Here is a 48,851-nt window from a genome sequence, read left to right on the forward strand (position 1 = left end):
GTCCCAAACCCCCTCTAACCTCTGCCTATATTGGAGGGTGTAACCGCCCCCGCCCCGCCACGGGCCCGCCCCCCCCCCGGGGGGGTACGCGGCGCCCGTTCCGCCTCGAAGGTGGTGGCTCAATGCCCCGCCGGTGCCCCCGCGGTGGCCGGGGGGAGGTCGGCGAGGACGCCCTTGTCGCCCGCGTCGGCGGTGTAGTCGGCGGGGCTGGTCTCGTCCGTGCCGTCGGGGGCCTTGACGGCCCGCAGGACGAGGGTGAGGACGACCGCGACGACGACGTTCAGGGCGAACGCGGTCAGGCCGATGTAGCCGATCTCCCCGAGGCCGGGGATCTCCGCGCTGGGGCCGCCGAAGTGCTTCTGCTTCGGGGTGGCCACGCCGTACGCCGCGAGCGTGCCGTAGAGCATGCCGGCCGCCCAGCCGGTCAGCAGCGCCCAGCGGTGGAACCAGCGGGTGAACAGGCCGCCGACCAGGGACGGCAGGGTCTGCAGGATCCAGATCCCGCCCAGCAGCTGGAAGTTGATGGCCACGGTCTTGTCCATGGTGAGGACGAAGACCAGCGCGCCGACCTTGACCAGCAGGGAGACCAGCTTGGCGACCTTGTGTTCCTGTTCGGGCGTGGCGTCCGGCTTGAGGAAGTCCTTGTAGACGTTCCGGGTGAAGAGGTTGGCGGCCGCGATGGACATGATGGCCGCCGGGACGAGGGCGCCGATGCCGATCGCGGCGAACGCGACGCCGGTGAACCAGCTGGGGAACATGTCCTCGAACAGCTGGGGGATGGCCAGTTGCGGGTTGCCCTGGATGTCCGTACCGGCCTTGATCGCCATGAAGCCGAGCAGTGCCAGCAGGCCCAGCATCAGCGAGTAGAGCGGCAGGATCGTGGTGTTGCGGCGGATCACGTTGCGGCTGCGCGAGGACAGCGTCGCGGTGATGGAGTGCGGGTACATGAACAGCGCCAGGGCCGAGCCGAGCGCCAGAGTGGCGTACGCCCACTGGGCGTTGGGGCCGCTGGTCAGTTCGCCGCGTGGTTTGCCGGGCACCGCGCCGGGCTGCGCGAGCGCCTTGCCGGCCGCGTGGAAGATGCTGTCGAAGCCGCCCAGTTTGATGGGGATGTAGATGATCGCCACGCCGATGACGAGGTAGATCAGGCCGTCCTTGACGAAGGCGATCAGGGCGGGCGCGCGCAGGCCGGAGGAGTAGGTGTAGGCCGCCAGGACCGCGAAGGCGATCAGCAGCGGGAGGTCCTTGACGAACCAGTTGGTGTGCTCACCGCCCCCGATGCCCATCACGTCCAGCACCGCCTGGATGCCGACCAGCTGGAGCGCGATGTACGGCATCGTGGCGAGGATGCCGGTGAGCGCCACCGCCAGCGACAGGCCCTTGGAGCCGAAGCGGCCGCGGACGAAGTCGGAGGTGGTGACGTAGCCGTGCTTGTGCGAGACCGACCAGAGGCGGGGCAGGAACAGGAAGATGAAGGGGTAGACCAGGATCGTGTACGGCACGGCGAAGAAGCCGGAGGCGCCCGCCGTGTAGATGGCGGCCGGGACGGCCACGAAGGTGTACGCGGTGTAGAGGTCACCGCCGAGCAGGAACCACGTGATCCAGGTGCCGAAACTGCGGCCGCCCAGACCCCATTCGTCCAGGTTGGCGGACTGCTCGGCCTTGCGCCAGCGGGCGGCGAGGAAGCCCATGACCGTCACGGCCAGGAAGAAGAAGACGAAGACGGCGAGGGCCACGCCGTTGACGCCGTGGGTCTGGGAGGCGGCCAGCCGGGCGGTCGCCGGGGCCGCGGTCGCGAGGGCGCTCATCGGACACCGTCCTTGCGGAGGCGCTGCTCACGCCGGACGAGCTTGTACGCGACGGTGGTCAGCACCGTCGAGATCAGCACCCACGCCATCTGGTACCAGTAGAAGAACGGGATCCCGATCAGCGTCGGCTCGATCCTGGCGTACGAACTCACCCACAGCATCGAGACGAACGGAGCCAGCAGGCACAGTCCGGCCACTATGCGTGTCGGGGTGACGACCTGTCTGCTGGTCGGTGATTCGGCTGGCTCTGGCATCGGCGTGGCTCCGTCCCTGACTGTCTCCTGGGTAATCGGCTGGAAATCTATGGCAGGGCAGTGGCGCGCGTCACTAGGTGTCCGCATATCGGTATGGACACTTCGTGCCGGAAAGACCCGGCGGGCAGCGGTAGTTCGGTGCCCGCCGGGTGCCGCTCGGGCCGCGGGGAGCCGCTCGGAACGCGCGGAACCGGTCAGTCCGCGGGGCGCTGCAGCCTGGCGACGAACTTGTAGCGGTCGCCGCGGTAGACCGAGCGCACCCACTCCACCGGCTGTCCCTGGGCGTCGAGGGAGTGCCGGGAGAGCATCAGCATCGGCAGGCCGACGTCGGTGCCCAGCAGTCCGGCCTCGCGCGGGGTGGCGAGCGAGGTCTCGATGGTCTCCTCCGCCTCGGCGAGCCGGACGTCGTAGACCTCGGCCAGCGCGGTGTAGAGCGAGGTGTACTTGACGAGGTTGCGGCGGAGCGCGGGGAAGCGCTTGGCCGACAGGTGGGTGGTCTCGATCGCCATCGGCTCACCGCTGGCCAGCCGCAGCCGCTCGATGCGCAGGACCCGGCCGCCGGGCGCGATGTCCAGCAGTCCGGCCAGCCGGTCGTCGGCGGTGACATAGCCGATGTCCAGCAGCTGGGAGGTCGGCTCCAGGCCCTGGGCGCGCATGTCCTCCGTGTAGGAGGTCAGTTGCAGCGCCTGGGAAACCTTGGGCTTGGCCACGAAGGTGCCCTTGCCCTGGATGCGTTCCAGCCGGCCCTCGACGACCAGTTCCTGGAGCGCCTGGCGGACGGTGGTCCGCGAGGTGTCGAACTCCGCGGCGAGGGTGCGCTCGGGCGGGACCGGGGTACCGGGCGGCAGGGTTTCGGTGATCTCCAGCAAGTGCCGCTTGAGGCGGTAGTACTTGGGCACCCGCGCGGTCCGCGTGCCGCCGCCGCTCTCGGCGCTGCCGCCCTCGGTCTCCATGACCCGCCTCTCCGACCCCTGTCCTGCTGCCGTCACCGGCTCCTCCGTACGTAGCGGCTCACATCGTGGCACGGAAGGGTTCCCCGCGCCCTCTCGCAGGTCCCGGCCCGCCAGATGTCGGTCCGGTAACGGACCTGACAGCGACTCTTATACACCCTTGACACCCCAAAAGGTCTAGGCCAAGCTGCGGGAACTGGTCTAAACCATTAAAGACCACACCCGGCCTTTAGGGGAGAGCGCAATGAAGCGTGGGCTCATAGCAGCGACGGCGGTCGCGGGAATGCTGGTGAGTGTCGCTGCCTGTGGGTCCAGCGACGGCGGGAAGACGGGCGCGGACGGCTTCAAGGGCCAGAAGCTGACCGTCTGGGTGATGAGCGGATCGAACCCGGAACAGTGGACCAAGCAGGTCTCCGAGCAATTCAGGAAGAAGACCGGCGCCACCGTCGAGTTCAAGGTCCAGCAGTGGAACGGCATTCAGCAGAAGCTGAGCACCGCCCTTTCCGAGGACACCCCGCCGGACGTCGTCGAAATCGGCAACACCCAGACCGCCGCCTACGCCAAGGCGGGCGCCCTGGCCGAGCTCGGTGACCTGAAGAAGGACATCGGCGCCGACTGGAACGACGCGTTCAACAAGGCGTCGCTCATGGACGGAAAGCAGTACGCACTTCCCTGGTACGCCGGGAACCGCGTGGTGATGTACAACAAGAAGATCTGGGCGAAGGCCGGCATCAAGGGCATCCCGAAGACCCGCTCCGAGCTCTTCAAGGACCTCGACACCATCAAGAGGAAGACCGACGCCGAACCGCTCTACCTGCCCGGCCAGAACTGGTACTTCTTCGACGGCCTGACCATCGGCACCGGCGCCGACCTGGTGAAGAAGCAGGGCGGCAAGTGGGTCTCCAACCTCGGCGACCCCAAGGTCTCCAAGGCCATGGACATCTACCGGCAGTACCAGTCCTTCAGCACCGCCCCGAAGAACAAGGACGAGGCCACCCCGCAGCAGGCCGAGGTCTTCGCCAAGGGGAAGACCGGCGCCCTCATCGCCATGGGCTACGAGGCCGCCACCGCCGTCAAGGCCAACCCGGACATCAAGCCGGACATCGGTTTCTTCACCATTCCGGGCGAGACCGCGGACAAGCCCGAGGGAGTCTTCCTCGGCGGCTCCAACTTCGCGGTGGCCGGAGGGGGCAAGAACCAGGAACTCGCCAAGGAATTCCTGAAGATCGCCCTCTCCAAGGAGAACGACGGGCAGATGGTCAAGGAGGCCGGCTGGACCCCGAAGTCCGCCGACCTGGCCGGCGCCGCCAAGGAGAATCCGGCCGCCGCGGCCGCCGCCCCCGCGGCACAGAAGTCCGGCGGTACCACCCCGCTCATTCCGCAATGGGCCGCCGTGGAGAACGTCCCGAATCCCCTCAAGAACTACATGACGGCCGTGCTGAACGGTAAGTCCCCGGCCGACGCCGCCAAGGACATCGAGTCCGAGATCAACACGCGGCTCGCCAAGCAGTAACCACACCGGCTGCGTACGGGGCCGGCCGTCCCCGGCCCCGTACGCGCGTCAGCGGGTGCACACCGACCTTCACGGCAACACGGCGACCACAAGGGGGAACAGGGGCCCATGGCAGTGCAGCTCGACGACGCGGTGGACAAGGCCGCGCCGCGCAACGGCAAGGGGGGAGCCCCGCCCGCCCGCGGCACCGGCGGCAGCCGGACCGCCCGCCCCACCCCTCGGCCCCCCGCCCGCCGCACCCCGTACCTCCTCCTGCTGCCGGCCCTGCTCGCCACCGCCGTCCTCCTCGGCTGGCCGCTGGTCCGCAACCTCCTGCTCTCCTTCCAGAACCTCAACATGAAGGAGCTGATCCAGCACCTCACCGACTGGCGCGGGACCGGCAACTACCAGGAGATCCTGGGCAGCGAGCAGTTCTGGCGGGTCACCCTGCGGACCGTCGTCTTCACCGCGGTCAACGTCGTGCTGATCATGGTCCTGGGCGTGCTGATCGGCCTGCTGCTGGCCCGGCTCGGCAAGAAGATGCGGCTGACGCTGTCGCTCGCCCTGGTCCTGGCCTGGGCCATGCCGGTGATCGCCGCCACCACCGTCTTCCAGTGGCTCTTCGACTCCCGCTACGGCGTGGTCAACTGGACGCTGGACCGGCTCGGCTGGCATGCGATGGCCCACTACGACTGGGTCGGCACCCAGCTGTCGACCTTCTTCGTCATCACCGTGCTGATCGTGTGGCAGTCCCTGCCGTTCGTGGCCCTCAACCTCTACGCGGCCACCACGACCATCCCCAGGGAACTCTACGAAGCCGCCCGGATGGACGGCGCCGGCACCTGGAAGGTCTTCACCTCCGTCACCTTCCCCTTCCTCAAACCGTTCTTCCTGGCCACCACGTTCCTGGAGATCATCTGGGTCTTCAAGGCGTTCCCGCAGATCTTCGCGATCAACCAGGGCGGCCCGGACCGGCTCACCGAAACCCTGCCGATCTACGCCTTCACCGAGGGCGTCGGCAACCTCCACTTCGGCATGGGCGCCGCGATCTCCCTGCTGACCCTCGCCGTACTGCTCGTGATGACCGCGTACTACCTGCGCCTGACGCTCCGGCAGGAACAGCAAGAGGAGAACGAGCTGTGAAGCGCACGGCCCTTTCGACCGCTGGCCGGATCTGGCCCAACGCCACGGCGGCCCTGCTCGCCCTCGGCTTCGCCTTCCCCGTCTACTGGATGTTCAGCACGGCCTTCAAACCGACCCGGGACATCATCACCGAGGACCCGGTGTGGTTCCCCTTCCACGGCACCGTCGAGCACTTCGCGGCGGCCGTCAACGCCCCCCACTTCTGGGCGCTGGCCGGCAACTCGGTCGTCGTGACCGTGCTGGCCGTCGGGCTGTCCCTGGTCATCGCGCTCTCGGGGGCGTTCGCCCTCACCCGGATGCGCTTCAAGGGCCGCCGGGGCATCCTGCTGACCTTCATGGTCGCCCAGATGGCGCCCTGGGAGGTCATGGTGATCTCCATCTACCTGATCGTCCGGGACGCCGACCTGCTCAACAGCCTGGTGCCGCTCACCTGCTTCTACACGCTGATGGTGCTGCCCTTCACCCTGCTGACGCTGCGCGGCTACGTCGCCGCGGTGCCCAGGGAACTGGAGGAGTCCGCGATGGTCGACGGCTGCTCCCGCGGGCAGGCGTTCCGCAAGGTCGTCTTCCCGCTGCTGGCACCCGGCCTGATGGCCACCTCCCTCTTCGGCTTCATCACCGCCTGGAACGAGTTCCCGCTGGTGCTGGTCCTCAACAAGGAGCCGGCCATGGGCACCCTGCCGCTGTGGCTCTCCCAGTTCCAGAGTCAGTTCGGCGACGACTGGGGCGCCACCATGGCCGCCGCCTCGATCTTCGCCGTGCCGATCCTCGTCCTCTTCCTGTTCCTGCAACGCAAGGCGGTCGGCGGTCTCACCTCCGGCGCAGTGAAGGGATAACGCACGCCATGCCACCTCTCGTCCGCCCGGTACGCCCCACCGACACCCTCACCCGCGACGCGCTCGCCGTCCTCCAGCCCGGCTTCACCGGCACCACCGCCCCCGACTGGCTGCTGCGCCGGCTCGGCGAGGGCCTGACCTCGGTCGGCCTGTTCGGCCGCAATGTCGCAAACCCGGACCAACTCGCCGCGCTGACCGCCCGGTTGCGCCGGGAACGCGAGGACGTCCTGGTCGCCGTCGACGAGGAGGGCGGCGACGTCACCCGCCTCGAAGTGCGCGGCGGCTCCTCCTTCCCCGGCAACCACGCACTGGGCGCCGTCGACGACCCGGCCCTGACCCGCGCGGTCGCCCGGGAACTCGGCCGCCGGCTGGCCGAGTGCGGTATCACCCTCAACTGGGCGCCCTCCGCCGACGTCAACTCCAACCCGGACAACCCGGTCATCGGCGTCCGCTCCTTCGGCGCCGACCCGCACCTGGTCGCCCGGCACACCGCCGCCTACGTCGAGGGCCTGCAGTCCGCCGGCGTGGCCGCCTGCACCAAGCACTTCCCCGGCCACGGCGACACCGCCGTCGACTCCCACCTCGACCTGCCGCGGATCGCCGCCGACCTGGCCACCCTCCGGGAACGCGAACTCGTCCCGTTCCACGCCGCCGTCGCGGCCGGCACCCGCGCCGTGATGAGCGCGCACATCCTGCTGCCCGCCCTGGACGGCGACCGCCCCGCCACGCTCAGCCCGGCCGCCCTGCACGGCCTGCTGCGCGCCCCCGCCACCGAGGGCGGCCTCGGCTTCGACGGCCTGATCGTCACCGACGGCATGGAGATGCGGGCGATCTCCGCCACCTACGGCATCGAACGCGGCAGCGTGCTCGCCCTCGCGGCCGGCGCGGACGCGATCTGCGTGGGCGGCGGACTGGCCGACGAGGACACCGTGCTGCGGCTGCGCGACGCCCTGGTGGCGGCGGTGCGCGACGGCGAACTGCCGGAGGAGCGGCTCGCCGACGCCGCGGAACGGGTGCGCGCCCTGGCCCGCTGGACCCAGGCCGCGGACGCGGGGGAAGGGGCCGCGCGGAAGGGGGCCGTGCCCGCACCGGACATCGGCCTCACCGCCGCCCGGCGCGCCCTGCGCCGGACCGCCGGTGGGCAACCCTGGGCGCCGCTCACCGGCGCCGCCTACGTCGCGGCCTTCACCCCGCTCGCCAACATCGCGGTCGGCGACGAGACCCCCTGGGGCGTCGCCGCCGAACTGGCCCGCCTGCTGCCGGGCACCGACACCGGCACCTACACCGCGGACGCCGCCACCACGGCCGGGACCCCGGCCCTGGTCGCGGACCTGCTCACCGCCGCCGCCGGCCGCCGCGTCGTGGCCGTCGTCCGCGATGTCCACCGCCACCCCTGGATGGCCGACGCCCTGGACGCCCTCCTGGCGGCCCGCCCCGACACCGCGGTCGTCGAGATGGGCGTCCCGCAGGCCCCGCCACGGGGCGCCCTCCACCTCGCCACCCACGGCGCCGCCCGGGTCTGCGGCCGGGCCGCCGCCGAGGCCCTCACCGGGCGCCGCTGAGACCCGGCCGGCCGGGATGCGCACCGGCCGGGATACGCACCACGCACCGGCCGGATACGCACCGGCCGGGGCGCTCCCGTAGGAACGCCCCGGCCGGGTCAGGGCGGGTGCGGGCCCGCCGGAAGGATCAGATGCCCTGCCACTCCGGCTTCGCCGCGTAGGTGGCGCGGAAGTAGTCGGCGAGCTTCAGCTTGCCGGCCGCGGCCTCGTCGACGACGACCGTGGCGTGCGGGTGCAGCTGCAGCGCGGACGCCGGGACCAGCGCGGCCACCGGGCCCTCCACCGCATGGGCCACCGCGTCCGCCTTGCCCTCACCGGTGGCCAGCAGCACCAGGTGCCGGGCCTCCAGGATGGTGCCGATGCCCTGGGTGATGACGTGGTGCGGGACCTCGTCGAGGCTGTCGAAGAACCGGGCGTTGTCCTCCCGGGTCCGCCGGGTCAGCGTCTTGATGCGGGTCCGCGAGGCCAGCGACGAGCAGGGCTCGTTGAAGCCGATGTGCCCGTCGGTGCCGATGCCCAGCAGCTGGAGGTCCACCCCGCCGGCCGCGCCCAGCGCCCGGTCGTACGCCTCACAGGCGGCCTGCACGTCCTCGGCCGTACCGTCCGGCCCCATGAACGCGCCCTCGTCCAGACCGAGCGGCTCGACCACCTCGCGCAGCACCACCGAGCGGTAGGACTCGGGGTGCCCGGCCGGCAGCCCGACGTACTCGTCGAGCTGGCAGATCCGGGTCCGCGAGGCGTCCACCTCGCCGGCCCTGACCTTCGCCGCCAGCGCCTGGTAGATGGGCAGCGGGGTCGAGCCGGTGGCCACCCCCAGCAGCGCATCGGGCTTGCGCCGCACCAGGGTGGCGATGGCCTCCGCGATCAGCTCGCCGCCTGCCGTGGCGTCCGGAACGATGACAACTTCCACGCTTGGCCTGCCGTTCTGGAGAAGGGTCCATGAAGTCGAGGTGGTATAGACCAATCTATCAGAGGGTGGGCGCCCGGACCCGGTGGTCGCGCGGAACGGCGGGCGGCGGCTTTCCGTCGGTACGGTGACGGGCGGGTGAGGCGGCGTCAGAGCAGGCCGCCGCCCGTCGCGTCGATCCACTGCCCGGTCACCCACCGGCTGTCGTCCGAGGCCAGGAACGCCACGATGTCGGCGATCTCCGCACCGCCCGCGACCCGGCCCAGCGGCGACAGTCCGCGCACCCGCTCCCGGGCCGCGGCGTTGTCCTCGCCCCGCAGCCAGCCGGCGTTCATGTCGGTGTCCACCGCCCCCGGTGCCACCGCATTGACCGTGATGCCGCGCGGCCCGAGGTCCTTGGCGAGGGTCGAGGTGAACACGTCGACCGCCCCCTTCGACATGGCGTACGCGATCAACTCCGGCTTCGCGGCACCGCGGGTCAGACCGGTGGAGACGTTGACGATCCGCCCACCGTCGCGCAGCCGGGACAGCCCGTGCTGCACCAGGAAGAACGGCGCCTTGGCGTTGACCGCGAAGAGCCGGTCGAAGTCCTCCTCGGTGAGCGCGTCGATCCCCTTGAGCGTCCCGTCCACGGCCTTGTTGATCCCGGCGTTGTTGACCAGGACGTCCAGCTCCGCGGCCTGCTCGTCGAACGCCGACCACAGCGCCTCGGCGTCCCCCGGAACGCCCAGCTCCGCCCGGACGGTGAAGGCCGCGCCGCCCGCGGCCTCGATCGCCGCGACCGTCTCCTTCGCCGACGCCTCGTCGTGGCCGTAGTGGACGCCCACCCGGGCGCCGTCCCTGGCCAGCCGTTCCGAGATCGCCCGGCCGATCCCCCTGCCGCCGCCGGTGACCAGTGCCGTCCTGCCGCTGAGCGCACCCATGGAACGTGCCCCTCCCCATCCGTGTCTGCCTGCCGGGCGAAGTTTTGTATCGCTCGGTACAGAATCAAGGTAGCACGCGTTCCCCGCCGTGGAGTACGGAAGGTGGATCACGGGAGCGGTGGAGCACGGGGACCGGTGGAACACAGGGGCCGGTGGAGCACGGGGGCCGGTGGGTCACGGGGGAGGCCGTCATCGGCCCCGGAAACACCCGCGGGCCGCGGCGCCGGGACAGGACCCTCAACCTGTCGACGGCACCGCAGCCCGGAGCTGACATCGCCCGGTCCCGCCGTACGGACGGTGGACTTCCCCTTGTGCGGCGGGGTCGCCGTCCCGTCCTGGGACCGGTCGATCGGAGGCCTTGGCGCAGTCAGGGCAGAGAGCGCCCGGGCCTCGTTCCGCCCTCCTGTGCGGGGAGAGCGGAGGTCTTTGCTGAATTCTGGACTAGACCATTCTCACTTGTCCATGCCCTTGCGGGGAGAACACTCATACCGTACGCCGGTAGGCTCCAAGACGTGCCCTCCATGAACGATCTCGTACGCCAGCACACCGCTCTGAGCGACTCCGACCTCGAGTGGCTCCATCTGCTGGTCTCGGAGTGGCAGCTGCTCTCCGACCTGTCCTTCGCCGATCTCGTCCTGTGGGTCCCGACGCTCGACGGCACCCGTTACGTCTCGGTCGCCCAGATGCGTCCCAACACCGGCCCCACCTCCTACCAGGACGACATGGTCGGCCATCTCGTCCCCCGGGGACGCCGGCCGATGCTGGATTCCGCCTTGGACGAGGGCCGCATCGTACGCGAGGGCGACCCGGAGTGGCGAGAGGAAGTTCCGGTCCGGGTCGAGTCCATTCCGGTACGGCGCGAGGGCCGGGTGCTCGGCGTGATCGCCCGGAACACCAATCTGCTGACCGTCCGCACCCCCAGCCGGCTGGAGCTCACCTACCTCCAGAGCGCCTCCGACCTCGCCCAGATGATCGCTGCCGGAACGTTTCCGTTCCCCGGCCAGCAGGTCGACATGGACGCCTCGCCGCGCGCCGGCGACGGACTGATCCGGCTCGACGCGGACGGCGTCGTCCAGTACGCCAGCCCCAACGCGCTCTCCGCCTACCACCGGCTCGGTCTCGCCGCGGACCTCGTGGGCCACCACCTCGGCCGGACCACCGCCGAACTGGCCCCGGCCCGCGGCCCGGTGGACGAGGCCCTGGTCAAGCTGGCCAGCGGCTGGGCGCCCCGGGAATTCGAGGTCGAGGGCAATGACGGCGTGATCCAATTGCGCGCCATTCCGCTCAAACCGAAGGGCACGCATATCGGTTCCCTGGTACTGCTGCGGGACGTCACCGAACTGCGCCGGCGCGAACGGGAACTGATCACCAAGGACGCGACCATCCGGGAAATTCACCACCGGGTGAAGAACAATTTGCAGACGGTGGCCGCGCTGCTGCGCCTGCAGTCCCGCCGGATGGATTCCGAACAGGGCCGCGAGGCGCTCAACGAGGCGGTGCGCAGGGTCGGTTCGATCGCGATCGTGCACGAGACGCTGTCCCAGAACCTCGACGAACGGGTCCAGTTCGACGAGATCGCCGACCGGGTGCTGGCCATGGTCGCGGAGATCTCCCCGGGCAAGGTGATCACCCGCCGCACCGGACGCTTCGGCATCCTCGACGCCGAGGTGGCCACCCCGCTGTCGATGGTCCTCACCGAGATCCTGCAGAACGCCCTGGAGCACGCCTTCGACCAGGCCGAGCAGGGCAGCGTCGAGGTGGGCGCGGTGCGCGGCGGCAGCCGTACCGACCCCCGGCTGATCGTCACCGTCCAGGACAACGGCCGCGGCCTGCCCGAGGACTTCGACCCGCAGCGCGCCGGAAACCTGGGGCTGCAGATCGTCCGGACCCTGGTGGAAGGGGAGTTGGGCGGCACCTTCGACATGGTCCGGGCACCCGAGCGCGGCACCCGGGTCCTCCTCGACATCCCGGTACGGCCGGAGAAGCAGCACTGAGGGGCGACGGCGGGGAAGCAGCACGGGAGGGGCGGCGGAGAACCAGCACGGGTCGGGTGGCTGAGAAGCAGCACCGGGGAGTGGCTGAAGAGTGAGGAGCGAGGACTGAGGAGTGAGGTGTGTCTCCTTGGTCCGGCTCCTTGGTTCCGGCCGGGGCCCGCGTCGGGCCCGGAACAGCAACAAGCCCCGGACCATCGGTCCGGGGCTCAAAGCTATTGCGATGCGATAACGACCGGGCTTCTCAGCGTCGGGTGTGCATCGGGGGTACTGCGCGCTGCGGCTCGGGGGCCACGGGGCGGCTGGCTCAGGCGCTGGCGTTGCGCGCCCGGTTGCGAGCTGCACGGCGCTTCATCGCGCGGCGCTCGTCCTCGCTCAGACCACCCCAGACGCCGGAGTCCTGGCCGGACTCAAGCGCCCACTGCAGGCACTGCTCCATGACGGGGCAGCGGCGGCAGACGGCCTTGGCTTCCTCGATCTGCAGCAGCGCAGGACCGGTGTTGCCGATGGGGAAGAAGAGCTCGGGGTCTTCCTCGCGGCAAACGGCGCGGTGACGCCAGTCCATGGCTGCTCCATCTCCTCGTGTGACGGGATCGTTGCTTGTGAATGTGAACGCTTTCACGAATCCCCCCGCAAGGGAAGGGCCGAACTCCAGTCGTGAACTGGTGCGGTCCTGGGAATGAGGAGGAGGATTCGGGCTCTCAAGGGGGCCGTTAAAGCGGCCGTCCCGATCGCCATGAAGAGACTCGCAAACCTCGGCTGCGGATACAACCCCTTCCGGAAACTTTTTTTTGATTCCTTGGTGTCGCCTCGGTCACAGCCGTCATTCCAGGGGGTGGAAACCAGTCTAAACGTTCGAGTGAAAGGACTTTGGGCCCTACTGCTCACACAATCACACGCAGTGCACGGCGAACGCCTGTGAACGTCACACTCGTGCGCAGCCCCAGGTGGTCGCCGTCCATCTGAAAGGGCAGCGGCACCTGCGAATGCAAGGTGAAGTTCGTGAGGTCGTGAAGTGAGAGCGCATGCTTGCCATGGGGGCCGCGCTCGGGGGTTGACGTGAGCAGCTGTGTGGCATACCGGGCCACCGCCGAGGGGGACAGCTTGCTCAGTGCGAACAGATCGAGGGCCGTGTCGAACGAGGCGTCCGGGGACGGGTAGATCGGACGGTTGCCCAGGTAGGACCACGGAGCGGTGTTGCAGATTATGGCCAGCGCCAGGTTCTCGACGATCTCCGCCGTACCGTCCGCGCCGTCCGCGCCGCCCGGACGTTCGAGGGTGATGACCCCCTGCCGGCGGTTCGCCTCGCCCAGGAACTGCCGTACGACCTGTCGCATGTACAGGGCATGCGTCGAACGCTTGCCGCGTTCCCGCTGCTGCTCGACCCGGCCCACGACCCCGGCGTCGAAACCGAAGCCCGCGCAGAAGGTGAACCAGCGCTCCGGTACGCCCTCGTCGTCCGTACCCGGCGTGCCCGCGGCGAGCCCCAGGCCGATGGTGCGCTCATTGCCGTCGCGCAGCGCGTCCAGGAGGGCGCCGGTGGCCTCCACGACATCGTTGGGCAGCCCGAGGGCCCGGGCGAAGACATTGGTGGAGCCGCCGGGAACCACGGCCAGCCGGGGGTGCGACTCCGGATCGGGGCCGTTCGCCAGCAGACCGTTGACGACCTCGTTGACGGTGCCGTCCCCGCCCAGCGCCACGACCAGCTCGGTCTCCCCGCCCTCGGTGGCCTGCCGGGCCAGGTCCCGGGCGTGCCCGCGGTACCGGGTCTCGGCGACCTCCAGCTTGAGGTCGCTGGCGAGGGCGTGGGCGAGGACCTCGCGGGTGCGCGCACTGGTGGTGGTAGCAGCGGGATTGACCACGAGAAGAGCGCGCATGTGCAGCAGCGTACCTACCTGCCGGTACCGGGCTCACGCCCCGTCCGCATACAGGGCGTCCCGGGACGCGGGGCCGCCGGCCCGTGGGCCGATTCACCGTATCCGGCGTCCGGGGCCTTCCCGGGCGCCGGGGGCGCCGGCGCTACCCTGCTGGGGTGAGCAGTCAGCAGAAGCAGTCCGTCAAGCGCGCCGCCGGCGCCCCCGCCGCGCCCGCACCGGCCGGTCCGCGGCCCGCCCGGCTGAGCGCCGCCGCGGCCCTCACCGGGGTCGAGGGTCTCGCCCTGGCCGCCCTCGGTGCGTACATGCTGATCATGGGGCTCACGGGCTCGCCGGACAGCCCGCAGCAGGCGGAGATGGGCGGGGTGACGGTGCTCGCGCTGGCCGTGCTGCCGCTGGTCGCCGCGCGCGGACTGTGGCTGCGCCGCCGCTGGAGCCGGGGCCCCTCGCTGATCACCCAGATCGTCGCCCTGCCGGTGGCCTGGACGCTGGTGCACGGCGGCGGCGCACTGATCGCGGGCGGCATCGTGCTGGCGCTGGCCGCACTCGTCGTCCTCGTCCTGCTGATCAACCCGACGGCTACGGAGGCGTTGGGGATCGGGTCGCGCGATACGCCGTAGCGGGGGCCGCCGACGTTTTTGGCTTTCCCGCCGTTCCGCTGCGCTTGGCGGTGCCCCGTACGCACTTGGCCGTCCCGCCGTGGTGGTTTCTCGCCGTTGCGCCTGCGGCGCCCCGTTCGTGCCCGTCTGTCCGGGTGCGGTTGTTGTTCGCCGTTGCGCTTTGCGGCGCCTCCCACGTACCTGTCCGCGGTGCCGCGGGGCGTCTCGCCGTTGCTCCCCCACTGCCTAAAGGGCGTGGGAGGTACCCCCAGCGGCGGGCTGGTGGTTGTCGGGTGCGGTGACGGTCCTCCGGGGCCTTGTTCGTGGACTGCTTCGCTTTACGCTCCGCTGCGCTCCGCCTTCGGTCCTTGATTGAGCCCCTGGAAGCGAAGCCCACGAACAAGGCCCCTCCGGCCCGTCCCCTCCCGTTGGGGGGAAGTTGAGGCCGGTGGGGGCGGGTGTTGGGGGAATGGGGTGGCCCCGTAGGGGACGGGCGAACGGATCCCCTAAGGGTCGCGAGCGCCCCCTACGGGGCCATAACGGTATGGAGCGGGTGGGTATTCCCGTGGCTACTGTGGGTCACTCCTCCACGAGGAGCTTGTCGCGGAGTTGGGCCAGGGTGCGGGCCAGGAGGCGGGAGACGTGCATCTGGGAGATGCCGACCTCCTGGGCGATCTGGGACTGGGTCATGTTGCCGAAGAAGCGGAGGAGGAGGATCTTCTTCTCGCGCGGCGGGAGGTCCTCCAGCAGCGGCTTGAGGGACTCGCGGTACTCGACGCCCTCCAGCGCCTCGTCCTCCGCGCCGAGGGTGTCGGCGACGGCCGGCGACTCGTCGTCGGTGTCCGGGACGTCGAGGGAGAGCGTGCTGTACGCGTTGGCCGACTCCAGGCCCTCCAGGACCTCTTCCTCGGAGATCGACAGGTGCTCGGCCAGCTCGTGCACCGTCGGCGCCCGGCCGTGCCGCTGGGAGAGCTCGGCGGTCGCCGTCGTCAGGGACAGCCGCAGCTCCTGGAGGCGACGCGGGACGCGGACCGCCCAGCCCTTGTCGCGGAAGTGCCGCTTGATCTCGCCGACGACCGTGGGCGTGGCGTACGTGGAGAACTCCACGCCGCGCTCCGGGTCGAAGCGGTCCACCGACTTGATCAGGCCGATGGTGGCGACCTGGGTCAGATCGTCGAGGGGCTCGCCGCGGTTGCGGAACCGGCGGGCCAGGTGCTCGACGAGCGGGAGGTGCATGCGGACGAGGGTGTTGCGCAGCTCCGCGCGCTCCGGTGAGCCGTCGGGCAGCTCGCGCAGCTCGTAGAACATCGCCCGGGCGCCGTTGCGGTCCTGCGGCTCCTGGGAATGCTGTGGTTCCTGCAGCGTGTCGTCGGGAGCGGGGGCATCATGCTGATGCTCCTGCTGCCCCTGCTGCTCGCTCTGGTCCATGTGGTCCGCCCGCTCTGCCTGCTCCGCCGCGTCCAACCGGCCGCCGTGGTCGTCTACGCCCACCGGATGCGGCCGGGCCTGCTGACCGGGGATGGTCGCACTGGACGCCATCCGCCCGCCGCGTTCGAGATCTTTCACGGGGCCCCCTGTTCGGTCATGACGGTCCGGGACCGGCGCCGCGCTCCTTGTACAGACTGATGGTGACCGTACGGTCCTCGGCGACGGTGGAATCGACCTTGCCGGCCAGTGCGGAGAGCACCGTCCAGGCGAAGGTGTCGCGCTCCGGGGCGCGGCCGTCGGTCGTCGGGGCGGACACGGTCACCTGCAGTGCGTCGTCGATCAGGCGGAAGACGCAGCTCAGCACACTGCCGGAGACGGCCTGTTGCAGCAGGATCGCGCAGGCCTCGTCGACCGCGATGCGCAGATCCTCGATCTCGTCGAGGGTGAAGTCCAAGCGGGCTGCGAGCCCGGCCGTGGCCGTACGCAGCACGGACAGGTAGGCACCCGCAGCGGGCAGACGGACTTCCACGAAGTCCTGAGTCCCGGGCTCGCCTGCGATCTGGGACACCCTCACCTCCAAGGTGGCACAAGCTGGTTGAGCTGGAATACGCGATATTCGCTCGGTTGGGGATATTTCGCGCCGGTCTTTTCTCCCCTCGGACGAAAGGAGAACGATCCGGCGCGGCACATGGTTCGGCTGTGACGCTATCGCGATCTGCGGGCCGGTGTCGCCCGGAAGGGGCACGACCGCTCTCCGGGCGCGAACGGCCCGGGTCGCGGGACGCCCCCGCTGTCACTGATTGTAAATCGACGGGTACGGACAGTGGCTAGAGGTGTGCACTGTCAAATCGCGGGTGATTACCCTCCGTTGACGCATGATGCGCCCGCAAGGTTGTGCAGTGCTTCTCCAGTGAGCCGGAAGACCGTCCATTCGTCCATGGGCCGGGCACCGATCGACCGGTAAAGACCGATGGACGGTTCATTCCAATCCAGGACTGACCACTCGAAACGCTCATACCCGCGGGCCACACAGATCTCCGCGAGGGCGGCGAGCAGCGCCTTGCCGTGGCCGCCGCCGCGCGCCTCGGGACGTACGTAGAGATCCTCCAGATAGACACCGTGCGTGCCCGTCCAGGTCGAGAAGTTCCGGAACCACAGGGCAAAGCCCACCGGGGCGCCGTCCGCCTCGGCGATCAGTGCGAAGGCCGCCGGCTGCGACCCGAAGAGCGCCTCCTTCAACTGCGGCTCGGTGGCCTGGGCGGCCTCGGGGGCACGTTCGTAGGCGGCCAGCTCGCCGATCATGGCGAGGAGGACCGGGACGTCGTCGGGGGTCGCTTCGCGGATCATTCTTGAAGGCTAAACGGTGCCGGGGAACGCCTCACTCCGTTTTTCCCGCACCCCGCTTTCCCCTCAGACCAGTCAGACCAGTCAGACCAGTTTCTGGTCGACGAAACACCAGCGCCAGGAGTCGCCCGGCTCGAAGGTCCGCATCACCGCGTGCCCGGTCTCCCGGAAATGCCCCGTCGCATGCCGGTACGGCGAGGAATCGCAGCAGCCGACGTGCCCGCAGACCAGACACAGCCGCAGCTGTACGGGATGGCTGCCGACCGCCTCGCACTCCCGGCAGGTGGCGCTCAGCGGCGCCGGCTCGGCGCGCGGAAGTCCGGCAACGTGCGTGCACTCGCTCATGATGGCCAGGTTAGATCGCCGGGACGGACGGCGGCGGGGTGAGGGGACGGAACGGTCGGATGGCTGTGATGGCGCTGTTCTTGCTGGTCGCGGGGAGCGCGGCGGTCGCCGGGCTGGCGCGCAGGACACCGGTGCCGGCACCGCTGCTGCTCGTGGCCGCCGGGCTCGCCGCCTCGTACCTCCCCGGCCTGCCGGACTACACCCTCGACCCGCACATCGTGCTGCCGCTGGTGCTGCCCCCGCTGCTGCACACCGCGGCGCTGGACAGCTCCTACCTGGACCTGCGGGCCAATCTGCGGCCGGTGGCGCTGCTGTCGGTGGGCTATGTGCTGTTCGCGACGCTGGTGGTCGGGTACGCGGCCTACCTCCTCGTCCCGGACCTGCCGCTGACCTCCGCGCTGGTCCTGGGGGCCGTCGTCGCCCCGCCGGACGCCGTCGCGGCCACCGCCATCGCCCGCCGGCTCGGGCTGCCGCACCGGATCACCACGATCCTGCAGGGCGAATCCCTGGTGAACGACGCCACCGCGATCACCGCCTACAAGGTGGCGGTGGCCGCGGCCGTCGGCGTCGGCGCCACCTGGAGCGAAGGGCTCAAGGAGTTCGCCCTGGCGTCCCTGGGCGGCATCGGCATCGGCCTGGTCCTGATGGTGCCGCTGCACTGGCTCCGCGTCCGGCTGCGGGAGTCCGCGCTGCTGGAGAACACCCTCTCGCTGCTCATCCCGTTCGTCGCCTACGCGGCGGCCGAGCAGGTCGGGGCCTCCGGTGTGCTCGCCGTCGTCGTGGTGGCCCTCTATCTGGGGCACCGGTCCTGGCAGGTCGACTTCGAGACGCGGCTCCAGGAGGACGCCGTCTGGAAGGTGATCTCCTTCCTGCTGGAGTCCGCGGTCTTCGCGCTGATCGGCCTCCAGCTCCCGGTGGTGGTGCGCGGCCTGGGGGCGTACGGGGCGGGCCCGGCGCTGGCGTACGCGGCGGTGGTGTTCGTCGTCGTGGTCGGGGCCCGCTTCGTCTGGGTCTTCCCCGCGACCTTCCTGCCGCGGCTGCTCTCCGCCCGGATCCGCGCCCGCGAGCCCGAAGTGAACTGGACCGCGCCGGTGATCGTCGGCTGGGCCGGGATGCGCGGGGTGGTGTCGCTGGCCATCGCGTTCTCGGTGCCCGCCACCGTGCACGGCGGCGGGCCCTTCCCGGGCCGCGACCTGGTGCTCTTCCTGACCTTCACCACCGTCATCGGCACCCTCGTCGTCCAGGGCCTGACGCTGCCCCCGCTGATCCGCGCCCTGCGGCTGCCCGGCCGGGACGCACAGGCCGAGACGCTGGCCGAGGCCGAGGCCCAGAACGAGGCCTCCCGGGCCGCCGAGGAACGCCTTACGGAACTGCTCAGGGACGAACGCAACGCGCTGCCCGGACCGCTCTCCGACCGGCTGCGCACCGTCATGGAACGGCGCCGCAACTCCGTGTGGGAGCGGCTCGGCGCGGTCAACGAGGTGACCGGGGAGTCCGCCGACGAGACCTACCGGCGGCTGGCCCGGGAAATGATCGACACCGAGCGGCGGGTCTTCGTCCGGCTGCGGGACACCCGGCGGATCGACGACGAGATGCTGCGCACCCTGCTGCGCCGGCTCGACCTGGAGGAGGCGACGGCGTACCGGGAAGGCACCTCCTGACGCCGGTCGGCCCGGGGCTCAGGGCGCCCCGGTGATCACCGCCGCGACCGTACTGCCGCTCGGGAAGGCGCCCTCCTCGGCCAGCGTGGTCAGCCCGTACAGCAGCTTCGCGACGTAGACCCGCTCCAGCGGCAGGCCGTGCCGCCGCTCGAAGGCGTCCGCGAACGCGTCCAGTTCGGGCGTGCGGCGGGCGTAACCGCCACAGTGGAAGCGGTCCTCCAGCCGCCAGTCGCCGCGCGGCCCGCCGAACGCCGCCCGCTGCAGTTCCTCGACCGTCCCCTGGAGGAAGTGCGGGCGGCCGCCCTTCAGTACGGCGAAGCCGAGGGCCTGCCGGCCCGGGCCCAGCCCCGCGGCGAGGCCGGCCAGCGTGCCGCCCGTGCCGCAGGCCACCCCGACCGTGTCCGCCACCCCGCGCAGCTCCCGGCCCAGCTCCGTACACCCTTGTGCGGCAAGGGCGTTGCTGCCGCCCTCCGGGAGGACGTGGAACGCGCCGAACCGGTCGTGCAGCGCGGCGAGCACCTCCGACTCGGACTTGCGGCGGTACCGGTCCCGGTCCAGGAAGTACAGCCGCATCCCGTCGGCGGCACAGCGGGCCAGCGACGGATTGAGCGGGGCCCCGGCCAGCTCCTCGCCGCGGACCACCCCGATGGTGCCGAACCCCAGCAACCGCCCGGCCGCCGCGGTCGCCCGCAGATGATTCGAATACGCCCCGCCGAACGTCAACAACGTCCGCGCCCCGGCCGCGGCGGCGGCCCGCAGATTCGGCTCCAGCTTCCGCCACTTGTTCCCCGGCAGATCCGGATGGATCAGATCATCCCGCTTGAGCACCAACCGCACCCCCCGCCGCGCAAAGACCTCGTCCTCGACTTCCTGGAGGGGGGAGGGCAGGCGGGGGCGCAGGGCAGCGGCCAGGTCTATGGGAGCGTCCACCCCACCATTGTGACCGTTACGCCAGGGAAGCTCCGCAGGTCAGGCCACCGGTACGGAACGGTCCCACAGCTCCTCGGCATGCTCCGCGAACCGGTCGAACATCCCCCCGGCACCCTCGCGGCGCAGGTGCAACAGCGGCGAATCGTGACCCACCAGCCGTGCCAGATGGGGCGTGACGAGCGCATCGTGGTCAAAGCGGAACACCGAGAGCGATACGTGGTTCACTGCGTCGTCCGCGCTGCTGCAGCGCACCTCCAGCCCCGGTACGGCACCCATCCGGTCCAGGTGCTCCACCGTGGTCCGGATGCGGGTGGACACGGTCAGGGCCACGTCCTCGATCGCCTCGCGCTGCCGTGTGACCTCACCACCGGGGTCCCCGAGCAGGAACCGGACCCGGCACCCGGACTCGGCCTTGCGGCGGACCGTCTCGGCGAACCGGGGGACCTGGGTCCACAGGAAGTAGTTCGTGTACCCGGCGAGGAACAGTTCCTCGGCCGCTCCCTCGACGAGCTCGGCCCAGACGGTGGACGGGCAGGCGGACCGGTACGGATACGCGTGGACGAGCTCGCGGTCGTTGCCGGTCTTGATCCGGTCCTTCACTGCCTGGGGCCACAGCATCTCTTCATCGACTCCCAACGCCCGGCAGGCGTCCTCTCGATTGCTTGCGTGCGGTATCAGTCCGGCGTCCGCCAGCCACCGTTCCACGGTCTTGCTCGTGACCCCTACCCGGGCCGCAAGTTTACGGCTCGTGAGACCGGCCTCCGCCATAGCTGATCGTGGGGCGACGTTCAAGACTTCTCCCTTGGACGTTTGGGCCGTTTCGACGGTACGCCTGGGACGCCCCAACTGTCCTGGCTACGGGGGCAGATACGTCCGCAAGGGCAGGCCAGCATCGGTGCATGCACCAAAAGCCGACAACCATGCAAGGCCCCGTGTACCTGATGCTGCCCGCGAACCAGCCCGAGGCCGTCGAAGGGTGCGATGTCTGTGCCGCCTTGGTCAGGCAGCGCAGCGCGGCCCGGATCAGCGGGGATCACTCCAAGGTTTCCGACTGCAACGTCGAACTTGCTTCCCACCCCGAGCACCGACGGAGCAGGGGGCGGTAGGAATGGAGATGCAGACGTGGCGGGACGGCCGTGGGCGGGCCGAGAACGCCGCAGAAGCGCTCAGGGGGGCGCTGGTCGTCCTCGGCCTTCCGAAGCGTGCCGTGGCGCAGGTGCGCCCGGTGGTGACGCGCTCGGGGGGCGTCGTACGTCGACCTGGGCATGCTCCGCGCCGAGCACGTGGAGCGGATGGCGGAGGTGATCCGCGCGGCGCCCATCCGCGAAACCTGACCGTGGGCGGTCGCCCGATGCCGGCCGCACCGGCCGGCATCGGCGTCGGTCACATTGGCCGGGTGCCGCCGGCCGGGTGCGTCGGGCGGGAGCGCGGCCGGTTCACTTCAGGCGGGCCGCGATGTGGTCGCGTAGGGAGGCCATGGTGAAGCCGCGGGGGTCGGTCTTGCCCGGTTGCCATTCACGGTGGCCGATGACCGAGCGTTCGGTCCAGCCGTGGGCCCGGCAGACGGCCGCTGCGGCCTTTTCCAGGGCTTCCCTCTGGGCCTCGGGCCAGGGATCGGCGCCGTCGCCGAGGTTCTCGCACTCGAAGCCGTAGAAGGCGCGGTTGCCGTCGGTGTCGGCCTCGTTGTCCGGGGGCAGCCGCTTCTCGGCGATCACGGCGCGCAGGACGTCGCCGTCGCCGAGGCCCGCGTGATTGGCGCGGCCGTAGCCCACCAGGTGCACCGTGCCGTCCTTGGTGATCACGCCGTGGCACAGCGGACCCGGCAGGTCCGCCCGGCCGTCATGGCAGACCTTGACCGTGCGCGCGGCCCCGGACGTGCCGGTGTGGTGCACCATCACGCCGTGCACCGGACCCCACGGGCCCTTGTGGTTGCGGTTGTGCGTCTCCCAGCCGTCGACCTCGACGACCCGCAGGTCCTCGGCCTTGAGCGCCGCGAGGAAGCGGGCGGCGGACAGCGGTTCGGACATGGCCACTCCGATACGGGACACGGCGGCCGCCGTCCGCGCACCGCCTGCTGTCTCGCTTGTACGGGATGGCGCCGCGCAGGTGGAGGGGAACGCAAAAAAACGGATCGGCCGTTCGGAGGCTGTACGAGCGGTTTCGGCCGAGGGGCGGCCACCCGGCACCGGCTACACCGGGCTGCGCCTGTCGTGCCTCGTCGTCGCGTTCCGGGCTGCGCCTCCTGTGCCGCGCCGTCGCGTTCCGCTCCGGCGGCCGTGGTCCGTTCTCCGCTGTCCGTTCTCCGCCGTCCGTTGTCAGTTGTTCGTGCGGTAACGCGGTTATCCGTGCAGGAACGCGTCCCCGTGTGCGCTGATGTGTGCTTCGAGGGCGTTGAGCGCCTGCTGGGTCGCCTCGGGGGTGCCGCTGCCCCGCTTCTCGGCGTAGTAGGCGGCGCCCAGCTTCTTCAGCAGGTCGCTGCCGGCCCGGTGCTGCTGCACCTCTTCGACCTTCTGCTTGCCCTGGTTGAGCGCGCTCTGCGCCTGCTCCTTGGCGCGGTCCAGAAACCCTGACATCTGCCACCTCCGTGCGGTCCGTGTCGTAAGGGATCAACGGCGCGGACGGCCGTGCGGTTCCCGTGCCAGGCTGGGGGACGTGGGCGAAGCGCGCGACATGGATGGGCCGGCCGGCGTACTCGGCGGCACCGGGGCACCCCGCGGGTACCGGGAGCGGGGGTCTCGGGTGGCCGGTGCGGTGCTGTGGACCAACACCACCGGGCCGTCGGCGCGTCCCGTACTGCCCGACGGCTGCACCGATCTGATCTGGAGTGAGGGCCGGCTGCTGGTGGCGGGCCCGGACACCGGGCCGTACCACCCCGTGGGCGTGCCGCCCGGCACCGGCTACACCGGGCTGCGGTTCGCGCCGGGCCTCGGCCCCGCCGTCTTCGGCGTACCGGCGCACGAACTGCGCGACCGGCGGCTCCCGTTGGCGGACCTGTGGCCCGCGGCGCAGGTACGGGAGCTGACCGAGCGGGCCGCGGAACGGGCGGCACAACGGGGGGCAGCTGGCGCGGGGACCGGGGTCGGCCGGGTGCTGGAGGAGGTCGTCGGGGAGCGGCTCCGGCGGGACGCGCGGGGGCCGGGGGGCGGCGCGCGGACCGCGGCCGTCGCCGCGGCGCTGGGTCGCGGCCGGCCGGTGGCCGAGGTCGCCCGGGCGGTCGCGCTGAGCGAACGCCAGCTGCACCGCCTGAGCCTGGACGCGTTCGGCTACGGCCCCAAGACGCTCGCCCGGGTGCTCCGCTTCGTGCGGGCCCTGGACCTCGCGCGCACCGGGATGCCGTACGCCCAGGTCGCGGTGCGGGCGGGATACGCGGACCAGGCCCACCTGGCCCGCGAGGTGAAGTCGCTGGCGGGGGCCCCGATGGGGGTGCTGCTCGGCTCGGGTTAGCGTGTGCGCATGGACTACCGGGCCGTTCTCGAAGAGGTAGCGGCCTACGCCAGGCCGTACGTGGGACAGGGACAGGTCGCCGACTACATACCGGCGCTGGAGCGGGTGTCCCCGGACCGGTTCGGGATCGCGGTCGCCGACATACACGGCGCGGTGTACGGGGTCGGCGACTGGGAGGTCCCGTTCTCCGTGCAGTCCATCTCCAAGGCGTTCTCGCTGGCGCTGGTGATGGCCCAGAGCCACGGCAGCCAGGGCGGTAACGGCACCTACGGCGCCAACGGCGTCCAGGGCGGTCCCGGCGGGGACGACATCTGGCAGCGGGTCGGCCGCGAGCCGTCCGGCACGCCGTTCAACTCGCTGGTCCAGCTGGAGGCGGAGAACGGCATTCCGCGCAATCCGTTCATCAACGCGGGCGCGCTGGTCGTCACCGACCGGCTGCAGACCCTCACCGGCGACGCCAGCACCTCGATGCTGCACTTCCTGCGCGAGGAGAGCGGCAACCCCGATCTGGCCTTCGACCAGGCGGTCGCCGACTCCGAGGCCGAGCACGGCGACCGCAATGCCGCCCTCGCGCACTTCATGGCGTCCTTCGGCAACCTGGAGAACCCGGTCCCCAGCGTCATCCAGCACTACTTCTGGCAGTGCTCCATCGAGATGAGCTGCCGCGATCTGGCCGTGGCCGGCGGCTTCCTGGCCCGCCACGGGCTGCGCGCCGACGGCAGCCGGCTGCTGGAGGCCCGGGAGGCCAAGCGGATCAACGCGGTGATGCTGACCTGCGGCACGTACGACGCGGCCGGGGAGTTCGCCTACCGGGTCGGGCTGCCCGCCAAGAGCGGCGTCGGCGGCGGCATCATCGCCGTGATCCCCGGCCGCTGCACGCTGTGCGTCTGGAGCCCGGCGCTGGACGCCCGCGGCAATTCCGTCGCGGGTGCCGCGGCGCTGGACCACTTCACCACGCTGACCGGCTGGTCGGTGTTCTGAGCCACGGGCGGGAGCGCGGGCACCGGCCCGGTCACCGGCCGTTTCGGGCGCCGTGCGGGCCGTTCCGGCTGGCGTTGTGGCGCCCGACCCGCTGGCGCATCGTAAGGGGTAGGAGGTGGACCGCCATGGAGCACGAGATCCGCGCCGAGTACGAGGAAGGTGTGCTGCCGCACGAGGACACGCCGGTCAAGCTCTGGCACATGACGCGCATCGGCAGCACCACCGCGATGTGCGGACGGGACCTGGCTCCGGCCGCCGCCACCCAGCCGGCCGAATCCTGGGGCACGCCGAAGGCCGAGCCGTTCTGCTTCCTGTGCGGCGCGCAGTTCCTGCGGGAGCACCCCGGGCCCTAGGGACGGCCGGCGGTTGCCCCTACGCCTCCGGCCCGTCGTCGGGCTTCCGCGGCAGCGGTGCGAACAGGTCCACCCCGTGGCCGTCCGGGTCCTGCACGACGGCGTAGCGCTGGCCCCAGAACGCGTCCCACGGCGGCTTCTCGCCCCGGTGGCCGGCGGCGGTGAGCTCGGCGTAGAGCGCGTCGACACCGGCCGGGCCGTCGCACTCGAAGGCCAGGCCCGTCGGGGTGCCGGCCGGCGGTGGGGTCCAGTCCGGGTCGATGGCGCGGGCCGTCGCGTACGAGTCCCACATCAGGCGCAGGCCGCCGGGCAGCTCGGCCTCGGCGTGCGGGGCGGTGTCCGAGCCGGCCGGGACCACCAGGCCCAGCCGGCGGTAGAAGGCGAGGGCGGCGGCCATGTCGGCGACCACCATGCCGAAGGCCGCACAGCGCGGCGAGCCGGGGGAACGGGGAGGAGCGGGCGTCATGCGAGTCATGCGAGTCATGCGGCGAGCGTAGGGAGGCCGCCGGGCCGGGGTCTTGAACGAATCGGACGCCGGCCGGCGACCCGTACGGCCGAAACCGCCCCCGTCATACGGCCGAAGCCGCCCGCAGGTCGTACGGCCGCCCCCACGTCGTACGGCCGAAGCCGCCCGGCTCGCATCCGGCTGCTCTCAGGGGCAGCGGATGACCTGTCCCGCGTACGAGAGGTTGCCGCCGAAGGCGAACAGCAGCACCGGGGCGCCGGCGGGGACCTCGCGGCGTTCGACCAGTTTGGACAGGGCCAGCGGGACGGACGCGGCGGAGGTGTTGCCGGAGTCGACGACGTCCTTGGCGACCACCGCGTTGACCGCGCCGATCCGCTCCGCGACCGGCTCGATGATCCGCAGGTTCGCCTGGTGGAGGACCACCCCGGCGAGGTCGGCGGGCGCGATCCCGGAGCGTTCGCAGACCTGGCGGGCGATGCCCGGCAGCTGGGTCGTCGCCCAGCGGTAGACGGTCTGGCCCTCCTGGGAGAAACGGCCGGGCTCACCCTCGATACGGACCGCACCGCCCATCTCCGGCACCGAGCCCCACAGCACCGGCCCGATCCCCGGCTCGTCCGCCGCGGTGACGATAGCGGCGCCCGCGCCGTCGCCGGCCAGTACGCAGGTCGTCCGGTCCGTCCAGTCGATCATGTCGGTGAACTTCTCCGCGCCGATGACCAGGGCCGTGGTCGCGGAGCCGGCCCGGATGGCCTGGTCGGCCAGGGCCAGAGCGTGCGTGAAGCCGGAGCAGACGACGTTGACGTCCATGGTGGCGGGCGAGCCGAGGCCGAGCCGGGCGGCGACCCGGGCCGCGGCGTTCGGGCTGCGGTCGACGGCCGTGCAGGTGGCGACCAGCACCAGGTCGACGTCCCCGGGAGCGACCCCGCCGGCGGCCAGCGCCTTGGCCGCCGCGGCGGCCGCCATCGAGTCCACGGTCTCGTCCGGGGCCGCGATGTGGCGGGTGCGGATGCCGACCCGGCTGCGGATCCAGGCGTCGTCGGTCTCGACCATCGCGGCGAGGTCGTCGTTGGTGAGCACGCGGGAGGGCTGGTAATGGCCGAGAGCCAGGACACGTGACCCGGTCATGAGGTCCCCCTGTACGTGGAGCGTGGGTGCGCGGATCGTTCCCACGCCGACGGCCGGTCGCCGACGGCCGGTGCGGACGTCGGTGGATGGACTGTCGGTACGTGGATGTTCGTTTCCGCACCAGTCTCACCCGCCGGCGGCGGCCGGCGGGTGAGCGATCCGCCAATGTTCCGGCGCCAGAACTGGAGACTGGTGCCAGAACCGGGACGTCGGGGCAGGTCCGGGGCGGGAAGAGCTCCGGGCCCCGGGGCGTCGGGGCAGGTCCGGGGGCCGGGGGAGTCCGGGCCCGGGGCGTCGGGGCAGGCCTGGTGGTCAGCCGCGGGCGGCCGCGCCGTCCAGGGCCCGGAAGCGGCGCAGCCGGAGGCTGTTGCCCACCACGAAGACCGAGGAGAAGGCCATCGCGGCACCGGCGATCATCGGGTTGAGCAGCCCGGCCGCGGCCAGCGGCAGCGCGGCGACGTTGTAGCCGAAGGCCCAGAACAGGTTGCCGCGGATGGTGCCCAGGGTGGCCCGGGCCAGCCGGATCGCGTCGGCGGCGGTGCGCAGATCGCCCCGGACCAGGGTGAGGTCGCCGGCCTCGATGGCGGCGTCGGTGCCGGTGCCCATGGCCAGGCCCAGGTCGGCCCGGGCCAGCGCGGCCGCGTCGTTGACGCCGTCGCCGACCATGGCGACCGAGCGGCCCTCGGCCTGCAGCCGGGCGACCACGTCCACCTTGTCCTCGGGCAGCACCTCCGCGATCACCTCGTCGATGCCGACCTCGGCGGCGACCGACTCGGCGACCGCCCGGTGGTCGCCGGTCAGCAGCACCGGCGTCAGGCCCAGCGCCCGCAGCCGGCGGACCGCCTCCGCGCTGGTCGGCCGGACCGCGTCGGCGACCACCAGCACCGCCCGCGCCGCGCCGTCCCAGCCGACGGTGACCGCGGTACGGCCCTCGGCCTCGGCCGCGGCCTTGGCGGCGGCCAGCCCGTCCGGCAGGCCCTGCGACCACTCGTCCAGCAGCCGTGCGCGGCCCACCAGGACGGTGTGCCCGTCGACGACCCCGCGGACGCCGAGGCCGGGGACGTTGGTGAAGTCCTCCGGGGTGGGCAGGGTGCCGACACGGGCCGCGGCGCCGGCGGCGACGGCCCGGGCGATGGGGTGCTCGGAGGCGTGCTCCAGCGCGCCGGCCAGCCGCAGCGCCTCGGACTCGGGAACGCCCTCGGCGAGATGCACCTCGGTCAGCGTCATCACGCCCGTGGTGACCGTGCCGGTCTTGTCCAGCACGATGGTGTCCACCGCACGGGTCGACTCCAGCACCTCCGGCCCCTTCAGCAGGATGCCCAGCTGCGCGCCGCGCCCGGTGCCGACCATCAGCGCGGTCGGGGTGGCGAGCCCCAGGGCGCACGGGCAGGCGATGATCAGTACGGCGACCGCCGCGGTGAAGGCGGCCACCGCGCCCGCGCCGGTGACGAGCCAGTACCCGAGGGTGCCGGCGGCGAGCGCGATCACGACCGGGACGAACACGGCGGAGATCCGGTCGGCCAGCCGCTGCGCCGCGGCCTTCCCGTTCTGCGCCTCCGCCACCAGCCGCGCCATCCGGGCCAGTTGGGTGTCCGCGCCGACCCGGGTGGCCTCGACGACCAGCCGGCCGCCCGCGTTGACCGTCGCGCCGGTGACGGTGTCCCCGGGGGCGACCTCGACCGGTACGGACTCGCCGGTGAGCATCGACGCGTCCACCGCGGAGGCGCCCTCCACCACCTTCCCGTCGGTGGCGATCTTCTCTCCGGGCCGTACGACGAACCGGTCACCCACGCTCAGCTCCGCCACCGGGACGCGCACCTCGCGGCCGTCCCGCAGGACCGCGACGTCCTTGGCGCCCAGCTCCATCAGCGTCCGCAGCGCCGCCCCGGCCTTCCGCTTCGACCGCGCCTCGAAGTAGCGCCCGGCCAGGATGAACGTGGTGACCCCGGCCGCGGCCTCCAGGTAGATGGCGCTGCTGCCGTCGGTGCGGGTGATCGTGAGCTCGAAGGGATGGGTCATCCCGGGCATTCCGGCGTGGCCGAAGAACAGCGCCCACACCGACCAGCCGAGCGCCGCCAGGGTGCCCATCGAGATCAGCGTGTCCATCGTGGCGGCGCCGTGCCGCAGGTTCGTCCAGGCCGCACGGTGGAACGGCCAGGCACCGTAGGCCACCACCGGGGCGGCCAGGGTGAGCGAGAGCCACTGCCAGTTGGTGAACTGCAGCGGCGGCACCATCGCCATCAGCACCACCGGGACGGACAGCGCCAGCGAGACCAGCAGGCGGTGGCGCAGCAGGGCGAGGGCGCCGTCGGGCTCCTCGTCCGCCCCCGCCGGCCTGCCGTCCGGCCCCTCGCCCGGCGGCTCGGCGGGCGCCGGGGGTGCGGGGACCGCGGCGGTGTAGCCGGTGCGCTCCACGGTGGCGATCAGGTCCGCGGCGGTGACCCCGCTGCCCTCCGCGACCGCGACCTGCGCCTTCTCGGTGGCGTAGTTGACGGTGGCGGTGACCCCCTCCATGCGGTTGAGCTTCTTCTCGATGCGGGCGGCGCAGGACGCGCAGGTCATCCCGCCGATCTCCAGCTCGACGCCGTGCTCTCCGATCGCGGTGGTCATAGGTGCTCCTCGGTGTGCTGCGACTGCGTGTCAGTGCGCGTTCCCCGTACCGAACGTTATACCCCCCTAGGGTATTCCGGCTCCAGGGTGTCCCTCATTCCGCCTGCCCCTCCGCCGGGTTCCCGCTCCCGGCGGAGCTGCCCCCGGACGCCCCGTCCGCCCCGCTCCCGTCCACCGCCCGGCTCACCCGCTCACCCATCGCCCGCAGATACGCGGACAGCTCCGGCGGTTCGTGCACCGTAAACGCGCACCCCAGCAGCGCCAGCCGCATCGCCAGCCACTCCAGCGAATCGGGCGCACTGTGCCACCGGCACGACCCCTCGTCCAGCGGCACCACCTCACCCGCCGCCGGCCCGCCCAGCCGCGCCGTCACCTCCCCGGCCGGCGCGTACACCGTGGCCACCGCCCGGTGCGCCGGGGCCATCCCCTGCATCCGGTCCCGCACGTACGCCCCCGCGTCGGCGGCCGGCAGCTCGCGCGGTGCGGTCCGTACGCCGGTGGGGAACGGCTCGGTCAGCCGGTCCACCCGGAAGATCCGCCAGTCCTCCCGGTCGTTGTCGTACGCCACGAGGTACCAGCGCCGGCCCGCCGCCACCAGCCGGTGCGGCTCCACCAGGCGCTTGGTCCGCTCCCCGGCACCCGCCCGGTAGGCGAACCGCAGCCGTTCGTGGTTGGCGATGGCCGCGGCGAGCACCGTCAGATGCTCCGGATCGACGGTCGGACCGTTCCCGGCCGGCATCGGAACGGTGGCCGTGCCCAGCGCGCCCACCCGGCGCCGCAGCCGGGCCGGCAGCACCTGTTCGAGCTTGGCCAGCGCCCGTACGGACGCCTCCTCGATGCCCGCGATGGTGTGGCCGGCCGCCGACCGCAGGCCCACCGCGATGGCCACCGCCTCCTCGTCGTCCAGCAGCAGCGGCGGCATCGCGGCCCCCGCCGCCAGCCGGTACCCGCCCACCGCGCCCATCGTGGCGTGCACCGGATACCCCAGGTCCCGCAGCCGCTCGACGTCCCGCCGGATCGTCCGGGAGGTCACCCCCAGCCGCTCCGCCAGCTCCGGCCCGGGCCATTCCCGCGGGGTCTGCAACAGGGACAGCAGATTCAGCAGACGTGCCGATGTCTCACTCATGCCCCGATGATGCCGCACCTAGTAGGACCGCCTCTGTCCTACATCACCCCTACTCTCGGAGGCGTTCAGCACCACCGACCACGGCCAGGAGTGACGCCCATGACCCCGCCCGATCCCGCCGCGCCCGACCGCAGACGCTGGACGGCGCTCGCCATCGTCCTCACGGCCGCCTTCATGGACCTGGTCGACGCGACCATCGTCAACATCGCGCTGCCGAGCATCCAGCAGGACACCGGCGCCACCTTCAGCGCCCTGCAGTGGGTGACCGCCGGCTACGCCCTCGCCTTCGCGCTCGGCCTGATCACCGGCGGCCGGCTCGGCGACATCCACGGCCGCAAGCGACTGTTCCTGCTCGGCATGGCCGGCTTCACCCTCGCCTCCGCGCTGTGCGGCCTCGCCGCCGGCCCGGGCATGCTGATCGGCGCGCGGGTCCTCCAGGGCGCGATGGCCGCGCTGATGGTGCCGCAGGTGCTCGCGATCATCCACGTCACCTTCCCCGCCCACGAACGCGGCAAGGTCTTCGGGATGTTCGGCGCGGTGATCGGCCTGGGCGCGGTCTGCGGCCCGCTGATCGGCGCACTGCTCACCCAGGGCAACCTCTTCGGCCTGGAATGGCGCCCGATCTTCCTGATCAACCTCCCGGTCGGGGTGGCCGGCATCCTGCTCGGCCGCCGCTTCATCACCGAGTCCCGCTCCCCGGCCGCGCTGCGCCTCGACCTCGTGGGCACCGCACTGGCCACCGTCGGCCTGCTGATGCTGCTCTACCCGCTCACCCAGGGCCGGGAGTCCGGCTGGCCGCTGTGGGGCTTCGTCTCGATGGGCGCCAGCCCGCTCGTGCTGGCCGTCTTCGTCCGCTACGAGCGCGCCAAGGCCCGTAAGGACGGCTCACCGCTGGTCGAACTCTCCCTCTTCCGGGTCCGGTCGTTCGCCGCGGGCGCCGCGGTCCAGCTCACCTTCGGGGCGGTCAGCGGCCTGTTCTTCCTGATCTGGACGCTCTTCATGCAGCTGGGGCTGGGCTGGGGGCCGCTGCACGCCGGGCTGACCGGGGTGCCGTTCTCGCTCGCCTGCTCGGTCGCGGCGGGGATGTCGGTGCAGAAGCTGGTGCCGCGCTTCGGCCGGGCGGTCCTGCAGGCCGGCGCGCTGATCATGCTGTCCGGCGCCCTGCTCTACCTCTGGACGGCCGACCACTACGGCACCGCCCTCACCTCCTGGCAGATGGCGCCGGCGATGCTGCTGATGGGCGCCGGCATGGGCCTGATCGTCGCGCCGGTCACCGACATGGCGATATCCGAGGTGCCGGCCGCGCACTCCGGCTCGGCGTCCGGCATCTTCAACACCACCGGCCAGCTGGGCATGGCGCTCGGCCTGGGACTGTCGTCGGTGGCGTTCTTCGGGGTCGTCGGCACAGCGGGGGAGGCCGGCGGCGGGGCGGTCGCGCCCGGTGCCGCGCACCCCGCGTTCATCGCCGCCACCACCCACGCCCTGTGGTGGGTCGCGGCCGGTCTGGTCCTCGTCCTGGCCCTGCTGTTCCTGCTCCCGCGCCGGGTCCGTACCCCGCAGCCGGCGGCACACGACGCCCCGGAACGCGCGACGGAGGAACACCCGCAGCCGGTCCCCGTCCCCTGACGCCCGGCCGGAAGCCGGCTTTGCCTGGCCGGAAGCCGGTTCTGCCTGGCCGGGAGCCGGTTCTGCCTGGCCGGAGACCGGCATTGCCTGGCCGGAAACCGGCTTCCGCGGGGAGCAAAAACACCCGCTTTGGCATACCGGTCCCGGGCGTCCGCAAGCCATACTGGCCGGGTGTCGATGATCAGCAACCTCCGCAAGGCCGTCCGGCTGCCGCAGCCGCGCACGCGCGGGGTGGACCTCAGCCACCCCGCGCGCTCGCCGCTGGGCACCGCCGTCGTCAACTGCGCGGTGTACGTCGACGGCGTGCGGCAGAACGGCAACCACCCGGCCGATGTGGCGATACGCCGGGTACGGGAGACCGGCAGGGGGTTTGTCTGGATCGGGCTGCATGAGCCGTCCGAGAAGGAATTCGCCGGAATTGTCGACCTGTTCGGGCTGCATCCGCTAGCCGTCGAGGATGCCGTGTACGCCCACCAGCGCCCCAAGCTGGAGCACTACGACGACTCGCTGTTCACCGTGCTGAAAACGGTCCGCTACGTCGAGCACGACCGGCTCACCGACACCAGCGAGGTGGTGGAGACCGGCGAGATCATGGTCTTCACCGGCACCGACTTCGTGATCACCGTCCGGCACGGCGGGCACGGCTCGCTGGGACCGCTGCGCGAGCAACTGGAGCAGGTGCCCGAGCAGTTGGCGCTCGGCCCGTCCGTCGTCCTGCACGCCGTCGCCGACCTCGTCGTGGACGACTACCTCGACGTCGCGGCCGCCGTCCAGGACGACATCGACGACGTCGAGAGCGAGGTCTTCTCGGAACGCGGCAGCGGCGGCGCCGGCCGGATCTACCAGCTCAAGCGCGAACTGCTGGAACTCAAGCGCGCGGTGGCCCCGTTGGACCGGCCGATGCGGGAGCTGGCGACCCAGCCGATGCGGCAGGTCGACCCGCAGATCAAGACGTACTTCCGGGACGTCGCCGACCACCTCGACCGGGTCACCGAACAGATCACGGCCTTCGACGAACTGCTCAACTCCATACTCCAGGCCCATCTCGCCCAGGTCACCGTCGCCCAGAACGAGGACATGCGCAAGATCAGCGCCTGGGTCGCGATCCTCGCCGTACCGACCATGGTCTGCGGTATCTACGGCATGAACTTCGAGTACATGCCGGAGAAGCACTGGACGTTCGGCTACCCCCTGGTGATGGGCCTCACGGTGGTCATCTGCTGGGTGATCCACCGAGGCTTCAAGCGGAACGGGTGGCTTTAGGGGGAGGGGTGGCTTTCAGGTAGGGGCGTCCGGGGCGTTCGAAGCGTGCCGGGGGCACTCCAGTTGGGCCGGCTCACCGCCCCGCCCGCCCCCGTCAGCGTCCCGTCACATGCCGGTGGCGGGCGGCGCCCCAGGCGGCTGCGGTCTGGGGGACGAGGAGGGTCAGGAGGACCGTCAGGGGGAGGGTCCAGCTGTGGGAGGCGTCGTGTACGGCGCCCAGGACGGTCGGGCCGGTGGCGGCGAGGACGTAGCCGAAGCACTGCGCCATGCTGGAGAGTTGGGCGGCGTGCCGGGCGTCCGGGGCGCGCTGGACGATGAACAGCAGCGCCAGGCTGATCGCCGCGCCCTGGCCGAGCCCCAGCAGCACCATCCAGACGTACGCCCCGGCGGCCGGCGCGGTCAGTACGCCGGTGAACGCCGCCGCGCACAGCAGTGCCCCCAGGGTGGCCAGCGTGCCGGCCGACAGCCGCCGGCCGACGACGACCGGTGCGAGGAACGAGCCCGTGATGCCCAGCAGCGAGGAGAACGACAGCATCCAGCCGGCGTCGCCCGCGCTCATCCCGGCGTCGGTGAGCATCGTCGGCAGCCAGGCGGCCGCCGCGTAGTAATTCAGCGACTGCAGGCCCATGTACGCGGTGACCTGCCAGGCCAGCGCGGAGCGCCACAGTCCGCGCACCGGGCGGGCGGCCTCCCGGGCCGCGGCCGCCGTCACCCGCGTACGGCCGCGCACCTGCGGCAGCCAGCAGAGCAGCGCGACCAGTGCGAGCGTGCCCCAACAGGCCAGCGTGGCCTGCCAGTTCAGGCCGGCGGCGCGCTGGACCGGGACCGTCACCCCGGCCGCCAGCGCGGCGCCGCCGAAGAGTGACATCGAGTACAGACCGGTCATCAGCCCGGCCCGCGCCGGGAAGTCCCGCTTGATCAGGCCGGGCAGCAGCACATTGGCCACCGCGATCCCGGCCCCGATCACGACCGTACCGGCGAACAGCGCCACCACCGAGTCCAGCAGCCGCAGCGCGGTTCCCAGGCAGATCAGCGCCATCGTGCCGAGCAGCGACCGCTCCATCCCGAACCGGCGCCCCAGCCGCGGCGCGACCGGCGCCAGCAGCCCGAAGCAGAGCAGCGGCAGCGCGGTGAGCAGGCTCGTCGCGGCGGCCGACATGCCGCTGTCGTCCCGGATCGTGCCGGCCAGCGGGGACACCGCGACCAGCGCGGGACGCAGGTTCAGCGCCAGCAGGACGACGCCGGCGCCGAGCTGGAGGGCGCGGCGGCCGGTGGCCCCGGGGCCCGCGGTCGGCGGGGCGGGCGGCGCCGGAGCCGTGCGGGCGGCGATCTGGTCGGTGGTCACCGGGGGTCTTCCTCCGTGCGGTCCGGGCCCTCGCCGGCGCCGTCGCGCAGGGCCGCCATGCCCTCGCCCAGATGCGCCAGCGCCGCCCGCTCGGCGGCCGTCGCGTCGCGCGCCTCGATGGCGTCGACGATGGCCGCGTGCCCGTCGTACTGATTGCGGACGGAATCGGGGACCGGGGCGCCGACGACCGACTGGAGCGTGGCCCGCAGGGCGTCGCTGAGGTGGTCGTAGAGGTCGGCGAGGACGCTGTTGTGGGCCGCGGCGGCGATGGTGCGGTGGAAGTCCAGGTCCGCGTCGATGAAGGCGGGCAGATCGCCGCCGCGCCAGGCCCGGTCGCGCTCGGCGAGGGCGGCGCGCAGCGCGGCGAGGTCCTCGTCGGTGCGGCGCAGTGCGGCGTACCGTGCGGCGTCCCGCTCCAGCGAGGCGCGCACCTCGAACGTCTCCAGGTCGCCGGCCCGCCGCAGCCGGCGCTGTACGGCGGCGCCGAAGCCGCTGCTGGCGCGGACATAGGTCCCATCACCCTGGCGCGGCTCCAGCATCCCGGTGTGCACCAGGGCGCGCACCGCCTCGCGGACGGTGTTGCGTCCCACGTCGAGCTGCTCGACGAGTACGGGTTCGGCGGGGATCTTCGTCCCGACCGGCCACTCGCCGCCGGCGATCAGGCTCTCCATCTGCTCGATGACCAGGTCCACCAGGCTCGTCCGGGCGGTGCTGCGCAGCGGCATCGACGACGTCCCTCCCCTTACGACTTACGACCGGGGCCCGGTCGGCCCCATTCCACCGGTGATGGGAACATCCCATGTTTGTGGGTGTCAAACGAGAACGGCCTGATCAACGAGGACGGCCTGATCATCGGGGAGCGGGGTGCTCAGCGGGGAGCGGCGTGCTCAACGGGAGCGGCGTGAGCAGGGGCACGAAAAAGCGGTGGGGCTCGAGGAGAGCCCCACCGCAAGGGCGGCGCAGAAACTGCGAGGGCTGGTGGGGATACGAGGGCCGGCCGCCAGGTTCCGGTACTCGTCAGCCCCAGGCCGGGTGCACGGACCGGCTACCGTCAGCCCGGTCCGGTCCGTCGGCCACCGCCGAACTCGTGGTGCGCACCCGGCGTCAGGACGCCTTGCCGAAGTGGACGCCCGCCAGGCCGTTGGCCCACAGCTGGTCCACCTGGGCGCGCTCGTTCGCGTCCGGCTGGGTGTTCTGGCAGGACGTGCCGGGGCCGCCGCCGGACATCAGCTCGCTGCACGGGCCCTCGTAGTGGTCCGGCAGACCCAGCACATGGCCGGTCTCGTGGGCGGTCACGCGGGTGGAGTTGTACTCCTGGTTCTGCTGGTAGTCCAGGAACACATAGCCCTTGCCGTGGCCGTCGGTGCTGGCGTACGACCCGCGCGGGTCGTTGCCCTCGCGGTACTGGAAGTCGCCGCCGCTGCCCTCCTGCAGCTGCACGTTCTTGACGGCGCTGTTCCAGATCGACGCGCTCTCGGCTATCTGGCCCTTGAAGGTGGGTGCGGCGCTCGCGTCATAGGTCACGGTGACCGATTCCGCGTGCGGGTGGGCCTTGAACTTGGCCCGCGCCGACTTCATCACGGCCTCGAAGAACGCCTTGGTGTCCGCCTTCTCGGCCGCCGAGCCGTTGTAGGCGGCGATCGACGCCGGGGTGCTGAGGTGGGAGGAGGGGGTGGAGGAGGGGGAAGCTGCCGAAACCGGCGCCGCGACTGCGAGCGCGGCGGCGAGGCCCAGACCGAGCGCCGCCGACAGCGCCGTCTTGGGAGATCTCATGTGGGGGCTCCTTCATCTCCGAGGGCCGTACGGTCGCCGTGTGGGGCGGCGACCGGGGCCCTGCGGATTTCTTGGTGCCGTTGAGTCTGGACGGACTTCACCCACAGGACGGAGATTTCAGGTGGCGATAGCTTGGCGCAATACCCCTGCGAAAAAGGCGAGTTCCGGCAGGTTTGAGAGCCTGGTGTGACGGGCGCCCTCGTCGTTATGCTCCCCGCGTGGAGCTTGAGGTACGGCATCTTCGCGCACTGTGCGCCATCGCGGACTCCGGCAGCGTACGCAAGGCGGCCCGGCAACTCGGCATGACCCAGCCCTCCTTGACGACACAGCTCCACCGCATCGAGAAGGCCCTCGGCGGCCAGCTCTTCTTCCGCGAACCGACCGGCAGCCGGCCCACCCCACTGGGCCATGCGGTGCTGTGCCGGGCCCGGCCGATAGTGGCCGAAATGCGGGCGCTTGTCGACGAGGTCGCGTCGGTCTCGCACCGCGAGCAGGGTGCCCGGCTGCACATCGGCAGCACCAACAGCCCCGCGGTCGCCGGCTGGCTGCGCCGGCTACGGGTCCGGTTGCCCGAAACGGACACGACCATACGTACCGATGTGTCCGCCAACGCCCTGCTGCACATGGTCGCCACGGGCCAGCTCGACGCCGCGTTCGTGCACGAGGTCGAGGGCGCCCCGCTACGCGTCCCCGACGGCCTGGTGGAGCACGAACTCATCGCCCGCGAGCCACAGTTCCTGGCGCTGGCGGACAGCCACCCGGCGGCCGCGCAGGACGTCGTACGGGTCGCCGACCTCGCCGAGGACCAGTGGATGGTCGACCCGACGGTGGACGGCGAATGGGCCGGTCTGCGCCGTATCTGGGCGGCGGCCGGTATCAACCCCCGGGTCGTGCACGGCGATTACCTCACCGCGGTGGACCTGGTCACCGCCGGCGAGGTGGTCACCCCCTGCCAGCCGACCGCCCGCTCCCGGCCCGGTATGGCCATCCGCCCCCTCTACGGCGACCCGCTGGCGGTCCGGCTCTTCATGGCCTGCCGCCAGGACGGCACCCCGGCCGGCACCCCGGACGAGCTGTTCGCCGACCTGACCGCCTCCTACATGGAGATCGCCTGGGCGAGCGACGCCTACCGCGCCTGGCTCGCCCGCCACGACCCGCCGCTGCCGGTCGCGACGTAGCCGTCCCCTACCGCGACGGCCGGCCCGTCAGCCGCGACACGGCCGACGCCGGCACGTCACCTCCGAGCCGAAGCCCAACTCCCGCGGCTCCTCCGGCCCAGCTCCCGCGGCTCCTCCGGCCCAGCTCCCGCGGCCCCTCCCACCGGCCCCCCGTGGGCGGCACGAGCACGTTCGTCGGGCGTGTGAGGCAGCTCACGCCCGGGGACTGCATAGCGGGACGTGGGTCAGCGCCTTTGTAGGGGTGTAGGCGAGTGATCGAGGCGGGGGACGGCGTTGATGAGGCAGTTGCGGGCCGATGCGTTCGACCGGTTCGTGGCGGCTCGTTGGTCGGCACTGCTTCACCTGGCGCATCTGCTCACCGGCGGAGATCGGCATCGGGCCGAGGATCTGCTGCAGGAGGCACTGGTCAAGCTGTGGTTCGCGTGGCCGAGGGTGGCCGAGCAGGCGCCGGAGGCGTATGTGCGCCGGGTGCTGGCACGTGCGGCGGCTCGCTCGGCGCGACGTCGCTGGTGGGGTGAGCGTCCGGTGGAACGGTTGCCGGAGCTTCCCGAGGCCGGCGATGTGGCCACCGCGGTGGAGGAACGGACCCGGTTGGAGGCCGCGCTGGCATTGCTGCCGGTGCGCCAGCGCGCCGCGGTGGTGCTGCGCTATTACCAGGACCTTTCCGAGACGCAGGTTGCCGAGGCGCTGGGGTGCCCGGTGGGCACCGCCCGGTCCCTCACGTCACGGGGCGTGACGCGGTTGCGGCAGCTCCTCGGTGACGCCATCGAGCCGGTGAGGTGAAAGGAGACATCATGGAAGACTTTGAACACGAACTCGCGCGGATGATGCGCGGTACCCAGGCAGACACCCCCTTTGAGGACCAGCACCGGCAGCGTTTGCACGCCGGGGTCCGGGCCCGTCGGCGGGCTCGTACGGTCTGGATGGCCACCGGCTCGGCGCTGACGATCGCCGGGCTCGGCGTCGGGCTGGAAGTCCTGCCGAGCGCTTCCGCTCAAGGCGGGCCCACCGTTCCTCATCACCAACCCACCGCCACGACCGCGCCGGTCCCCGTCCCGGCCCGCACCTGCACGACCGTGCCGGTGCCGACCCACACCTCAACGACCGTGCCGGTCCCGATCCCCTCCCGCATCTGCACGACCGTGCCGGCCCCGGTCCCGGCCCACACCTCAACGGCCAAGTAGCACGGAGTGCGAGTGCCGTAAGTCCGGTTCAAAACTCGCCACTTATCCGCGCCACTCCTTTTCGGCAGCGACTCCATTTCGGCATCCGCATCCGCATCGGCACCGGCAGTCGCAGCGGCCCCGGGGCGAGGAGCACCTCGCCCGTGCGAGCGCTAACGCCGCACTGCTGCCGGAACTACGGGTCGACGAGCACCTCGCCACCGGCCGCCCGCCCGCCGGCATATCCGCGAGCCGAGACCCCATGCGCCTTACCTGCCCTATTGCTTCAGGCGCCGTGCACACGCCTGCCACATTGCGAGAACAAGGACGACGTGAACAAGTGCCTACCGTATTCGTCAGGATTCTCAAAACGCCCGGTCTTCGCAAGAAGATACTCTTCACGCTCGGAATCCTGCTTCTCTATCGGTTGGGGCAGAACGTTCCGGTCCCCGGCGTGGACTATCGGAGCGTTACGCGGTGCGTCGAGGAGGGTGTCGGCAACGGCGGCTTTTTCGGCCTGATCAACACGTTCAGCGGTGGTGCGCTGCTGGAACTCACCATCTTCGCCCTGGGGATCACGCCGTACATCACGGCGAGCATCATCCTTCAACTGCTGACGGTGGTCATTCCGCGCCTGGAGGCGCTGAAGAAGGAGGGCCAGACGGGCACCGCGAAGATCACCCAGTACACCCGGTATCTGACATTGGGCCTGGCGGTGCTCCAGGGCGCCGCCCTGGTGGCCAAGGCCCAAAGCGGTGGGCTCTTCCCCAACTGCCAGGTCCGCGCCCAGATCGTCCCGGACACCTCGATCTTCCGGACCTCCGTCATGGTCATCACCATGACCGCCGGCACCGCCGTGGTGATGTGGCTCGGAGAGCTGATCACCGACCGTGGCATCGGCAACGGCATGTCGATCCTGATGTTCACCTCTCTCGCCGCCAGCTTCCCGGCCAACCTGTGGGGGATCAAGAAGTCGGGGAAAATCCTGGGCGGCTGGGGCGAATTCGCCCTCGTGATCGCGGTCGGCCTCTGCATGGTGTGCCTCGTGGTCTTCGTCGAGCAGGCGCAGCGCCGGATCCCGGTTCAGTACGCGAAACGAATGATCGGCCGCCGTTCCTACGGCGGCACTTCGACCTACATTCCCCTGAAGGTGAACCAGGCGGGTGTCGTTCCCGTCATCTTCGCCTCATCGCTGCTCTCCATACCCAGTCTGATCGATCTGGGCGGTAACTCGGCATCAGGATGGGCCCGGTGGATCGCCACCAACCTCAGCAGGGGCGACCAACCGATCTATCTGGTCCTTTACTTCCTGCTGATCGTTTTCTTCGCGTTCTTCTACGTCGCCATCTCCTTCACCCCCGATGAAATTGCCGACAACATGAAGAAGCACGGCGGGTTCGTCCCCGGTATTCGTGCCGGCCGACCCACGGCCGACCACCTTGGCCATGTGCTCAACCGGATCACCTGGCCGGGAGCGCTCTACCTGGGGCTGATCGCCCTGGTGCCCACGGCGGCCCTGGTGCTGTTCAACGGCAGCAATTTCCCGTTCGGCGGCACGAGCATCCTCATCATCGTGAGCGTCGGACTGGAGACCGTGAAGCAGATCGAGAGTCAGCTCCAGCAGCGCAATTACGAAGGGTTCCTGCGCTGACGCCCCCATTGGTCCTCGGCCGTGCGTCCGCCGTCATCGCGCCGCGGACCTCCGGGCACCTGTGTCCGGGCAAAGAAGACCGCACCCGCTCCGTCATGGACGCCGTGCGTGCGGCGGCATGCGGACCGGGTGCGGACAGGTGGGCGGGACCACCCGCGAAGGTGCGGGTCGGGCCGCCCGGCAAGCCTCAGGCCTTCTTGGTCTCCCAGAAGATCTCCGCGATCCGGGCGATGAGGTCGAGGGCCTTCTGGCCGGTCGCCGGGTCGTGGGAACCCTTGGCGGCGCTGAGGGCCTTGAGGGTGTCGTTCACGAGCTGGTGCAGCTCGGGGTACTTCTCGAAGTGCGGGGGCTTGAAGTAGTCGCTCCACAGCACCGAGACGTGGTGCTTGGCCAGCTCCGCGCGCTGCTCCTTGATCAGGATGGCGCGGGTGCGGAAGTCCGGGTCCTCGTTGGCCTGGTACTTCTCCTGGACGGCCTTGACCGACTCGGCCTCGATACGGGCCTGGGCCGGGTCGTAGACGCCGCAGGGCAGGTCGCAGTGGGCGCTGACCTTGACCTTGGGCGCGAACAGGCGGGAAAGCATGTGCAGTCCTTCCTCGTGATCGTCTTCTCAGGTGCGAGATTACTCGGTGCGGGAAGGCTTTTCTCGGGTGGCCCGGGGGTCTTAGGGCAAAAGTCCGGTGTCGGGCCGGGACTGTTGGAGGATGGGCCGTGAGCAGGTCGGACCGGGGCTGGACCGGGAGGTAGGGAATGCCGGAGCGGGTGGACGAGCGCGGGCCGGAGCAGGGCGAGGGCGCGGAGCCGGGGCAGGAGCGGGCCGGGCTGCTCCGTGCGTTCGGGCTGGCCGAGGTCTACAACCCGTCAATGGTGCCCACGCTGCAGCCCGGTGACCAGCTGGTGGTGCAGTACGGCGCGGTGGTGCGGCCCGGTGACGTGGTCGTGCTGCGGCACCCGTTCCGGCAGGACCTGCTGATCGTCAAGCGGGCCGTGCGGCGACAGGACGGCGGCTGGTGGGTCCAGGGGGACAATCCGTTCGTCGAGAACGACAGCCGGGAATTCGGGGTCGTTCCGGACGAACTGGTCATCGCCCGTGCCCGGCTGCGGCTGCGGCCGCCGCGCGGGATTCAGCGGTCGGTGCCCGCGCTGCTCTCCTGGGCGGCGTCCGCGGTCCGTCCGGTGCGTGCCGAGCGCTCGCTCTCCAGGCGTTTGCGGGCGCGATAGGCGGCGACGTTGGCGCGGGTGGCGCAGCGGTCGGAGCAGTAGCGCCGGGAGCGGTTGGTGGACGTGTCCAGGTAGACGTGGCGGCAGGGGGCCGCCTCGCAGATGCCCAGGCGGTCCACGCCCAGTTCGGTGAGGTGGAAGGCCAGGCCCATGCAGGCGGTCGCGGTGAAGCCGGCCGTCGCGTTGGCGGCCTGGTCGGCGATGTGCATGTGCCAGTTGGGCCGGCCGTCCTCGTCCCGGTACTCATGGCCGGAGATCTGCGGGCTGACCGGGAACTCCATCATCAGCGCGTTGAGCAGGTCCACCGCCAGGACCTCGTCGCCGCCGGCGGCGGCCTCGAAGACCGCGCGCAGCCGGGCGCGCACCGCCCGCAGCCGGGTGACGTCGCTGTCGGTCGCCCGCCGGGCCGCCTGCTGGGCGGGCCCGAAGAGCTCGCGCACGGCCTCGACCGAGGTCAGGCTGTCGCTGCCGCGCTCGGGCTGCTCGGTGTTGACCAGCCGCACGGCATAGTCCGAGTAATAGGCCAGTTCCACTTGTAGTCCTTACGGGCGGTGGATAGGGTGCGGTTGTGTGGGTGCGGTAATGGGCGGACCCACTACCAGGGTATTACGGTGTGGAGGGGAAGCGATGACCGAGACTGTCGTCGGTGCCGGTTGGCAGGCGTGGCAGGACAGTTGGGACCGGCAGCAGGAGTGGTACCTCCCCGACCGTGAGGAGCGGTTCCGGGTGATGCTCGACATGGTCGAGGCGCTGGTGGGCCCCGCGCCCCGGGTGCTCGACCTCGCCTGCGGTACGGGCAGTATCACCGACCGGCTGCTGAAGCGGTTCCCGAAGGCCGAGAGTGTGGGTGTCGACCTGGATCCCGCGCTGCTGGCCATCGCGGAAGGGTACTTCGAGAACGAGCCCCGGGTCAGGTTCGTACGGGCCGATCTGAAGGACCCGGACTGGACGGCGAAGCTGCCGCACGACGCGTACGACGCCGTCCTCACCGCGACCGCGCTGCACTGGCTGCACACCGAGCAGCTGCGGGCCCTCTACGGCCAGCTCGGCGCGCTGGTGCGGGACGGCGGGGTCTTCCTCAACGCCGACCGCATGCCGGAGGAGTCCACCCCGCGGATCAACGCCGCCGAGCGGGCCTTCCGGCACGCCCGGATGGAGAAGGCCAAGGCCGCCGGCGCGGTCGACTGGGCCGAGTGGTGGCAGCTGGCCGCCGCCGACCCCCGACTGGCCGGGCCGACCGCCGAACGCTTCGAGATCTACGGCGAGCACGCCGACGGCGACACCCCCTCGGCGGCCTGGCACGCGGCCGCCCTGCGGGACTCGGGCTTCGCGGAGGCCCGGACGGTGTGGTCCTCGCCCACCGACGCGCTGGTGCTGGGCCTGAAGTAGCACCCGTACACGGCGGTGGTGGGCCGCTCCCCCGGGGACCGGCCCACCACGTCGTACCGCACCTGCAAAGGGAGCGGCCCTACAGCACCTTCGACAGGAACGACTTCGTCCGCTCGTGCTGCGGGTTGCCCAAAACCTCGCGCGGGTGGCCGGACTCGACGACCACGCCGTCGTCCATGAAGACCAGCGAGTCGCCGACCTCGCGGGCGAAGCCCATCTCATGGGTGACGACGATCATCGTCATACCGTCCGCCGCCAGGTCCTTCATGACGTCCAGGACGTCACCGACCAGCTCCGGGTCGAGCGCCGAGGTCGGCTCGTCGAAGAGCATCAGCTTCGGCTCCATGGCCAGCGCCCGGGCGATCGCCACCCGCTGCTGCTGGCCGCCGGAGAGCTGCGAGGGGTAGTTACCGGCCTTGTCGGCCAGCCCCACCCGGTCCAGGAGCTTGCCGGCGCGCTCCCGGGCCGCGGCCTTGGACTCGCCCTTGACCTGGACCGGCGCCTCCATGACGTTCTCGATCGCGGTCATGTGCGGGAAGAGGTTGAAGCGCTGGAAGACCATGCCGATGTCGCGGCGGCGGGCGGCGACCTCGCGGTCGCGCAGCTCGTAGAGCTTGCCGTTGTGCTCGCGGTAGCCGACCAGTTCGCCGTCGACGGACAGCCGGCCGGCGTTGATCTTCTCCAGGTGGTTGATGCAGCGCAGGAACGTCGACTTGCCGGAACCGGACGGGCCGATCAGGCAGAAGACCTCCCGGGGCGCGACCTCCAGGTCGATGCCCTTGAGGATGTGCGCCGCGCCGAAGGACTTGTGGACGCCCTCGGCCTTGACCATCGGGCCGCCGCTGCTGCCGGCGGCCTTCGTCGTCAGCTTGCTGGTCATCCGACACCTCCGGCGGAGCGGTTGAAGCCGCCGGACAGCCTCGCCTTGGCGCGCTGGAGCGGAGTGGGCGGGAGCTGGCGGCTGGAGCCCCGCGCGTAGTAACGCTCCAGGTAGTACTGGCCGATGCTCAGCACCGTGGTGGCGATCAGGTACCAGGTGGCGGCGAGGATGAGCATCTCGACGACGACACCGGAGTCCCGGCCGACGTTCTGCGCGGCCTGCAGGAGGTCGTAGTACTGCACGGCGATGACCAGCGAGGAGGTCTTCAGCATGTTGATGACCTCGTTGCCGGTCGGCGGCACGATCACCCGCATCGCCTGCGGCACGATGATCCGGCGCAGCGTCCTGCCGTGGCTCATGCCCAGCGCGTGCGCCGCCTCGGTCTGGCCCTCGTCGACGGCGTTCAGGCCGGCCCGGCAGATCTCGGCCATGTACGCGGCCTCGTTGAGGCCGAGGCCGAGCAGCGCGCACAGGAACGGGGTCATGAAGTCCGACCACTCGTCCTTGTAGATCGGCATGATGTCGATGTACTGGAAGACCAGGCCCAGGTTGAACCAGAGGAACAGCTGGACGTACACCGGGGTGCCGCGGAAGAACCAGACGTAGAACCACGCGACGGTCGACGTCACCGGGTTCTTGGACTGGCGCATCACGGCCAGGATCACGCCGAGCACGATGCCGATGACCATCGACAGGACGGTGATCAGCAGGGTGTTGCGCAGGCCCTTGAGGATGTCCCCGTTGAACATGTACTGGGGGATGGCGCCCCAGTTGACGTTCCCGGAGGCGAAGGCCCGGAACAGCAGCGCGATCAGCCCGATGACGACGAGCGCCGCGACCCAGCGCCCGTAGTGGCGGACCGGGATGGCCTTGATCGACTCGGGCGGGGGCGGGGCGTCCGCCGGCGGCTGCGCCGGCTTGTCGACGTCAACTGACACGGATGTTGCCTTTCAGCATTCGACGGGAGGGGCCGGAGGGGACGGGACGGCTGCTGGCGGCTCAGGTGCCGCTGTTGAGCTTCACTTCCTTGACCGCCGCGTCCTTGACATCCCACTTGGCCAGGACGTCGGCGTACGAGCCCTTCTTGATCGCGAGTTCCACGGCGGCCTTGAGGGCGTCGCGGAGCTTCTCCTGGCCCTTGGGGACGGCGATGCCGTACGGGGCCGCCTTCAGCGGCGCGCCGCCGACCATCTGGAAGTCCTTGCCGCCCCCGGAGACCTTCACCGCGTACGCCGCGACCGGGTAGTCGCTGGAGACGGCGTCCACGCCGCCGGTACGCAGCCGGGTCTGCGCCTCGGAGTCGTTGTCGAACGCCTCGATGGAGATCGGCTCCTGGTCGTTCTTCTGGCAGGCCTTCGACTTGTCCTTGGCCAGGTCGTGCGAGACCGTGCCGCGCTGTACCGCGATCTTCTTGCCGCACAGCGTTTCCCAGCCGTCGACGCCGTTGGTCTTGCCCTTCTGGGTGTAGAGCGAGACGCCGACGTTCAGGTAGTCGATGAAGTCGACGCCCTGGCCGATCTTCTTGCCGGTGTTGCTGTCGATGCCCTGCTGGCGCTCCTTGGTGTCCGTCATCGCCGACATCGCGATGTCGTAGCGCTTGGACTTCAGACCGCCCATGAGGGTGTCGAAGGTGGCGTTGTTGAAGTTCAGCTTGATGCCCAGCAACTTGCTCATCGCCGCCGCGAGGTCCGGGTCGATGCCCTTGACCACGCCGTTCGAGCGGAATTCCACCGGCTTGTAGGTGATGTCCGACCCGACCTGGAGGAAGCCCTTTTCCTGTACGTCCTTGGGCAGCAGCTTGAACAGCGGCGCATGGACGTTCCGGCTCTTCTGCGCCTCACGCCGGGCGATCGCGGCATCCGTCTGGTCGCCGCAGGCGCTGAGCACCATCAGCGAGGCGACGACCGCGGCCGCGGCCGCCACGGCTTTACGGTGCCTGCCGGCGGCCGGGCGACGCGTGGGGCTTGCGGTCATGCTGATCCTCCTGCGGGTGGAGAAGCCGACGTGACAAAGACGTGCCGAAAGGGCCGTACGCACCCCTTCGAGCGTTGCGACCTCGGTTGGTGACGGAATCTTGCCATCCGGACTCCGCTATTCGGACTGTCGTACAGGTCAAAATCGGATAACGGACGGGGAAGTGGAGGTGACGGCCCTGTGGCGGATGCGAAACCGGCATCCGGTGGGACGCGAGGGGCGTTAGGTTCGCCCCGGGCGTCTCGGGATCCGGACAGCACACTCACGGCTCTTCTGCCTTTTTAGTCCATTTCGCCGTTATTGTCGGGCCTCTGAACCCGAGGGTAATGAATCTGACTCGTCGGGGCCCGCGCCCGTCGGGTAGAAAGGTGCGTTACACCCCTCATCCGGGGCTCAGGGCGCGTGTGCGGCGCGCCCGGCGTCCGTACCTCCCCCCGCGCGGCGGCCAACCGTCACGCAGGGCGCGGACGCGGTGCCCGCCCACCCCTTAACCAGGGAGTGGTCACCCTCAGCAGATTTACGAATAAAAGGGGTAAGACAAGTGGCAGCGGAGATCGTCAATCCCGCCAGCGACGGCAATACCGGCGCGGACGAAGGCACGGGCACGGCGCCCGACGGCACCTTCGATCCGGCCTTCGCGCTGCATCGCGGCGGCAAAATGGCCATTCAGGCAACCGTCCCGGTGCGTGACAAGGACGACCTGTCCCTCGCGTACACGCCGGGCGTCGCCAAGGTGTGCAGCGCCATCGCCGAGCAGCCCGAGCTCGTGCACGACTACACGTGGAAGTCCCAGGTCGTCGCGGTCGTCACGGACGGCACCGCGGTGCTGGGCCTGGGCGACATCGGCCCGGAGGCCTCCCTCCCCGTGATGGAGGGCAAGGCCATCCTGTTCAAGCAGTTCGGCGGCGTGGACGCGGTGCCGATCGCGCTCGCCACCACCGACACCGACGAGATCATCGAGACCGTCGTCCGGATGGCACCGTCCTTCGGCGGCGTCAACCTCGAGGACATCTCGGCGCCGCGGTGCTTCGAGATCGAGCGCCGGCTCCAGGACGCCCTGGACATCCCGGTCTTCCACGACGACCAGCACGGCACGGCCGTCGTCACGCTCGCCGCGCTGCGCAACGCCGCGAAGCTCACCGACCGCTCGCTGGGGCAGCTGCGCGCGGTCATCTCCGGCGCCGGCGCGGCCGGGGTCGCCATCGCCAAGATCCTCATCGAGGCCGGCATCGGCGACGTCGCGGTCTGCGACCGCAAGGGCGTCGTCTCCGCGGACCGCGAGGACCTCACCGACGTCAAGCGCGAGCTGGCCGGCTTCACCAACAAGGCCAAGCTGGCCGGGTCGCTGGAGCACGCGCTGGACGGCGCCGACGTCTTCATCGGCGTCTCCGGCGGCACGGTGCCGGAGGCGGCGGTGGCGAAGATGGCGAAGAACTCGCTGATCTTCGCGATGGCCAACCCCACCCCGGAGATCCACCCCGACGTCGCGCACAAGTACGCGGCCGTGGTGGCCACCGGGCGCAGCGACTTCCCCAACCAGATCAACAACGTGCTCGCCTTCCCCGGCATCTTCGCCGGCGCCATGCAGGTGCGCGCGTCGCGGATCACGGAGGGCATGAAGCTCGCCGCCGCCGAGGCGCTGGCCGCCGTCGTCGCCGACGAACTGAGCGCCGACCGGGTGATCCCCTCGCCGTTCGACGAGCGGGTCGCCCCGGCCGTCACCGCCGCCGTGGCGGCCGCCGCCCGCGCCGAGGGCGTGGCACGCCGCTGACCCACCGGGCGGGCCTCCCGCCCATGCGCACGGGCCGGGCCCGCACCTCCCTCAGGGTGCGGGCCCGGCCCGTTGCGGTGTGCGTCCTGAGGAGGTGCGCGGCCGTTGTGCCGGTTTGCGGCCGGGTGGCGCGGTGCGTGTCACACCCGTACGCGGTACCGCGGCGCCCGCCCGCGGCCTACGTTGGGATCATGTTTGCTGCCTATGCCGCCCGCATCGACCGTGACCAGCCGCTGAACGGCCTCGAGTTGGGGGAGCGCCCGGCCCCCGAGGTACGCCCCGGCTGGACGACCGTCACCGTCAAGGCCGCCTCGCTCAACCACCACGACCTGTGGACGCTGCGCGGGGTGGGCATCACCGAAGAGTCGCTGCCGATGATCCTCGGCTGCGACGCCGCCGGGATCGACGCGGACGGCAACGAGGTCGTCCTGCACTCCGTCATCGGCCAGACCGGTCACGGCGTCGGCCCCAAGGAGAAGCCCTCCCTCCTCACCGAGCGCTACCAGGGCTCCTTCGCCGAGCAGGTCACCGTCCCCGCCTGGAACGTGCTGCCCAAGCCGAAGGAGCTCTCCTTCGAGGAGGCCGCCTGCCTGCCGACCGCCTGGCTGACCGCGTACCGGATGCTGTTCACCAACGCGGGCGTACGGCCCGGGGACAGCGTGCTGGTGCAGGGCGCGGGCGGCGGCGTGGCGACCGCCGCGATCGTGCTGGGCGCCGCGGCCGGCCTGCGGGTCTTCGCCACCAGCCGGGACGAAGCCAAGCGCAAGCGCGCCCTGGAACTGGGCGCCGAGGCGGTGTTCCCCAGCGGCGAGCGGCTGCCGCAGCGGGTGGACGCGGTGATCGAGACCGTCGGCGCCGCCACCTGGTCGCACTCGGTCAAGTCGCTGCGGCCCGGCGGCACGCTCGTCATCTCCGGCGCGACCAGCGGCTTCACCCCCAAGAGCGGGGAGCTCAACCGGATTTTCTTCCTGGAGCTGAAGATCGTCGGCTCGACGATGGGCAGCAAGGAGGAACTGGCCGGCCTGCTCAGCTTCTGCGCCGCGAAGGGGATCCGGCCGGTGATCGACTCCACGCTGCCACTGGACCGGGCACGCGAGGGCTTCGCGAAGATGGCGGAGGGCGACCTGTTCGGAAAGATCGTCCTCACGGTGTAGTTTCTCGCCCACGTACCTGGCCGTCCCGCCGCGGTTGTTGCTCACCGTTGCCGCTTTGCGGCGCCTCGCACGTACCTGGCTTCCCCGCCGCGGGGCTCGCTCGCCGTTGCGCTTTGCGGCGCCTCGCACGTACCCGTCTGTCCCGCTGTCGGGGTTGCTCGCCGTTGCGCGCTTTGCGGCGCCGCGTACGTACCTGGCTGTCCCGCCGCGGGGCTCGCTCGCCGTTGCGCCTGGCGGCGGGCGTGGTGTTTTTGGGTGCGGTGCCGGCCCTCCAGACTTCGTCCTCCGGTCCAGCCCCTCCCGTTGGTGGG

The 48,851-nt window shown here is 71.1% G+C and carries 47 protein-coding genes; 20 read left to right on the forward strand and 27 right to left on the reverse strand.

Annotation, left to right across the window (positions count from 1 at the left end):
• Positions 1 to 119: 119 nt before the first annotated feature.
• The 3 genes from mctP to ACFV1J_RS33755 form a co-directional block, all read right to left on the reverse strand.
• Entirely contained in the window at positions 120 to 1,691 is a 1,572-nt protein-coding gene (gene mctP, locus ACFV1J_RS33745; RefSeq protein ID WP_385864673.1) for a monocarboxylate uptake permease MctP, read from the reverse strand.
• A 113-nt stretch (positions 1,692 to 1,804) separates the two neighbouring features.
• Complete coding sequence (locus ACFV1J_RS33750) at positions 1,805 to 2,062, reverse strand: DUF3311 domain-containing protein (protein WP_385864589.1); 258 nt, start codon at positions 2,060 to 2,062, stop codon at positions 1,805 to 1,807.
• Between the two features lie 194 nt (positions 2,063 to 2,256).
• Positions 2,257 to 3,015, reverse strand: a complete 759-nt coding sequence (locus ACFV1J_RS33755; RefSeq protein ID WP_385864675.1) for a GntR family transcriptional regulator — start codon at positions 3,013 to 3,015, stop codon at positions 2,257 to 2,259.
• Between the two features lie 241 nt (positions 3,016 to 3,256).
• Between ACFV1J_RS33755 and ACFV1J_RS33760 the strand changes: the two genes are divergently transcribed.
• From ACFV1J_RS33760 to ACFV1J_RS33775, 4 genes are all read left to right on the forward strand, one after another.
• Positions 3,257 to 4,525, forward strand: a complete 1,269-nt coding sequence (locus ACFV1J_RS33760) for an extracellular solute-binding protein (protein ID WP_385864591.1) — start codon at positions 3,257 to 3,259, stop codon at positions 4,523 to 4,525.
• A 108-nt stretch (positions 4,526 to 4,633) separates the two neighbouring features.
• On the forward strand, positions 4,634 to 5,647 hold the full coding sequence (locus ACFV1J_RS33765; RefSeq protein WP_385864593.1) for a carbohydrate ABC transporter permease: 1,014 nt from the start codon (positions 4,634 to 4,636) through the stop codon (positions 5,645 to 5,647).
• Positions 5,644 to 6,483 carry a carbohydrate ABC transporter permease gene (locus ACFV1J_RS33770; protein WP_385864596.1) on the forward strand — a complete coding sequence of 280 codons (840 nt, stop codon included), beginning with the start codon at positions 5,644 to 5,646 and terminating at the stop codon, positions 6,481 to 6,483. Before ACFV1J_RS33765 ends, ACFV1J_RS33770 begins: the two co-directional genes overlap by 4 nt.
• A gap of 8 nt (positions 6,484 to 6,491) precedes the next feature.
• Positions 6,492 to 8,045, forward strand: a complete 1,554-nt coding sequence (locus ACFV1J_RS33775) for a glycoside hydrolase family 3 protein (protein WP_385864598.1) — start codon at positions 6,492 to 6,494, stop codon at positions 8,043 to 8,045.
• Positions 8,046 to 8,172: 127 nt separating this feature from the next.
• Here the strand turns inward: ACFV1J_RS33775 and nagB are convergent, their stop codons facing one another.
• Both nagB and ACFV1J_RS33785 read right to left on the reverse strand, forming a co-directional pair.
• Complete coding sequence (gene nagB / locus ACFV1J_RS33780) at positions 8,173 to 8,955, reverse strand: glucosamine-6-phosphate deaminase (RefSeq protein WP_385864601.1); 783 nt, start codon at positions 8,953 to 8,955, stop codon at positions 8,173 to 8,175.
• A gap of 146 nt (positions 8,956 to 9,101) precedes the next feature.
• Positions 9,102 to 9,875 carry an SDR family oxidoreductase gene (locus ACFV1J_RS33785; protein ID WP_385864603.1) on the reverse strand — a complete coding sequence of 258 codons (774 nt, stop codon included), beginning with the start codon at positions 9,873 to 9,875 and terminating at the stop codon, positions 9,102 to 9,104.
• A 521-nt stretch (positions 9,876 to 10,396) separates the two neighbouring features.
• Between ACFV1J_RS33785 and ACFV1J_RS33790 the strand changes: the two genes are divergently transcribed.
• Complete coding sequence (locus ACFV1J_RS33790; protein ID WP_385864677.1) at positions 10,397 to 11,869, forward strand: sensor histidine kinase; 1,473 nt, start codon at positions 10,397 to 10,399, stop codon at positions 11,867 to 11,869.
• Between the two features lie 304 nt (positions 11,870 to 12,173).
• Here ACFV1J_RS33790 and ACFV1J_RS33795 read toward each other — a convergent pair whose 3' ends face one another.
• Together ACFV1J_RS33795 and ACFV1J_RS33800 are read right to left on the reverse strand one after the other, a co-directional pair.
• Complete coding sequence (locus ACFV1J_RS33795; RefSeq protein ID WP_003983230.1) at positions 12,174 to 12,431, reverse strand: WhiB family transcriptional regulator; 258 nt, start codon at positions 12,429 to 12,431, stop codon at positions 12,174 to 12,176.
• A gap of 319 nt (positions 12,432 to 12,750) precedes the next feature.
• A complete protein-coding gene (locus ACFV1J_RS33800; RefSeq protein WP_385864605.1) occupies positions 12,751 to 13,743 on the reverse strand; it encodes a diacylglycerol/lipid kinase family protein in 993 nt (330 codons plus the stop codon).
• Positions 13,744 to 13,898: 155 nt separating this feature from the next.
• Between ACFV1J_RS33800 and ACFV1J_RS33805 the strand changes: the two genes are divergently transcribed.
• The gene (locus ACFV1J_RS33805; RefSeq protein ID WP_385864607.1) at positions 13,899 to 14,360 is read left to right on the forward strand and encodes a hypothetical protein; all 462 of its coding nucleotides are present in this window, start codon (positions 13,899 to 13,901) and stop codon (positions 14,358 to 14,360) included.
• 558 nt (positions 14,361 to 14,918) lie between these two features.
• Here ACFV1J_RS33805 and ACFV1J_RS33810 read toward each other — a convergent pair.
• The 4 genes from ACFV1J_RS33810 to ACFV1J_RS33825 all read right to left on the reverse strand — a co-directional run bounded on the left by ACFV1J_RS33810 (position 14,919) and on the right by ACFV1J_RS33825 (position 17,456).
• Complete coding sequence (locus ACFV1J_RS33810; protein WP_385864679.1) at positions 14,919 to 15,878, reverse strand: RNA polymerase sigma factor SigF; 960 nt, start codon at positions 15,876 to 15,878, stop codon at positions 14,919 to 14,921.
• A 43-nt stretch (positions 15,879 to 15,921) separates the two neighbouring features.
• Positions 15,922 to 16,335 (reverse strand): anti-sigma regulatory factor, encoded by a 414-nt coding sequence (locus ACFV1J_RS33815; protein ID WP_030413515.1) that lies wholly within the window; start codon positions 16,333 to 16,335, stop codon positions 15,922 to 15,924.
• A 290-nt stretch (positions 16,336 to 16,625) separates the two neighbouring features.
• Complete coding sequence (locus tag ACFV1J_RS33820) at positions 16,626 to 17,114, reverse strand: GNAT family N-acetyltransferase (RefSeq protein ID WP_385864610.1); 489 nt, start codon at positions 17,112 to 17,114, stop codon at positions 16,626 to 16,628.
• Positions 17,115 to 17,195: 81 nt separating this feature from the next.
• The gene (locus ACFV1J_RS33825; protein ID WP_030413517.1) at positions 17,196 to 17,456 is read right to left on the reverse strand and encodes a UBP-type zinc finger domain-containing protein; all 261 of its coding nucleotides are present in this window, start codon (positions 17,454 to 17,456) and stop codon (positions 17,196 to 17,198) included.
• 59 nt (positions 17,457 to 17,515) lie between these two features.
• Here ACFV1J_RS33825 and ACFV1J_RS33830 point away from each other — a divergent pair, with 59 nt between their 5' ends.
• On the forward strand, positions 17,516 to 19,117 hold the full coding sequence (locus tag ACFV1J_RS33830) for a Na+/H+ antiporter (protein ID WP_385864612.1): 1,602 nt from the start codon (positions 17,516 to 17,518) through the stop codon (positions 19,115 to 19,117).
• Between the two features lie 18 nt (positions 19,118 to 19,135).
• Here the strand turns inward: ACFV1J_RS33830 and ACFV1J_RS33835 are convergent, their stop codons facing one another.
• The 4 genes from ACFV1J_RS33835 to ACFV1J_RS33850 all read right to left on the reverse strand — a co-directional run bounded on the left by ACFV1J_RS33835 (position 19,136) and on the right by ACFV1J_RS33850 (position 22,620).
• Positions 19,136 to 20,047 carry a 1-aminocyclopropane-1-carboxylate deaminase/D-cysteine desulfhydrase gene (locus ACFV1J_RS33835; RefSeq protein ID WP_385864615.1) on the reverse strand — a complete coding sequence of 304 codons (912 nt, stop codon included), beginning with the start codon at positions 20,045 to 20,047 and terminating at the stop codon, positions 19,136 to 19,138.
• A 39-nt stretch (positions 20,048 to 20,086) separates the two neighbouring features.
• Positions 20,087 to 20,665: an XRE family transcriptional regulator gene (locus tag ACFV1J_RS33840; protein ID WP_385864617.1), complete on the reverse strand. Its 579-nt coding sequence runs from the start codon at positions 20,663 to 20,665 to the stop codon at positions 20,087 to 20,089.
• A gap of 818 nt (positions 20,666 to 21,483) precedes the next feature.
• On the reverse strand, positions 21,484 to 22,074 hold the full coding sequence (locus ACFV1J_RS33845) for an N-acetylmuramoyl-L-alanine amidase (RefSeq protein WP_385864619.1): 591 nt from the start codon (positions 22,072 to 22,074) through the stop codon (positions 21,484 to 21,486).
• 312 nt (positions 22,075 to 22,386) lie between these two features.
• Entirely contained in the window at positions 22,387 to 22,620 is a 234-nt protein-coding gene (locus tag ACFV1J_RS33850) for a hypothetical protein (RefSeq protein ID WP_385864621.1), read from the reverse strand.
• 97 nt (positions 22,621 to 22,717) lie between these two features.
• Here ACFV1J_RS33850 and ACFV1J_RS33855 point away from each other — a divergent pair, with 97 nt between their 5' ends.
• From ACFV1J_RS33855 to ACFV1J_RS33865, 3 genes are all read left to right on the forward strand, one after another.
• Entirely contained in the window at positions 22,718 to 23,491 is a 774-nt protein-coding gene (locus ACFV1J_RS33855) for a helix-turn-helix domain-containing protein (protein WP_385864681.1), read from the forward strand.
• Between the two features lie 9 nt (positions 23,492 to 23,500).
• Complete coding sequence (locus ACFV1J_RS33860; RefSeq protein WP_385864623.1) at positions 23,501 to 24,472, forward strand: glutaminase; 972 nt, start codon at positions 23,501 to 23,503, stop codon at positions 24,470 to 24,472.
• 125 nt (positions 24,473 to 24,597) lie between these two features.
• The gene (locus ACFV1J_RS33865; protein WP_385864625.1) at positions 24,598 to 24,825 is read left to right on the forward strand and encodes a hypothetical protein; all 228 of its coding nucleotides are present in this window, start codon (positions 24,598 to 24,600) and stop codon (positions 24,823 to 24,825) included.
• Between the two features lie 19 nt (positions 24,826 to 24,844).
• Here ACFV1J_RS33865 and ACFV1J_RS33870 read toward each other — a convergent pair whose 3' ends face one another.
• From ACFV1J_RS33870 to ACFV1J_RS33885, 4 genes are all read right to left on the reverse strand, one after another.
• Positions 24,845 to 25,309, reverse strand: a complete 465-nt coding sequence (locus ACFV1J_RS33870) for a VOC family protein (RefSeq protein WP_385864629.1) — start codon at positions 25,307 to 25,309, stop codon at positions 24,845 to 24,847.
• A gap of 168 nt (positions 25,310 to 25,477) precedes the next feature.
• Positions 25,478 to 26,416: a beta-ketoacyl-ACP synthase III gene (locus ACFV1J_RS33875; RefSeq protein ID WP_385864631.1), complete on the reverse strand. Its 939-nt coding sequence runs from the start codon at positions 26,414 to 26,416 to the stop codon at positions 25,478 to 25,480.
• Positions 26,417 to 26,728: 312 nt separating this feature from the next.
• Positions 26,729 to 29,026, reverse strand: coding sequence for a heavy metal translocating P-type ATPase (locus ACFV1J_RS33880; protein ID WP_385864633.1), 2,298 nt, complete (start codon positions 29,024 to 29,026; stop codon positions 26,729 to 26,731).
• 94 nt (positions 29,027 to 29,120) lie between these two features.
• Positions 29,121 to 30,152: a helix-turn-helix transcriptional regulator gene (locus ACFV1J_RS33885; protein ID WP_385864635.1), complete on the reverse strand. Its 1,032-nt coding sequence runs from the start codon at positions 30,150 to 30,152 to the stop codon at positions 29,121 to 29,123.
• 99 nt (positions 30,153 to 30,251) lie between these two features.
• Between ACFV1J_RS33885 and ACFV1J_RS33890 the strand changes: the two genes are divergently transcribed.
• Together ACFV1J_RS33890 and ACFV1J_RS33895 are read left to right on the forward strand one after the other, a co-directional pair.
• Positions 30,252 to 31,778: an MFS transporter gene (locus tag ACFV1J_RS33890; protein WP_385864637.1), complete on the forward strand. Its 1,527-nt coding sequence runs from the start codon at positions 30,252 to 30,254 to the stop codon at positions 31,776 to 31,778.
• Between the two features lie 177 nt (positions 31,779 to 31,955).
• Positions 31,956 to 33,041, forward strand: coding sequence for a magnesium and cobalt transport protein CorA (locus tag ACFV1J_RS33895; protein WP_385864683.1), 1,086 nt, complete (start codon positions 31,956 to 31,958; stop codon positions 33,039 to 33,041).
• A 94-nt stretch (positions 33,042 to 33,135) separates the two neighbouring features.
• On the opposite strand, the gene ACFV1J_RS33900 is transcribed toward ACFV1J_RS33895, so the two are convergent.
• The 3 genes from ACFV1J_RS33900 to snpA all read right to left on the reverse strand — a co-directional run bounded on the left by ACFV1J_RS33900 (position 33,136) and on the right by snpA (position 36,159).
• On the reverse strand, positions 33,136 to 34,386 hold the full coding sequence (locus ACFV1J_RS33900) for a CynX/NimT family MFS transporter (protein WP_385864639.1): 1,251 nt from the start codon (positions 34,384 to 34,386) through the stop codon (positions 33,136 to 33,138).
• Entirely contained in the window at positions 34,383 to 35,111 is a 729-nt protein-coding gene (locus ACFV1J_RS33905; RefSeq protein ID WP_385864641.1) for a FadR/GntR family transcriptional regulator, read from the reverse strand. Before ACFV1J_RS33905 ends, ACFV1J_RS33900 begins: the two co-directional genes overlap by 4 nt.
• Before the next feature lie 379 nt (positions 35,112 to 35,490).
• Positions 35,491 to 36,159, reverse strand: a complete 669-nt coding sequence (snpA, locus tag ACFV1J_RS33910; protein ID WP_385864643.1) for a snapalysin — start codon at positions 36,157 to 36,159, stop codon at positions 35,491 to 35,493.
• 218 nt (positions 36,160 to 36,377) lie between these two features.
• Here snpA and ACFV1J_RS33915 point away from each other — a divergent pair, with 218 nt between their 5' ends.
• The 4 genes from ACFV1J_RS33915 to secY all read left to right on the forward strand — a co-directional run bounded on the left by ACFV1J_RS33915 (position 36,378) and on the right by secY (position 40,151).
• A complete protein-coding gene (locus ACFV1J_RS33915; protein WP_385864645.1) occupies positions 36,378 to 37,337 on the forward strand; it encodes a LysR family transcriptional regulator in 960 nt (319 codons plus the stop codon).
• Positions 37,338 to 37,613: 276 nt separating this feature from the next.
• A complete protein-coding gene (locus ACFV1J_RS33920; RefSeq protein ID WP_385864647.1) occupies positions 37,614 to 38,120 on the forward strand; it encodes a SigE family RNA polymerase sigma factor in 507 nt (168 codons plus the stop codon).
• A gap of 11 nt (positions 38,121 to 38,131) precedes the next feature.
• Complete coding sequence (locus ACFV1J_RS33925) at positions 38,132 to 38,521, forward strand: cellulase (protein WP_385864649.1); 390 nt, start codon at positions 38,132 to 38,134, stop codon at positions 38,519 to 38,521.
• 319 nt (positions 38,522 to 38,840) lie between these two features.
• Entirely contained in the window at positions 38,841 to 40,151 is a 1,311-nt protein-coding gene (gene secY, locus ACFV1J_RS33930; protein WP_385864651.1) for a preprotein translocase subunit SecY, read from the forward strand.
• A gap of 187 nt (positions 40,152 to 40,338) precedes the next feature.
• On the opposite strand, the gene sodN is transcribed toward secY, so the two are convergent.
• Positions 40,339 to 40,734: a superoxide dismutase, Ni gene (sodN, locus tag ACFV1J_RS33935; protein ID WP_385864655.1), complete on the reverse strand. Its 396-nt coding sequence runs from the start codon at positions 40,732 to 40,734 to the stop codon at positions 40,339 to 40,341.
• 167 nt (positions 40,735 to 40,901) lie between these two features.
• Here sodN and sodX point away from each other — a divergent pair, with 167 nt between their 5' ends.
• Entirely contained in the window at positions 40,902 to 41,372 is a 471-nt protein-coding gene (gene sodX, locus ACFV1J_RS33940) for a nickel-type superoxide dismutase maturation protease (RefSeq protein ID WP_385864658.1), read from the forward strand.
• Here sodX and ACFV1J_RS33945 read toward each other — a convergent pair.
• Positions 41,276 to 41,905, reverse strand: coding sequence for a CGNR zinc finger domain-containing protein (locus tag ACFV1J_RS33945; RefSeq protein ID WP_385864660.1), 630 nt, complete (start codon positions 41,903 to 41,905; stop codon positions 41,276 to 41,278). The two genes, sodX and ACFV1J_RS33945, sit on opposite strands and share 97 nt — an antisense overlap.
• A gap of 94 nt (positions 41,906 to 41,999) precedes the next feature.
• Here ACFV1J_RS33945 and ACFV1J_RS33950 point away from each other — a divergent pair, with 94 nt between their 5' ends.
• Positions 42,000 to 42,761, forward strand: a complete 762-nt coding sequence (locus ACFV1J_RS33950) for a class I SAM-dependent methyltransferase (protein ID WP_385864662.1) — start codon at positions 42,000 to 42,002, stop codon at positions 42,759 to 42,761.
• A 79-nt stretch (positions 42,762 to 42,840) separates the two neighbouring features.
• Here ACFV1J_RS33950 and ACFV1J_RS33955 read toward each other — a convergent pair whose 3' ends face one another.
• The 3 genes from ACFV1J_RS33955 to ACFV1J_RS33965 form a co-directional block, all read right to left on the reverse strand.
• Positions 42,841 to 43,593, reverse strand: coding sequence for an amino acid ABC transporter ATP-binding protein (locus ACFV1J_RS33955; RefSeq protein WP_385864685.1), 753 nt, complete (start codon positions 43,591 to 43,593; stop codon positions 42,841 to 42,843).
• Between the two features lie 44 nt (positions 43,594 to 43,637).
• On the reverse strand, positions 43,638 to 44,579 hold the full coding sequence (locus ACFV1J_RS33960; RefSeq protein WP_385864664.1) for an amino acid ABC transporter permease: 942 nt from the start codon (positions 44,577 to 44,579) through the stop codon (positions 43,638 to 43,640).
• Between the two features lie 61 nt (positions 44,580 to 44,640).
• Positions 44,641 to 45,615 (reverse strand): ABC transporter substrate-binding protein, encoded by a 975-nt coding sequence (locus tag ACFV1J_RS33965; protein WP_385864666.1) that lies wholly within the window; start codon positions 45,613 to 45,615, stop codon positions 44,641 to 44,643.
• 541 nt (positions 45,616 to 46,156) lie between these two features.
• On the opposite strand from ACFV1J_RS33965, the gene ACFV1J_RS33970 reads away from it, so the two are divergent.
• Positions 46,157 to 47,386, forward strand: coding sequence for an NADP-dependent malic enzyme (locus ACFV1J_RS33970; protein WP_385864668.1), 1,230 nt, complete (start codon positions 46,157 to 46,159; stop codon positions 47,384 to 47,386).
• 191 nt (positions 47,387 to 47,577) lie between these two features.
• Positions 47,578 to 48,540: a zinc-binding dehydrogenase gene (locus tag ACFV1J_RS33975; protein ID WP_385864670.1), complete on the forward strand. Its 963-nt coding sequence runs from the start codon at positions 47,578 to 47,580 to the stop codon at positions 48,538 to 48,540.
• The last annotated feature ends 311 nt before the right edge of the window (positions 48,541 to 48,851 follow it).

Origin of the sequence: Streptomyces sp. NPDC059649 (genome assembly GCF_042734445.1) — a bacterium.
In the GTDB taxonomy this organism is placed as follows: Bacteria; Actinomycetota; Actinomycetes; order Streptomycetales; family Streptomycetaceae; genus Streptomyces.

Excerpts from the sequence above, each read along its gene's own strand:
- mctP (WP_385864673.1), bottom strand. The coding sequence starts at position 1,691 with ATGGGCTTCCTCGCCGCCCGCTGGCGCAAGGCCGAGCAGTCCGCCAAC.
- ACFV1J_RS33750 (WP_385864589.1), bottom strand. The coding sequence starts at position 2,062 with ATGCCAGAGCCAGCCGAATCACCGACCAGCAGACAGGTCGTCACCCCG.
- ACFV1J_RS33755 (WP_385864675.1), bottom strand. The coding sequence starts at position 3,015 with ATGGAGACCGAGGGCGGCAGCGCCGAGAGCGGCGGCGGCACGCGGACC.
- ACFV1J_RS33760 (WP_385864591.1), top strand. The coding sequence starts at position 3,257 with ATGAAGCGTGGGCTCATAGCAGCGACGGCGGTCGCGGGAATGCTGGTG.
- ACFV1J_RS33765 (WP_385864593.1), top strand. The coding sequence starts at position 4,634 with ATGGCAGTGCAGCTCGACGACGCGGTGGACAAGGCCGCGCCGCGCAAC.
- ACFV1J_RS33775 (WP_385864598.1), top strand. The coding sequence starts at position 6,492 with ATGCCACCTCTCGTCCGCCCGGTACGCCCCACCGACACCCTCACCCGC.
- ACFV1J_RS33785 (WP_385864603.1), bottom strand. The coding sequence starts at position 9,875 with ATGGGTGCGCTCAGCGGCAGGACGGCACTGGTCACCGGCGGCGGCAGG.
- ACFV1J_RS33790 (WP_385864677.1), top strand. The coding sequence starts at position 10,397 with ATGAACGATCTCGTACGCCAGCACACCGCTCTGAGCGACTCCGACCTC.
- ACFV1J_RS33795 (WP_003983230.1), bottom strand. The coding sequence starts at position 12,431 with ATGGACTGGCGTCACCGCGCCGTTTGCCGCGAGGAAGACCCCGAGCTC.
- ACFV1J_RS33800 (WP_385864605.1), bottom strand. The coding sequence starts at position 13,743 with ATGCGCGCTCTTCTCGTGGTCAATCCCGCTGCTACCACCACCAGTGCG.
- ACFV1J_RS33810 (WP_385864679.1), bottom strand. The coding sequence starts at position 15,878 with ATGGCGTCCAGTGCGACCATCCCCGGTCAGCAGGCCCGGCCGCATCCG.
- ACFV1J_RS33820 (WP_385864610.1), bottom strand. The coding sequence starts at position 17,114 with ATGATCCGCGAAGCGACCCCCGACGACGTCCCGGTCCTCCTCGCCATG.
- ACFV1J_RS33825 (WP_030413517.1), bottom strand. The coding sequence starts at position 17,456 with ATGAGCGAGTGCACGCACGTTGCCGGACTTCCGCGCGCCGAGCCGGCG.
- ACFV1J_RS33830 (WP_385864612.1), top strand. The coding sequence starts at position 17,516 with ATGGCTGTGATGGCGCTGTTCTTGCTGGTCGCGGGGAGCGCGGCGGTC.
- ACFV1J_RS33840 (WP_385864617.1), bottom strand. The coding sequence starts at position 20,665 with ATGCTGTGGCCCCAGGCAGTGAAGGACCGGATCAAGACCGGCAACGAC.
- ACFV1J_RS33845 (WP_385864619.1), bottom strand. The coding sequence starts at position 22,074 with ATGTCCGAACCGCTGTCCGCCGCCCGCTTCCTCGCGGCGCTCAAGGCC.
- ACFV1J_RS33850 (WP_385864621.1), bottom strand. The coding sequence starts at position 22,620 with ATGTCAGGGTTTCTGGACCGCGCCAAGGAGCAGGCGCAGAGCGCGCTC.
- ACFV1J_RS33855 (WP_385864681.1), top strand. The coding sequence starts at position 22,718 with ATGGATGGGCCGGCCGGCGTACTCGGCGGCACCGGGGCACCCCGCGGG.
- ACFV1J_RS33860 (WP_385864623.1), top strand. The coding sequence starts at position 23,501 with ATGGACTACCGGGCCGTTCTCGAAGAGGTAGCGGCCTACGCCAGGCCG.
- ACFV1J_RS33865 (WP_385864625.1), top strand. The coding sequence starts at position 24,598 with ATGGAGCACGAGATCCGCGCCGAGTACGAGGAAGGTGTGCTGCCGCAC.
- ACFV1J_RS33870 (WP_385864629.1), bottom strand. The coding sequence starts at position 25,309 with ATGACTCGCATGACTCGCATGACGCCCGCTCCTCCCCGTTCCCCCGGC.
- ACFV1J_RS33875 (WP_385864631.1), bottom strand. The coding sequence starts at position 26,416 with ATGACCGGGTCACGTGTCCTGGCTCTCGGCCATTACCAGCCCTCCCGC.
- ACFV1J_RS33880 (WP_385864633.1), bottom strand. The coding sequence starts at position 29,026 with ATGACCACCGCGATCGGAGAGCACGGCGTCGAGCTGGAGATCGGCGGG.
- ACFV1J_RS33885 (WP_385864635.1), bottom strand. The coding sequence starts at position 30,152 with ATGAGTGAGACATCGGCACGTCTGCTGAATCTGCTGTCCCTGTTGCAG.
- ACFV1J_RS33890 (WP_385864637.1), top strand. The coding sequence starts at position 30,252 with ATGACCCCGCCCGATCCCGCCGCGCCCGACCGCAGACGCTGGACGGCG.
- ACFV1J_RS33895 (WP_385864683.1), top strand. The coding sequence starts at position 31,956 with ATGATCAGCAACCTCCGCAAGGCCGTCCGGCTGCCGCAGCCGCGCACG.
- ACFV1J_RS33905 (WP_385864641.1), bottom strand. The coding sequence starts at position 35,111 with ATGCCGCTGCGCAGCACCGCCCGGACGAGCCTGGTGGACCTGGTCATC.
- snpA (WP_385864643.1), bottom strand. The coding sequence starts at position 36,159 with ATGAGATCTCCCAAGACGGCGCTGTCGGCGGCGCTCGGTCTGGGCCTC.
- ACFV1J_RS33920 (WP_385864647.1), top strand. The coding sequence starts at position 37,614 with ATGAGGCAGTTGCGGGCCGATGCGTTCGACCGGTTCGTGGCGGCTCGT.
- ACFV1J_RS33925 (WP_385864649.1), top strand. The coding sequence starts at position 38,132 with ATGGAAGACTTTGAACACGAACTCGCGCGGATGATGCGCGGTACCCAG.
- sodN (WP_385864655.1), bottom strand. The coding sequence starts at position 40,734 with ATGCTTTCCCGCCTGTTCGCGCCCAAGGTCAAGGTCAGCGCCCACTGC.
- sodX (WP_385864658.1), top strand. The coding sequence starts at position 40,902 with ATGCCGGAGCGGGTGGACGAGCGCGGGCCGGAGCAGGGCGAGGGCGCG.
- ACFV1J_RS33950 (WP_385864662.1), top strand. The coding sequence starts at position 42,000 with ATGACCGAGACTGTCGTCGGTGCCGGTTGGCAGGCGTGGCAGGACAGT.
- ACFV1J_RS33955 (WP_385864685.1), bottom strand. The coding sequence starts at position 43,593 with ATGGTCAAGGCCGAGGGCGTCCACAAGTCCTTCGGCGCGGCGCACATC.
- ACFV1J_RS33965 (WP_385864666.1), bottom strand. The coding sequence starts at position 45,615 with ATGACCGCAAGCCCCACGCGTCGCCCGGCCGCCGGCAGGCACCGTAAA.
- ACFV1J_RS33975 (WP_385864670.1), top strand. The coding sequence starts at position 47,578 with ATGTTTGCTGCCTATGCCGCCCGCATCGACCGTGACCAGCCGCTGAAC.